The following is a 57671-nucleotide window of genomic DNA, read 5'->3' as shown; positions in this document are numbered from 1 at the left end:
TTGATACGCCTTTTGTCATGCGAAGTCCAAGAAACATGAACTCGCCCATCTCATCTTCCCTGGTAAGAGTCTCTCTGTCTGTTCGTATTTTTTCCAGATTTCCGCTGTTTTCCAGGTATTCTGACATATCAGATGTATTGGTAAACCGCTCCCTGCCAACCAAAGATGCGGCTCCAAGTCCCAGGCCCAGATAGTCCTTTCGCTGCCAGTACCCTTCGTTATGCCTGCAGTTTCTGTCTTTTTTTGCATAATTGGAAATCTCATACTGATAGTACCCATATTTGCCAAGAACCGCTGCCACATCCTCGTACATCCGGTATTCTGTATCTTCATCCGGCAGATCCAGCTTTCTTGCGGAAAAAGGTGTTCCCTCCTCAATGATCAGGCTGTACGCGGAAATATGCTCTGGGCCAAGCTTGGCCACTGTGCGAAGATTCTGGATCCAGCCTTCATAGCTCTGTCCCGGGATTGCAAACATCAGATCTATATTAATATTAGAAAAACCCGCCTCCCGTGCCATGTGATAGCTTTCCAGAAACTGTTGATAATTATGGATCCTGCCAAGTGCGCGCAGTTCCTGGTTTTCGGGAGACTGCAGGCCAATGCTGATCCGATTAATCCCATATCTGCGGTAAAGCGCAAGCTTCTCCGGCGTCAGAGTTCCCGGATTCGCCTCAATAGTAACCTCCGCATCTGCTGCCAGCTGAAAATTTTTCCCAATTCCCTGCAAAAGTTTTTCCATAATGCCACACTCCGGCACAGAGGGTGTCCCTCCGCCGATAAAAACGGTATCCACCGTACGCTTTTCTATGGCTGAAGCAGCCTTCATTTCCCGTAAAAGTGCATAAATATAAGCTTCCTGCCCGGCCCTGGTAGCAGGACCTGACAGGAAGTCACAATAATCACATTTCTTTATGCAAAACGGGATATGAAAATACAGTTCCAGACTGTCCTTCTTTTTTCCCATCCTGATTTTCCTCCTGAAAATGAGTCTGCATTTTTATAGAAAAAACGCGTCATTTTCTTATTCGTTCTCTGAAGAATCTTCCACTGTATCCGCACTGGTATCCTGGGAAGATGTGTCCTCCCCGCCATCAGCTACACTCTCAGAAGAAGCCTTCTGCTGATCTGAGGTGCTGGTTCCGGAAGCGCTCTGCTCTTCCTTCTGCACCAGATATTCATTCACCATAGTCACACTGCCGCTCTGTGCAACTGCGTCCTTATTTACCTGACGAGGTGCCACAGTAGGAGTAGGGCTTGGAATCGGGGTGATCTTCATTACTCCCTGGGACGCTGCATCCGGCTCCTTCACCTTCTTTTTGCCGCATGCACAGCTTCCTGCAAAAATCACGATCACCAGAAGGATAGCTGCAAGGATTCCTCCTTTGATCCACTGTTCCCGGTCATTTCTGAAACTTCTTTTGATTCTTCTGATCAGAACATGTAATTTTACTTTCATCTGCTTCCTCCGCCTTAATTCTCATCCAGCTTCAGTACACTCATAAATGCTTTCTGTGGAATCTCTACATTTCCCACCTGACGCATTCTCTTCTTGCCTTCCTTCTGTTTCTCCAGAAGCTTCTTCTTACGGGAAATATCACCGCCATAGCATTTTGCAAGAACATCCTTGCGCATGGCCTTAACGGTCTCTCTGGCAATGATCTTGCTTCCAACAGCTGCCTGGATCGGAATCTCGAACAGCTGGCGGGGAATCTCATCCTTCAGCTTCTCGCACATCTTACGGCCTCTTTCATAGGAAGTATCTGCATGGACAATAAAGGAAAGGGCATCCACTTCTTCCTTATTTACAAGAATATCCAGCTTCACAAGCTCACTTCTCTCATAGCCGCAAAGCTCATAATCCAGGGACGCATATCCTCTGGAGCGGGACTTCAGGGCATCAAAGAAATCGTAAATGATCTCATTAAGCGGAAGCTTGTATTTCAGAAGGGCACGGGTTTCTTCCATATATTCCATGCCAAGGTACTGTCCGCGGCGTTCCTGGCAAAGATCCATGATCGCACCGATAAACTCTGTGGTAACCATGATCTCTGCATTGACAATTGGCTCTTCCATATACTCGATTTCAGAAGGATCCGGAAGATTGGTAGGATTGGTCAGGTCAATGACTTCTCCGTTTGTTTTGTGAACCTTGTAAATAACGCTGGGCGCTGTGGTGACAAGATCCAGGTCATACTCTCGCTCCAGACGCTCCTGGATGATCTCCAGATGGAGAAGTCCAAGGAATCCGCAGCGGAAACCAAATCCAAGGGCTACAGATGTCTCCGGCTCATAGAAAAGGGAAGCATCGTTGAGCTGCAGCTTCTCCAGTGCATCCCGAAGATCCCCGTACTTGGAACCATCTGCCGGGTAAAGGCCGCAGTAAACCATAGGATTTACCTTCTTGTATCCTGGCAAAGCTTCCTCGCATGGGCGATTGTTATCGGTAATGGTATCACCTACACGGGTATCTCTTACATTCTTAATGCTGGCCGTAATATATCCAACCATTCCAGCGGTCAGTTCCTCACATGGAATAAACTGTCCGGCTCCGAAATATCCAACTTCCACAACCTCTGCCACAAATCCGGTAGCCATCATGCGGATGGTAGTACCTTTGCGAACCTTTCCATCTACCATACGGCAGAAAACAATGGCTCCCTTATAAGAATCATAAATGGAATCAAAAATCAGCGCCTTCAGCGGTGCATTCACATCTCCCACTGGTGCAGGAATCTTGGCAACAACCTGCTCCAGCACCTGATCTACATTCAGTCCTGTTTTCGCAGAGATCTGAGGGGCGTCCTGTGCCTCCAGGCCGATCACATCCTCGATCTCGTTAATCACACGCTCCGGCTCTGCACTTGGAAGGTCTATCTTATTGATTACCGGAATGACCTCAAGGTCATGATCCAATGCCATGTATACGTTGGCCAGTGTCTGGGCCTCAATACCCTGGGCAGCATCTACAACAAGAATCGCACCGTCACATGCCGCCAGGCTTCGGGAAACCTCATAGTTAAAGTCTACATGGCCTGGGGTATCGATCAGGTTGAAAATATACTCCTGTCCGTCTTTTCCATGATAAACCGTGCGGACCGCCTGGGATTTGATGGTGATTCCGCGCTCACGCTCCAGCTCCATATTATCCAGAACCTGGGACTGCATTTCTCTCTCTGTAAGAAGACCTGTCATCTCTATAATTCTGTCTGCCAGTGTGGATTTACCATGATCAATATGTGCAATAATACAAAAATTTCGAATTTTACTCTGGTCTGTCATTCCAGACATTCCTCCTCTGGTTATGCTATACTCTTTTATCCTATCAAGAGATTATAGCACAGATTAATTCTGTTTGTCACTTCCTTTTAATACTCTGTTCAGGATATCTGCAAAAGGCTCCATGGCATTTTTCACCTCCTGCACCGTATTAGTCTGAGCGCCAGCTTCCAGAAGGAGGGACCGCTTCCGAAGATGAAGGTTATAGCGCAGTCCAGCCAGGTAAATTCCCCGGTAAAAATCAGGGTAGTACAGAGCCGCCTGGTATTCCAGCTGAAAAGAAAAAGCAAGATTGTCGGGTATGTAAGGATTGGGCAGATAATCCACCTGGCCCTGGGTATTGGTGTAGCTCAGGCCATTGTAAAATAGAATCTGGGCTGTGGTTTTCCCGTTGATTTCCGTGACAAGCCTTCGGTCCTCGTCTACGCCGTCCCTGTGAAGATCAATCACTACCTCCACGGAAGGATTTTCCTCAAGCACTTTTTCCACATAATCACAGGCGTAATCGTAGGCCTTGTTTCTGTCCAGTTCCCCGCTCATCATGTCAAAAGCTTCTTTTATGTGCATGACCTGGTAGCCGTATTTTTCTGTGAGAAGGCTGGTAAGATAATCGCCCACGCCAACAATGGTGTCGCTTTCCTCCCCTTCCCTGGAATCTGCAAAGGTCTCTTGGGAATGGCTGTGATAAATCAGAATCTGGGGCTCAAGAGGACCGTGACTCAGGGAAAAATCTTCTGCCAGAAACTGAGCAGCGTTTAGGTTGGCGGCGGATGCGTCTGTATTTTCGTCTACAATATAGAAATTATTCAGGAGAAAATCATAGTCTGCAAGCCTGTCCGGGGAAAGATCCAGAAGCGGGTGGGGCAGGACGGCCGCCTGCTGCGCAGCTGCGGTTGTCTCGGTTTCGGTGAGGGCTTTGGAATTTGTGTCCGTCTTTGGATTTGTTTTTAACTCTTCCTCCTTTTTTTCTTCTATATTATCCTCTTCTGTTTTATTCTTGCTCTGCATCTGCTGCCCCAGGTATTTTCCATTCTCCCTGGCAATCTGCGCCAGGGTCTGCTTGTCCGTCTCCAGCCAGGTTTCCTGTGTTTTTTCCTCAATAAAATAATAAAGGGGGAACTGCCTGTACACGTTTTCTATGATTTTCCACAGGGAAAAAGGCTCTGGCATTACTGCCAGAACCACCAGAAAACACAGGCAAAGAAAAATGCAGAATACCTTCTGGACTCTTGTCACGGAATCACCTCTTTAAGGTTATCCTATGACGGTGTTTTCCCCCGTATGTTTCTTTTTTTCTTTTCCTTTTCCTTTTCCACATTTCTTATTTTTATGCACCGATCAATCTCCCGGCTCAAAAGTCATATTCAGCCCTTCTGAAATGGTATAGCTTAAATATTTAATGGTCTCGTCCACGTCCTTTGGCGTCACAAACATGCCATGCAGGTGAGGGGAAATCATTTCCTCCAGAAATTCCTTCTGCTCCGACTCCTCCAATGCATCTAGAAGATGGGACATGGAATCGTGGACAATGGTAGCTGCATCCACCACAGTGGGCACTCCGATTCCAATCACCTTTACTTTCAAATTTTCTTCTGTAAGGCCATTTCTGTGATTTCCCACACCAGACCCTGGCGTAATTCCTGTATCTGTGATCTGAATAGTCCGGTTCAGCCTTCTGGTACTTCTCGCCGCCAGAGCATCCACCGCGATCACCACATCCGGCTTTGTGATTTCTACTACGCCTTCTATAATTTCAGAAGTTTCCATTCCCGTCTGGGCCATCACACCGGGAACGATACCACTGATTGCGTGAAGTGCTTCCTCGCTGGTACTCTTCAGGCCATATTCCCGTATAAGATGGCGGGTCATGCGCAAATTTCCCACAACCTCAGGCCCCAGAGAGTCCGCTGTAATCGCCTGGTTTCCAAGCCCTACAACCAGCACAGATTTCTCTTTCTCCAGTCCGATCAGCTGGCGCAGATGCCTGGACAGCTCCTCCGATACCTCTCTGTGATAATCTTCATCCGGCGCAGAAAGTCCTTCTGACTCGATCGTGATGTAAGTGCCCTGAGGCCTTCCCATGGAACGGGCGCCATTTTCTGTGGTAATCTTTACAACCGTTGTTCTGATTTCCTTTTCTTCATTATATTCTTCCCGCACCTCAACACCACGCACCTCCACATTTTCTTCTGTAAAGCGCTCTCTTGCCTCTACTGCAAGATCTGTCCTGATTTTGTAGCTCCCCAGCATATTCCTTTCCTCCGGTAGTTCTGTTTTCGTTTTTCATCCAGCAATTTATTTCTTTCGTTTCTATATAATCTCTCCACTTTTTGTTAAAATATGTATTGACAATCTTCCGCAATTATTATAAACTATATAAGCATGTTCATAGGAACGCCCGTGTCTGTTCCTGTGCAACGCACATTTTACATTTACACATGAATTGGAGGTGTACGAATTGGCTAACATCAAATCTGCAAAAAAGAGAATTTTAGTTAACAGAACAAAAGCTGCGAGAAACAAATCCATCCGTTCTGCTGTTAAGACTTCCATGAGAAAGGTTGACGAGGCAGTAGCTAACAACGATAAGGCAGCAGCAGAGGTTGCATTAAAAGAGGCTATCTCTACAATCAGCAAAGCAACTTCCAAAGGTGTTTATCACAAAAACAACTGCGCTAGAAAAGTTTCCCGTTTATCCAAAGCCGTTAACAGCATTGGCTAATAGATATCTGAATTTTTAGTTATAAGCTTATAAGTGAAAATTAAGGCAGTCGAACCGTCATCGACTGCCTTTTTTCTATGCTTTTCCAAATTTTCTATCTCACTTTACCTTCTCGCAGAACTGTATTTTACAATCAGCAGTTCCACGCTAAGTACATCCTGGAGCCTTCCTGTTTTCACCGCTTCTTCCGCGTCCACAAAATCTGTCACTGCCTGGCGCAGTTCACTGATCCGGTAGGATCTTGCGCAGGAAGCAATATTTCGCACTACAAAAGAAGGCACTCCAAGCCTGGACGCCATCTCCGGCTGTGCCACGCCTTCCTCTGTATATTCTTTCACCAGCAAAAGCTGCCGAAACTGCTTTGCCAGAAGAAACAGGATTCGCATAGGCGGCTCTTTCAATGTCAGAAGATCATAATACAGATCTAAGGCACGCTTCTGGTTTTTCTCCGTAACAGCACGTACCATGTCAAAAATCTTATTCTGGGTCTGAGTGGTGCAGACCTCTTGGATGTCTGCCCTTGTGACTACATTCCGGTCTCCGGTGTAAGTGATCAGCTTCTCCAGCTCCATTCTCAGGTTTCCCATATCAATTCCTGTCATAGTCAGAAGAAGTTCCATGTCGCGCTGGGTAATATTTTTCCCCTCTCTTTTCAAAATGCCAGCTGCCCACTGCATCAGTGTTTTCTCATCCTGACGGGCAAATTCCCCGATCCTGCCGCAGGATTTTACAGCCTTGTACATTTTGCTTCGCTTATCTACTTCATCTTCCACAAAAACAAGGCAGAGATAGTCTGGAAGCTCTTTCATATAATCTGCCAGTTCATCACATTTGTTTTTGAAAAATCCGGTATCTTCCAGCAGAACCACTCTGCGGTCAGCAAAAAAAGGCATGGTCTCACAAAGGTCGATCAGCTCCTTCACATCGATGTTCCGGCCTTCGTAATGGTTGAAATTCATGGTATCGTCATCTGGATTCAACGCTTTCAGCAGTTTATTTTTATACTGCACCTTCAGATATGCTTCCTCGCCGCACAGCAAATATGCACTTTTAAAATTTCCTGATTTAATGTCTTCCTGGATATTCTTCAAAATATACGCTCCTGTCATTCCGGGATTTTTCTGTCAGCACAGTCCCTGGCTATGCCTGACGTTCCATTAAACCATACCACAAAATTTCTTTTTATTAAAGCATAATTAAATATAATTTCCCAGATATCCTTTCAGCCGAATTTTCCCCTTCTGCCAGGAAACCGTCACTGCACCGCTTTTCATGGTAAATCCCACCTTGCAGCCGGCTTTTTCCAGCCTTTCCACAATTTCCGGGGCAGGATGACCGTAGGTATTGGTAGAAGAACAGGAAATAATGGCATACTCTGGCTTAATTTTGTCAAGAAATTGCTGGCTGGTAGAATAATGGGAGCCATGATGTCCTACCTTCAGAAAATCCACATCCTCAAGGTCCCCCATTTCCAGAAGTTTCTGTTCCGTCTCTTCTCCCATATCACCAGTCAGTAATCCGGTAAACTCTCCATACTTTACCTGCAGTACCATTCCATCCTCATTTACATTTATTCCAGATGCATTTTCCAAAGGGGCGACTATCTGCATTTCCAGTTTTCCGGCTTTCAGACAGTCACCTTCTTTGACTTGTTTTACTGAAATTCCCGCTTCCTTCGCAAGCTGTGACAGCTTTTCCCATTCTTCTGGCGGCGTTTTCCAATTGGGCAGATAAAGGCAGCCAATTTCAACAGAATTCAGTTTTTGCGCTGTCAGTTCCAGAATTTCTTCTACTCCGCTGATGTGATCCTTATCTGTGTGTGATACCAGAATTCCGTCTACTCTGGAAATCCCCTGATTTTTCAGATAAGGGAGAATCTGATACTGCCCGGTTCCGGATTTGTTTGTGCTTCCGCCATCTACAAGGAAACAGTTGCCCTCTGGCGTTCTCACCACAATTCCATCTCCCTGCCCTACATCCAGACAGGTGATGGAAAACGACTCCGTTTTTCTCCAGGAGATCAGAAACAATGCGGTACAGATCAGAAACAGTGACAGATATTTACGCACTCTCAAATTTCCAGCTATATTTTTCTCCTGCACCTTGTCCTTTTCCTTATCTGATGTACTGCTTTTTTTCTTTCTATACGTAAGCAGCAATACCGCACTGGCAAGAACCGCATAGTAAGCAACGATCTGCCAGATTTCCGGCTGTCCGGCGATCCATGTTCCAAAGGGCAGATTTCCAGCCAGCATACACAATTTCTCGTAAAATCCTGCCAGAATCTTTCCCGGAAAAATCATCAGGCTCCCAATCTTCAAATTTACACAGCCAAGAATCATTCCCAGCACACCGCTTCCCAGTACCACTCCAACAGTGGGAAGTACGATCAGATTAAGAAAAATTCCAATAAGAGAAATTTCTCCAAAGAAGTACAGGGAAACAGGCAGCATAGTCAGCTGTATGGCGGCAGATGCAGCCAGCGCCGTACATAACTTCCCGGTTCTGCTCTCCTTTCCTTTTTCCAGAGTCCTGGTAAACGCAGGAACCACAATTCCAGCTCCTGCCACTGCACTAAAGGATAAAAGAAATCCGCTGTTGTACAAATAAGCCCCAGATTCTCCCAGAATCATCATTGCGGAAACAGCTAGTGCTGTAGGAAGATCATAAATACGGCCTGTTATTTTTGCCCCTGTTGAGATGAGAAACATACAGACCGCACGCATAGTAGATACACTTCCCCCAGTCATCACGCCATACTGCAGCATAAAAAGCAGTGCCAGGAAACCAGACCCCCAGATTCCCAGCCCGGTTTTCATAAGAAGCTGATACAGCCCGGTTCCGATCACACTGATGTGCAGTCCGGAAATGGCAAGAATATGCACAATGCCAGCCATCTGATATCGAAGCTTCACTTCTTTGTCCAGACTGGTTTTATCCCCAAGCACGATTGCCTGAAAAATACCGGCTTCTTTTCCAGCAATTTTCCCAAGGACTCCTGCCAGGTACTCCCGAAGCTGACTTATTCCCTGCCTGTATGCCGAATAATTTTCTGATTTTTCTATTATTTCGGCATTGTTTAGCAAATAATAAATATGCTGGCTGGCATAATACTGCTGGCTGTCGAATTCCCCTGGATTTCGCTTTTCTTCCACTCTTTTCAGCTTTCCGGATACCAAAATAACAGTCCCGGCTGGAACTTCTTCTCTTTGTTTTAAAAACACTTTTACATTTTCAATGGATAATTTTTGTGATTGATAAATCAGATAGGCATTGCTTAGATAAACAGATTGTGAAAATTCATTTTCTGTGGTCTGTATCACTTCTCCACATAGGGTTGCCTGGGGATGCTCCTCGATCCAGGAAGCCGCATTTTCCGGAAGAGGATTCCCCCGTATAAGAGGAATCCCCGCCCAGTCTGTAGCACACATGGAAAGCATCAGGATCAGACACAGCATACATAGCGGTCTTCGCGTCATCAAACACGCTCCTTTCCTGGCTTTCACTCACTTTGATCCTCTTTAAGGACCAAATCTGTGTTTTTGCTAAAAAGACTATATAAAGATGTTCCGTCACTAAGTGTGGCTTCCGTATCTCCTTCAACAGAAATCTGCACCTTATCTGCAGATGCAGTATCCAGAAGAGAATTTACCACAGAATAGATCATAGTATTTACAGGAATATCAATCCCTGAATCAGAAAAGGCAGAACTGAAATCCACGTAGCAAACATCGTCAGATACTTCTACGCCCAGAATCTCTGTTTCCTGTGGAATGGTCGGATAGTGTCCCTTCACCATCGGTCCCTTGGCAAGCTGCTCCAGGATGACGCGCTCACGGGGAAGAATGCGCTTGTAGTACACATTTCGCTGCTCTGCCACCAGATGCTCCCCTGTCTTATCTGTAAAATACAGGGTAAAGGTGTCATAGCGGTAAGCATCCTTATCTGACCCCCACATCTCCACAAAAGTATTGCCGTCGATCACGCCCACAGCCTGTCCTTTGGAATCCTTCAGTTCTTCACTTTCAATAAAGATCTTGATTCCGGTAACGCCCGGAATCTGCAGAAATGTCCGCGCTACTCCGGCGCGCACCAGAATCTCCCTGGCTCTTGACATTTTACTGTAATCACTGTTAAATTCCAGTTCCAGAAGAGACTCATTCAAACGGTATGTGACAAGCTGTACTCCAGAAGGCAGAAGCGCCAGATTATCTCCGCTTCCTTCCTGGGCATTCAGAATACCGGTAAAATCCTGCAGCATAAACTCTGCGCTCTCCTGCTCCAGCTGATACCGTTCTTTTACCACCTTGGTCTCGTCTTTGTTTACATAATATAAATAATACTGGTTGCTGCCGCTGTCCACTTTCTCCTCCTGGGTTTCCACCGTACAGCCTGTGAGCAGACTACAGGCAAGGACCAGGGCAAGCACCGCACTAAAAAGCTTCTTCATCGGCACCTCCTACGGAATATAAGATAATGGAATGCGGACGGTGAAGGTAGTTCCCTCTCCTTCCTTACTCTCAACCTGAATGTTGCCGTGATGCTTGGTCACCGCACTTCTGGTAATGGCAAGTCCAAGCCCTGTACCGCCGATTTCCTTGGAATGAGATTTGTCCACACGGTAGAATCTCTCAAAGATCCTTCCAATGGATTCCTCTGGAATTCCCATGCCGGAATCTGCAACCTTCACATAAAAATACTTGTGGTCTGCATCCAGAGTCACGCGCACCCATCCGTCATCTACATTGTATTTGATACCGTTTTCTACTAAATTGCTGATTGCAAGGGTAAACTTCACCTCATCCACATCTGCCTCCACAGGACGGAAGCTGTCCAGGATCAGATCAATGTGCCGCTTATCTGCAATTGGACGAAGTCTTTTCAGAATGTCCTCAAGAAGCTGATTGATATTCAGATGCTCTACATTTAGGTCAGCAGCCTTCTTATCCAGCTTCACCAGGGAAAGAAGATCGGTAATGATCTTATTCTCACGGTCGATCTCAGCTGTAATGTCGCTCATGAACTCCTGATAAAGCTCTTCCGGTACTCCCTCCTGGCCTACAAGGGAATCCGCAAGCACCTTCATGGAAGTAAGCGGCGTCTTCAGCTCATGGGACACATTGGATACAAATTCATTTCTGGATTCATCCAGTGTCTTCATACGGGAAAGCATCTTATTAAATGCGTCAGTAATCAACGCCGTCTCTGTATAATCCGGAACGGAAATCTCCTCATTCTGATAACCGTCTGTCAGATCCTCGATGGATTTGGTAACTCTTGCAAATGGCTTCACAAGTACAGTGGAAAGCACATATCCAAGAAGCGCAGCAAGCACAATGATAATTCCTGTGATCAGAATGCTCTTCTGCTCCAGTTCCTGAATATTCTCAGCAATCTCATTGGAAGAAAAGCTGATCAGCATAGCTCCCTGAAGCTGCTTCACCTCCGGACTCTTCACCGGAATCGCCATCTCAATTTTCTGTGTTTTGTTGTTATAGCGGCTGGCTTCCTCGCCTTTGAAGCACTTGATCACCATACTGGAGATCAGTGTCTTGCCTTCATCTACGCCATAAGTATCCTTGATAATCCTGTAGTCCCTGTCAACCAGCAGAATTCTGCCATCATATACATTAGACAACAACTCCAGCTTGCTGTTCACATCCTGCGAGCTGGAGTCATTCATATAATTTTCTTTAATTAACAGGTTGCACAGAATGTCACACTGCTTCTCAACGGTCTGCTTGCGCACAGCTACTGCCTTATTCTCGTAAGCAGCTACCATTACATTGGCAACTATGACACTTGGTACGATTCCCAGAATGACCAGAATGATCAGAATACGGAAACGCAGACTTTTTAAGAAGCTTGGTTTCTTTTTCTCTGGCATCTCTTACGCCTGGAAATAATATCCCACACCCCATTTGGTGTGTACATATTTCGGCTCACTGGGATTCGCCTCAATCTTTTCTCTTAAGCGACGGATATGTACATCCACAGTACGGACATCACCAGGATACTCATATCCCCATACGATGTTAAGCAGGTTCTCACGGCTGTATACCTTGTTTGGGTTAAACACCAGAAGCTCCAGCACATCGAATTCCTTGGCAGTCAGATTAATCTCCTTGCCTGCAATAAATACCCGGCGGCTCTCGCAGTCCATCTTCAGGTCTCCTGCCTCGATGGTCTTGGCCTTCTCTTTCTCTTCCTGATTGCTGCCTGCACGGCGCATAATCGCTTTGATTCTTGCTTTTACCTCAAGGATATTAAACGGTTTGGTGATATAATCATCCGCACCATATTCAAGACCAAGGATCTTGTCCATGTCTTCTCCCTTGGCTGTAAGCATTACAATGGGAACATTTGAAAATTCCCTGATCTGCTGGCAAACCTCAAAGCCATCCATCTTGGGAAGCATAAGGTCAAGGAGAATAATATCGTATTTCTTCTCCTTCGCCATCTCAAGGGCTTCCTCACCGTCATAGGCACAGTCAACTTCCATTCCATCCTGCTCCAGGCTGAATCGGATTCCCTTTACGATCAGTTTCTCATCATCTACTACCAAAACTTTCCTGCTCATTCAGACTCTCCCTTATCCAACTGATATCTTATCTTTTATTTTGGAAAAGGTACCTTCTTTGATACCTTCTACATTCATAATTTCTTCTATGGAGGCGAATCCTCCATGTTCTTCTCTGTATGCAATAATAGCTTCTGCCTTGGACTGACCAATTCCGCTCAGGGTACAAAGCTGCGCAGCATCTGCAGTATTCAGATTAATGCCGGAATTACTTCCAACCCCTTCTGCCAAGCTGTCTTCTGAATTTCCTTCTCTGCCAGTGTCCTCTGACGCACCGCTTTGCAGTGCTTCCGGTACTTTTGAGGCAAGTGCTTCCAGATTCTCTGCAATTTCTTCCTCTGTGGGAACATAAATCTGCTGCCCATCCGTAAGGCTTCTGGCTCTGTTCAGATAGTTCTGTGCTGCCTCAGGCAAATACCCTCCGGCTGCATCTACCGCCTGAAAAATACGGCTTCCTTCATCCAGCTCATATACTCCTGGATTTGCAACCGCTCCGCATACATCTACAAATATGGTCTGTGGAATCTGTGTCATCAGAGGAACGTCATCTCCTGAAACCGGATTATCAAGTTCTCCGGGGTCCGTCTGTTTTTCCCCAGTGCTGCCTGTGGCTTTGGCATTCTCTGTACCTTCGATACGATCTGTATCACCTGCAATTTCTTCCAGAAAAACATCCTCGCGGCTCGTACATCCTGTCATACATACTGCCGCCAAGACTGCAAATAAAGCTATCCGGATTCCACATATAAGCTTCTTTTTTCTTTCCATGTCGGTTCCCCTTTCCGCTTTTTGTCAAGGTTCCCCGCCACTCATGCTTTACCTCATCTATTTTAACGAAACTTTACATTTTTTACAATACCATTTCTAAATTTTATCAACCTTTTATTTTTTTGACACTCATATCCTTTTTATCATTATTTCTCCCATTTAAATATGACAATTCCTACAATTGCAATGGCCATGCCAAGCAGTCTGCGCCACTCAAAATCCACTTTTTCTACTCCGAATAAGCCAAATAATTCTATTACATAAGCCACTGCCAGCTGGGAAATGACGATCAGCATGGCTGCTCTGGCAGGGCCTAAGCTTCCCATACTCTGGATCACTGTAATGGTGATAAAGGCACCGATCACACCTCCAAGCAGGGTATATTTATTCTCCACCTGCCACAGGGCTGCAATGCTGTCCCTTCCTGTAAAGATCCATGCCAGCACACAGACCGCAAATGCAGACAGCTGCACCCATCCGGTAGACACCCACAAGCTGGTCTGCTTGGTCACTTCCGTATTAAATACTCCCTGAATGCTCATCAATGCACCAGATATCAATGCCACAAGAATTCCCCACATATAATACCTCCATAAGCGTCCTATACTTCCAGATTCTTTCTTTGATTCAATTAACATTCTGCCGTTTTCCCCAAAGATGCTCCCTTTCTTTGGAAGAAAAGGAGGTGCTCTTCCGGCACCTCCACAATAGTATTATATGTATTTTTCAAAGATTCATTCACTTCGCAAGTTTTTCACTTTTTTTCGTAACACAGCAGTGACAATAATTAGATGACGATAAGATCCAGAGAAAAGCTGGGATGATAATAGCGAGAACTCCTGTATTCCATACCATATGAAGCAGCATAGCCACCAATGTGCAGACAGGAAGTACTTTTCCAGTCAGCAGGTAAGTCTTATAGCTTGCTTCGTAGATTTCTTCCTTCTCCGCTTCGTCACAGCTTGCGAGCCACTGCTCCTGAAATTTCATAGAAGTAGGGTCGCCTTTCTTCTCCGGATAAAGTCTCTGGACCAGCTTTACATAGCGAACCTGCCACAAACTAAAATATCCGACCAGTCCCAAAAACACGACGATTTCTGCTAAAAACATCCATGTCTCACCTGTGCTCTGGCTTTCAATATATTTCATAGAATATCCTGGTGAAATGATCAGCATCATAAGAACGGTTCCCACTGTACTTGCGATCATACCCCAGCTGGAGGACACCTCAATGCGATACTGCAGTTCATGATATTCATCGTCCCCAGCATCCTGCATCTGTTTTCCCATTCTCTTCATCTTCCCATAATTGGTCTCGCAGATCACAAGACAGATTGCACCGCAAATACATTCCAGCATTAATGCATGATCACGTACCGCAAAAAGAAAAGCATCCATTCCATGCCCGATAACTGCTATATAATCCTCTCCGCTAAACGCTGTAACAAAACCAACAATTCCTCCGACAACACCGCCTGCTGCCATGAGCAGTATCATCTTTAAATATGAATTCATTTTCTTCTTAGATTTTCCCTTATTCATCTTCTTCATCCTCCGCATAAATAAAAATATCTTCCACTGTCACCCGGCAGATCTTTGCCAGCTTCAGAGCCAGGGTTACTGACGGCGAGTAATCCCCGCGCTCAATAAGACTGATGGTCTGTCTGGATACTCCTGCAAGCTTCCCCATATCAGCCTGATTGATTCCCAGCCGCGCCCGGTATTCCTTCAAACGGTTCTCCAGTGCCATTTCTTTTCCTTTCTTCTGCCGTGGATGGCAGATTTCTCTTTCGTGTAAGCTGCGCATAAGAATGACTTGTTTCTTTGTCATTTTGACAAGTATATTTGTCATTTCATATTGTTGCTATTGTAGCATTGACAACTTTACTTGTCAACTGTATTTTTCCAAAATAATTCCTTGTCTGAAAATTTATACCTCCTGCACAAAATTTCATAGAAATTTCTATATTTTCCACCTATCCAATCCGCCCATCAGTTGCTATAATAAGTCCAACATCAGATGACTGTCGAACGTACGGACATTCATCACGAAAGGAGAAAAGATATGGCTGACGAAATGAACAAAAGCACACCAGTTGAAGAGGAAATTGAGATCATCACTCTCACTGACGAGAACGGAGAAGACATGGACTTTGAATTTCTGGATCAGATTGATTATGAAGGAAAGCGCTACGCAGTTCTTCTCCCGCCAATCGAGGACGTGGAAGGCGAAGAGGAAAACGAGGATGAGGAAGTTCTGATCCTTCAGGTCGAGGAAGGTGGAAATGACGAAGCAGAGAGCTACGTTTTTGTTGATGATGACGATATCCTCTCCTCCGTTTTTGATATTTTCAAAGAGAAATTCAAAGACGAATTCGACTTCGCAGAAGAATAAGACTATCGAACCCGGGTCTTTTCAGACAAAAAAGATACCCCGAAAGCACATCAAAAACATACTTTCAGAGTATCTTTTTTCATTGGCCAAGAAGAACTTCTGTGCCAAATTTTTACTGTAATTTATGCCAGACACTCATCCAGAATCTCTGCCATCTCATCAATATCTGCCTTTGTGATCACAAGAGGAGGCACAATACGAAGCACATCGCTTCCAGCAGAAATAACCAGAAGCTTCTTCTCCAGAGCCTTCTTTACAACCTCCCCAACCGGACGTCCCTGGATCACAATTCCCTGCATGAATCCCATGCCTCTTCTTGCAGCTGCGCACTCATGCTTTGCCACAAGCTCATCCAGTTTTTTCTCCAGGTATGGGGTCAGTTCCTGTACATGAGTCAGGATCATATCCCTCTCATAAATGTCGAAAACCTTGCTTACTGCAGCGCATGCAAATGGATTTCCACCGTAAGTTGTACCGTGGTCTCCCGGCTTCAGGGAAGCCTGTGCCACCTTCTTATTCAGCACAAAAGCACCCACCGGAACACCGCATCCAAGTGCTTTTGCACAGGTCATAATATCCGGCTGAACACCGTATGCCTGCCATGCAAAATAGTATCCGGTACGTCCCATTCCGCACTGAATTTCATCCAGAATAAGGATAATATCCTTCTCATCACACAGGGCACGAACTCCCTCCAAGAACTCTCTTTCTGCCGGATAAATGCCGCCTTCTCCCTGTACCGTTTCCATAATAATGGCACAGGTTTTGTCTGTGATCTGTGCTTTTACGCTGTCCAAGTCATTAAAATCAGCGAACTTAACGCCGCCCATTAAAGGCTCAAACGGCTCACGGTAATGGGCATTTCCAGTAACAGAAAGCGCGCCGATGGATCTTCCATGGAAAGAATGATTCATGGCAATGATCTCATGATCTGCATGGCCGTCACGAATATATGCGTACTTCTTTGCAGCTTTTAAAGCTCCCTCAATGGCCTCTGTACCGCTGTTTGTGAAAAAAGCCTTATCCATACGGCTTGCATTTACAAGCTTGGCACCAGCCTCAGTCATAGGCTCATTGTAATATAAATTGGAAATATGAGTCAGCTTATCGATCTGTTCTTTCAGTGCTTCGTCATATCCAGGATAGTGATATCCAAGGGAATTTACAGCAATTCCAGCTGCAAAATCCAGGTATTTTTTGCCCTCGGAATCGTACAAATGTACTCCTTCTCCATGGTCAAATACAACTGGAAAACGATTATATGTGTGAAGAATACTAGCTTCTGATTCTTCCATCTGATTATTCATGTTCATGGTAATATTTCTCTCCGTCCTCTCTTAAAATAGCGGTTCCAATACCTTTGTTTGTGAAGATTTCCAGCAGTAAACTGTGAGGAATTCTTCCGTCAAGAATATGAACCCGGTTAACTCCATGCTCGATTGCCTCGATACAGTTGTTCAGTTTCGGAATCATTCCGCCGCCTACAAAACCGTCCTCAATCAGCTTCCTTGCTTCCTGAATATGAAGCTCAGAAATCAGGGATGACGAATCATCTTTGTCCTTGTAAACGCCTTCGATATCGGAAAGAAATGCGAGTTTTTCTGCGTGAACAGCCTCTGCAATGGCACATGCAGCATCATCTGCATTGATATTGTAACTGTCATAATTATCGTCAAATCCAATTGGGAAAACGATCGGAAGGAAGTCTTTTTCCAGCAAATCGTACAGGATTTTCGGGTTTACACTTGTGATATCTCCAACAAATCCAATGTCCTCTCCACCTGAATATTTCTTCTTGCATTTCAGCAGTCCGCCGTCTTTTCCGCTGATACCAACAGCCTGTACGCCAAGGGATTCCACATGAGTAACCAGCTCTTTGTTGACCTTTGCAAGAACCATTTCTGCAATCTCCATGGTCTGGGCATCGGTTACGCGAAGTCCGTTGATGAACTTGGCTTCCATGCCAACCTTTCCAACCCATTTGCTAATTTCCTTGCCGCCGCCGTGTACAATGATCGGCTTGAAGCCAACCAGCTTCAGAAGAACGACGTCCTTGATCACGTTTGCCTTCAGTTCTTCATCCAGCATAGCGCTTCCGCCATATTTTACTACTACGATTTTACGGTTAAAACGCTGTATATAAGGAAGTGCCTCGATCAGCACCTCTGCCTTTTCCAGATATTTCTGATTTACCATCTTTCTTTCCCTCTCTTTTATGAACGATAATCTGCGTTGATCTTTACATAATCATAGGTAAGATCGCAGCCCCATGCAGTGGCTGTGGCATCTCCCATTTTCATATCTGCGATTGCGGTTACCTCATCCTCAGAAAGGATTTTGGTCGCTTCAGCCTCATCATATCCTGTGGAAACACCGTTCTCAATGATCTTTAATTTGCCTGCCCGGCTCTCAAAATATAGGTCAACCTTCTCCGGATCAAACTGTACTCCGGAGTATCCCATTGCACACAAAATACGTCCCCAGTTTGCATCATGGCCATAAATCGCAGCCTTTGTCAGGGAAGAAGTTACTACAGATTTGCTCAGGGTAACTGCGTCTTCTTTGGTCTTTGCGCCAAGAATCTTCACCTCAAAAAGTGCGGTTGCTCCCTCTCCGTCACCTGCGATTTTCTTGGAAAGACAAGTGTTGATATAGTTCAGAGCTTCCATAAATTTATCAAAATCAGCGCCCTCTTCTGTGATTTCCAGGTTGCCTGCCATGCCGTTTGCAAGAAGCAGAACGGTATCATTTGTGGAAGTATCTCCATCAACGGAAACCATGTTAAAGGTGTCTTTGATGTTGGCACTTAATGCTTTCTGAAGCATTTCTTTGGAGATTGCAGCGTCGGTTGTGACAAATCCAAGCATAGTGCACATGTTCGGATGGATCATTCCGGAACCCTTGCACATACCGCCTACGGTAACGGTTTTTCCGCCGATTTCAATCTGCACGGCTACTTCCTTTTTTACTGTATCAGTGGTCATGATCGCCTTGGCAGCCTCTGTTCCTGCCTCCAGGGAACCGTCCAGCTTCGGTGCCATTGCCTTAACGCCATTTACAATTCGGTCAATGGGAATCTGCATTCCGATAACACCTGTGGATGCAACCAGAACACTGTCTGCCGGGATTCCAAGAATCTCAGCAGCTGCATCTGCAGTTGCCTTGCAGTAGCCATATCCTTCCGCACCTGTACATGCATTTGCAATACCGCTGTTGCAGATCACAGCCTGTGCTGCCGGGTGATTATAAACCACATCCTGATCCCATTTTACCGGAGCTGCCTTCACCACATTTGTAGTAAAAGTACCAGCTGCCACACATGGAACTTCGCTGTAAACCATAGCCATATCTGTACGGCCTTTGTATTTGATTTCTGCTGCTGTTGCTGCTGCCTTGAAGCCTTTGGCAGCGGTAACACCGCCTGTAATTATTTCCATAATACTGCTCCTCCTTTGCCCTTTTTGGGCAAATTTATCATCTTTATTTCTGCAAAAACAGCTCTATAAGATTCAATATACTCGTCTCTGATTTCTCTATTACGGATACATCGGAACCTGTAATAAGCCCTCTGCCTCATTAAATCCAAACATCAGGTTCATATTCTGGACAGCCTGGCCTGCAGCACCTTTTACCAGGTTGTCAATAGCACCCATCATGATGATCCTGTGTGTTCTCGGGTCGATCTTGAAGTTCACATCCACGTAGTTGCTGCCTTCCACCCATTTGGTCTGCGGGCATACATCTTTATCAAGAACACGTACAAATGTCTCGTTCTCATAGCATGCATCATAAGCTGCTTTTACTTCTTCATAGGTAACATCCTTGGTCAAAGAAGCGTATGCAGTTACCAGAATTCCTCTGTTCATTGGAACAAGATGAGGGGTAAAATTGATGGTTACTTCCTGTCCGCATGCATAGCCTAACTGGTCCTCGATCTCCGGTGTATGTCTGTGTGTGGCAACGCCGTAGGCCTTGATATTCTCATTTACTTCGCAGTAAAGATTATCTACCTTGGCACCTCTTCCCGCACCTGTTGTTCCGGATTTCGCATCAATAATGATGGTGTTCGGATCGATCATTCCTGCTTTTAAAAGCGGGTAAATAGACAGTGTAGAGCAGGTTGGATAGCATCCCGGGTTAGCGATCAGGCGGGCTTTTTTGATGTCCTCACGGTTGATCTCGCAAAGTCCGTAAACAGCCTCATCAATAAACTGTGGGGATTTGTGCTCGATTCCGTACCATTTCTCATATTTCTTTACATCCTTAATACGGAAATCCGCACTTAAGTCGATCACTTTTGCTCTGGAAAGGATTCCCTCATTTACAAGAGATGCACACAATCCCTGCGGTGTTGCAGTAAAAATCACATCTACCTCATCCGCAAGAGCTTCCATATTATCATCCATACATTTGGCATCTACCAGTTTAAAAAAGTTCTGATAGATTCCTGCATATTTTTTATCAATATAACTTCTGGAGCCATACCATGCTACTTCTACCTCTTTATGTCCAAGAAGAAGGCGCGCAATTTCGTTTCCGGCGTATCCGGTTGCTCCAATAATTCCAGCTTTAATCATTTCATTATCCTCCGTATTTGCAACGTTGAATAAATTATACATCTTCTCTGCATATTATGCAATAGTGATTTTTTCTTTATTTTTACGCTTCTGTCAACTTTTTTGTGCAGTTTATTGCGTGTTTACCTATTAAATGATGTATTTTTATGCAAAGATTTTTTAAAATTTTCTTAAATTTCCTATTGCATATTTATGAGTATTGTTGTATATTATTCTTTGTTGATAGCAATCGGCAAGTAAGAGCCGTTATCACAATGAATATTTATTCAAAATTTAATACGAATTATAACCCTATCTGTTTCAGAGGGATAAGAGAAAAGAGGTAAATATTATGAAAGAAAAAGTTGTACTTGCATATTCAGGCGGACTTGATACCACAGCACTGATTCCGTGGCTGAAAGAAACATTTGATTATGATGTAGTTTGCTGCTGCGTAAACTGCGGACAGGGAAATGAGCTGGACGGTCTTGAAGAGAGAGCCAAACTTTCCGGCGCTTCCAAATTATATATTGAAGACATCGTAGATGATTTCTGCGACAACTATATTATGCCATGCGTAGAGGCAGGCGCTGTATACGAGCACAAATATCTTCTTGGAACATCCATGGCTCGTCCGGCTATCGCTAAGAAGCTGGTTGAGATTGCAAGAAAAGAGAACGCAGTTGCAATCTGCCACGGCGCTACCGGTAAAGGAAACGACCAGATCCGTTTCGAGCTTGGAATCAAGGCTCTTGCTCCGGACATTAAGATCATCGCTCCATGGCGTATGACAGATGTATGGACCATGCAGTCCCGTGAAGATGAGATCGCATTCTGCCAGGCACACGGCATCAACCTTCCATTTGATGCTAAGCACAGCTACAGCCGTGACCGTAACCTGTGGCACATCAGCCATGAGGGACTTGAGCTTGAGGATCCGTCACAGGCTCCGAACTACGACGATATGTTAGTTCTCAGCGTAACTCCTCAGAAAGCTCCAGATAAAGAAACTGAGATCACTATGACTTTCGAAGCTGGTGTTCCGAAAACCTTAAACGGAAAAGCAATGAAGGTTTCCGAGATCATCACCGAGCTGAACAAGATCGGCGGAGAGAACGGAATCGGAATCATCGATATCGTAGAGAACCGTGTTGTCGGCATGAAATCCCGTGGTGTTTATGAGACTCCTGGCGGAACCATCCTGATGGCAGCGCATGAGCAGCTTGAAGAACTGATCCTTGACCGTGAGACTCTTGAGACCAAGAAGAAACTTGGCAGCCAGTTTGCACAGGTTGTTTACGAAGGAAAATGGTTCACACCTCTTCGTGAGGCAATCCAGGCATTCGTAGAGTCCACACAGAAATATGTAACTGGTGAAGTGAAATTCAAGCTTTACAAGGGCAACATCATCAAAGCCGGAACAACTTCTCCATACAGCCTTTACAATGAGTCTCTTGCTTCCTTCACAACTGGTGATATGTATGATCACCACGACGCAGACGGATTTATCACTCTGTTCGGTCTGCCGCTGAAGGTTCGTGCAATGAAGCTCGCTGAAGTTGAAAGCCAGAAACAGACCAACGACTGATCTTCATAAAAAATAAAAAGCATAAAAATATCACCGGGAGGTTCGGATTTCTCCCGGTGATATTTTTATGTAAACTTTTTCAATTGAGCAGTGCCTGTCCTCATTCTTTCTGATCATGAAATGTTTTCTAGGAAATCTTCACTTTTTTCTTATCTAATCTTGCATATACCCATTCACGAAACAGAGCATATAATACGGAAACCAATGGAATAAAAATCAGCATTCCCACGATTCCCATAAGATTTCCGCCAAGCGTCACCGCCACCAATACCCAGATAGCCGGAAGTCCCACGGAATTCCCAACCACATGAGGATAAATAAGATTGCCTTCAATCTGCTGCAGGATCAGAAACAAGCCCAGAAACATGAACGCCTTCAGTGGACTTACCATAAGAATCAGAAAAAATCCCACCCAGCAGCCGATAATTCCTCCAAATACAGGAATCAGTGCAGTAAAACTGATCAGTACCCCGATGAGCATTGCATACGGAAATCTGCCGATGGTCATGGTTACAAAGAACATGCTTCCCAAAATGACTGCCTCAATACATTGCCCTGTAATAAAGCTTGCAAATATTTTACTTGCCAGTGTACACACATGGCTTTGATATTCCACTACTTTTACCGGCAAAATAGCATATGTAGCTTTCAGAACCTGTTTTCCAAGCTTTTCTTTCTGCAGAAGCACATAGCAGGCAAACACAAATCCAATTGCAAAATTCACTGCCATACTTACAATTCCCATAGTTACAGTTATGGTGGAGGATACCAGATTATCGGCTCCGTTTTTCAGCACACTCACTATAGAATCAAGGATCTTCTGCGGATCAATTTCAATGGCTGATGCCCATTTTACGATTTCAGAATCTCCATTGAAGGTATCTGTAATCCACTTCTGGGCAAGAGGAATATCTTCCTCCACCTTCTTCACTACGCTTACTAAGGTTGTACCAAGCTCAGGGGCTACAACCAGCACCACGATCAGTATCAGCAAAATCACAAATACAATGGAAAGTACCAGACTTACAGGTCTTGCAAGCTTCGAAGCAGCTTTCCCTGCTTTATTGTTCTTTTCTCTTACTTTCCCGAAAAGATGTCGTTCTATAAAAGACATAGGCACGTTCAATACAAATGCCATAGCTCCTCCCAACACAAAAGGCAGAAGCAGCCCCCACAAAAGCTTTACATATTTCAGAACCACAGCAAGATTCTGTATCCCCAGATAAAGAAGCACAGCAAATGCAATCAGCCACCGTATCTTTCTCATGTTCTCTTTATTCAGTTCCACGATCTACCGCCTTTCTTTTGTCTTCAAAAAGATTTTATTTTTGTCTATCTTATCACAAAATCTGCATTTTTACCAGTTGCCGCTCCCTTTTCGCAGCACAAATTTTGTTGGTCCGGCTCTGTATATTTTTTCAGATTTATTGACACTTTCTTTTATAAAATGTATAATAATTCATGAAGACAATAACGCTCTTACGAGCGTATTTTTTTTATAATAATAAGCCAGTTGCTTCAATTTCTGGCAAGAAGGAGGTAGCATCACCAAATGAAACAGATATCAGGCAATAAATTGCTGGTAAAGGCACTGAAAGAAGAAGGTGTAGAATATATTTTCGGCTATCCCGGAGCATGCACCATTGATATCAGCGACGAACTATATAAACAGGACGATATTACAGTAATCCTTCCCCGCCATGAACAGGCACTGGTGCACGCAGCAGATGCTTATGCCCGTACTACAGGCAAGGTTGGTGTTTGTCTTGTTACAAGCGGTCCCGGTGCCACGAATCTTGTCACAGGACTTGCCACTGCAAATTATGACAGTGTTCCGCTTGTATGCTTCACAGGACAGGTTGCCCGTCATCTGATTGGAAATGACGCTTTCCAGGAGGTTGACATTGTGGGAATTACAAGGAGCATTACCAAATACGGGGTTACTGTCCGTAACCGCGAGGATCTGGGACGTATCATCAAAGAAGCCTTTTATATTGCCCGCACAGGACGTCCGGGACCGGTTCTGATCGACCTGCCCAAGGATGTTATGGCTGAGCTTGGCAGCCCGGAGTACCCTAAGAATGTTAATATCCGCGGCTATAAGCCTAATACCAGTGTTCACATCGGACAGCTTAAACGAGCACTTAAAACCCTAGCCAAGGCAAAGAAGCCTCTTTTTCTTGCCGGCGGAGGTATCAATATTTCCCGTGCCAATGATGTTTTCCTTGAGATTGTAGAAAAAACCGGCGTCCCGGTAGTTACCACCGTTATGGGACGAGGTGCCATTCCTACCAATCACCCGCTTTTTATTGGCAACCTTGGCATGCACGGTGCATATGCGGCCAATATGGCAGTGAGCAACTGTGACGTTTTATTTTCCATCGGAACACGTTTTAATGACCGTATCACAGGCAAGCTCCATGAGTTTGCTCCCCATGCCCAGATTATCCATATTGATATTGATACAGCTTCTATTTCCCGTAATATCCATGTGGATATTCCCATTGTTGCAGATGCCAGAGAAGCCCTTACAAAAGCTTCCGAATATGTAGAAAATTATACCAGCCAAAAGTGGCTCAATGAAATTAGCGGCTGGAAGCAGGAGCATCCCCTTGCAATGCGTCCTAATGACCGGTTAAGTCCGGTTGATATTATAAACGAAATTAATCAGCAGTTTGATGAAGCAATCATTGTAACTGATGTGGGGCAGCATCAGATGCTGGTTTCCCAGTATGCCCAGATTACTCCAGGCAAGCAGCTGATCATGTCCGGCGGTCTTGGAACTATGGGATACGGTTTTCCCGGCGGTGTTGGTGCCAAAATCGGCAACCCTGACAAACCTGTTATTGTCATCTCAGGCGATGGCGGCATGCAGATGAATATTCAGGAATTTGCCACAGCCGTTCTGGAAGAGCTTCCTCTGATCCTTTGCGTATTCAATAACGAATATCTGGGTATGGTACGCCAGTGGCAGAAGCTTTTCTACGGCAAACGCTACAGTATGACCAACCTTCGTTCCGGTGCCCTTTCGCGGCGTACCAACGGAGAAGAATATCCTGAATATACACCGGATTTTGTAAAGCTGGCTGAAAGCTATGGTGCTAAGGGCATCCGTGTTTTCAACAAAACAGAAGTGGCTGCAGCGTTTGAAGAAGCAAAGAAGAATACCAAGGTTCCTACTCTGATTGAATTTGTAATTGATCCGGAAGAAATGGTTTATCCTATGATAAAGCCAGGTGGAACTCTGGAAGATCTGATCATGGATTGCTGATCCTACAGGAGAAATTACAATATTTAAGCTTTTAAGTAACTATTCAGCAGATACTGAACAGTTACGCATTTAAACACAAATATTCAGGAGGTATCTTCTATGGCGGATAAAGGAATGAAAAAAAGATGGATTTCTCTCTATGTAGAGAATCAGGTTGGTGTATTGTCCAAAATTTCCGGTCTTTTCTCCGGTAAATGCTACAATCTGGACAGTCTCACAGTAGGTACTACAGAAGATCCAACCGTTTCCAGAATGACAATTGCTACGGTAAGTGATGATGAGACCTTTGAACAGATCAAAAAACAGTTAAACCGTATGGTAGAGGTTATTAAGGTCATTGATTTCACTAACACCTTCGTGCGAATGAAAGAAATCCTTTACATTAAAGTGTTCAATTGCTCTTCAGAAGATAAAGTGGAGCTTTTCCAAATTGCAGAAACCTTTAAAGCAAGAGTCATTGATTACGGTAAAGACAGTCTGCTTCTGGAATTTGTACAGACCGCTACCAAAAATGACGCAGTTGTCAAGCTGATCAAAGAAGAATTCGGTCGAATCGAGGTAGTCCGCGGCGGAAGCGTTGGAATCGAATCCATCAGTATGATGGAGCGATAATAAAATTGATCTGCAATAAAAACCCCTCCTTGACGGGAGGGGATTTATATGTCAAAAACCGTATTTTACAGGAGTGATTATTTATTATGAAAAAACAGCAAATACCATTGAAAAACTCACTGCTTCTCCTACTTACTGCTACCATCTGGGGAATTTCATTTGTTGCCCAAAGTGAAGGCGGTGACGCAGTCGGAGCATTTACCTTTAATGCCACACGAAACCTGATTGGCTCGCTTGTGCTGGTTCCGGTAATCCTTCTCCTTGGCAGACTAAATCCATCCGGCAAGGCTGTAAGCAGCTCTTCCGCATCTGAAGGCAATATTTTTTCCCGCAACCGCACTTTGATTCTTGGAGGTGTTTCCTGCGGCATTTGCCTGTGTCTTGCATCTAACTTTCAACAGGTTGGAATTTCCTATACTTCTGTTGGAAAGGCCGGCTTTATCACAGCCTGCTATATTGTAATCGTACCAATCCTTGGTCTTTTTATGAAAAAAAAATGCAGCCCGTTTATCTGGATGGCAATTGTTCTGGCACTTATAGGGCTTTATCTTCTTTGCATTACAGATGGCTTTTCTATCGGTAAAGGAGATATCCTGGTACTGATCTGTGCATTTCTTTTTTCCCTGCATATTCTGGTAATTGACTATTTTTCCCCTCATGTAGACGGAGTAAAAATGTCCTGTATTCAGTTTCTGGTTTGCGGAATTCTCACTGCAATACCGGCACTGATTTTTGAACATCCACAGCTTTCTGCGTTCAAGGGTGCATGGGGTTCCATCCTGTATGCAGGTGTTATGTCCTGCGGAGTTGCCTATACCCTACAGATTATAGGGCAAAAGAACATGAACCCTACAGTAGCTTCTCTGATCTTAAGTCTTGAGTCCTGTATTTCTGCTCTTGCCGGCTGGATTCTCCTGGGACAGAAATTAAGTGCAAAAGAAATCTTTGGCTGTGTGATCATGTTCTGCGCAATCGTGTTGGCACAGCTGCCTCAAAAAAATCCAAAAGAAGCATAAAGCATTTTTAGCTGACAGCGTATCATTCTATAAAAAACAGGAAGAACCGCTCTCTATTGTTAATATAGAGAATGGCTCTTCCTGTTTTTGTTATCAGGCTTTATTTCCCTGGCATATCAGCCATTATACAACTGATAATATTTGCCCTTCTGGGCAATCAGCTCGTCATGAGATCCTCTCTCAATTACACGCCCCTGCTCCAGAACCATAATGCAGTCACTGTTTCTGACAGTAGATAATCTATGTGCAATTGCAAATGTAGTTCTGCCCTCCATCAGCTTATCCATACCGTCCTGTACCAGCTTCTCAGTACGGGTATCAATGGAACTGGTAGCCTCATCCAGAATCAGTACGGGAGGATCTGCAACTGCTGCTCTGGCAATTGCCAGAAGCTGTCTCTGACCCTGACTTAAATTGGCTCCATTATTGCGCAGCATAGTCTGATAGCCATCCGGCAGCCTGCGGATAAATCCATCTGCGTTAGCCAGTCTGGCTGCTGCAATTACTTCCTCGTCTGTGGCATCCAACTTACCATAACGGATATTCTCCATAACAGTTGTGGTAAACAGATTAGTATCCTGGAGAACGATTCCCATGGAGCGTCTCAGATCACCTTTTTTAATCTTATTGATATTGATTCCGTCATATCGGATCTTTCCGTCCTGAATATCATAGAAACGGTTCAAAAGATTAGTGACCGTTGTCTTACCAGCCCCGGTAGAACCAACAAATGCAATCTTCTGTCCTGGCTTCGCATACATCCGCACATCATGAAGCACGATCTTATCATCACGATAACCAAAATCTACGCCATCAAGAACAATATCGCCCTTCAGCTCGACATAATCTGTTGTTCCTGTAGCTTTGTGATAATGCTTCCATGCCCAGCGTCCGGTGCGCTTCTGAGACTCCACAAGCTTTCCATTCTCTTCCTTCACATTTACCAGAGTTACATATCCCTCATCGACCTCCGGCTTCTCATCAAGAAGATCAAAAATACGCTTGGCACCGGCAAGAGCCATAACAATGCTGTTAAATTGCTGGCTCACCTGATTGATCGGCTGACTGAAGCTCTTATTAAAGGTGAGGAAGCTTGCCAGACCGCCAAGTGTAAATCCACTGATTCCATTTACTGCCAGAACGCCGCCGACAATTGCACAAAGTACATAGCTGATATTTCCGATCTGTGCGCAGGTAGGCATCAGAACATTGGCAAATTTATTGGCATTGTTCGCACTCTCAAACAGTTGGTCATTCAGTTCGTTAAATTTACTAAGACTCTCCTCCTCATGGCAGAAAACCTTAACAACCTTCTGGCCCTCCATCATCTCCTCAATATATCCATTTACAATACCAAGGTTCTTCTGCTGTTCCATAAAGTACTTACCACTAAGACCTGCAAGATTCTTGCTGGCAACCAGCATAACTCCAACCATGAACAGAGTCACAATAGTAAGCGGTACGTTTAGAATAATCATGCTTACCAGAACACTGATAATGGTGATCACACTGGAAATCAGCTGTGGAATACTCTGACTGATCATCTGACGCAGGGTGTCGATATCATTGGTATAAATGGACATGATATCACCGTGTGCATGCGTATCGAAATATTTAACCGGCAGGGTCTCCATACGCCCAAACATCTCATTTCTAAGATTGCGCAGGGTTCCCTGACTGACATAAATCATCAGCCGGTTATATGTATAGGTACAGCCTACACCAATGGCATAAAAGCAGGCAACTCGCAGGATTGCCATAGCCAGAGGGTGGAAATCCGGTGTCTCTGATTTCAGAAGAGGCAAAATGTACTGGTCAATCAAAGTCTTGGTAAACATAGTACCCTGTACATTGGCAAGAACGCTGACTACAATTCCAATCACTACAAGAATAATATGGATTCTGTAATTTTTAACAATATATGCCAATAGCCTTTTCAGCATTTTGCCTGGATTCTCTACCATAGGACCGGAACGAAAAGCAGCGCCTCCCCTTCCCGGGCCTTTTATAGGTTTATTACTGCTCATGCCTGCTCACCTCCTTTGTTCTCATCGAAATCTCCGCCGCCCTTTATCTGGGAATTATAAACCTCCTGATAAATAGCATTGTTCTTCATTAATTCTTCGTGAGTTCCAAATCCGCTGATCCGTCCCTCATCCATAACAATAATACGGTCCGCGCTCTGAATACTGGAAATACGCTGTGCAATGATCAGCTTAGTTGTATCCGGAATTTCTTCTGCAAAGGCTTTTCGAATTCTGGCGTCTGTAGCAGTATCCACCGCACTTGTAGAATCATCCAGAATCAGAACCTTCGGTTTCTTAAGAAGCGCTCTGGCAATACACAGACGCTGCTTCTGACCACCGGAAACGTTAGTTCCTCCCTGCTCAATATAGGTGTGATATTTGTCCGGCATTTTCTCAATGAAATCATCTGCGCAGGCAAGCTGACATACGCGCCGGCATTCTTCCTCCGAAGCATCCTTATCACCCCAGCGCAGGTTTTCCAAAATTGTCCCGGAAAACAGTACATTCTTCTGAAGTACAACTGCCACCTGATTACGAAGGCTGTCCATATGGTACTTGCGCACATCCACACCACCAACCTTCACAGAACCGGAGCTTACGTCATAAAGACGGCTGATCAGATTGACAAGACTGGACTTGGCGCTTCCTGTTCCACCGATGATACCAATCGTTTCACCGGCATGAATGGAAAGATTAATATCCTTGAGCACCGGCTCCTTACTGTCTTTCTTGTAGCTGAAATCAACATGGTCAAATACAATGCTTCCATCAGCAACCTCCATAACCGGATTCTGAGGATCTGCAAGATCTGCCTTCTCATTGATAACCTCAGATACACGCTCTGCACTTGCCGCACTCATGGTAACCATGACAAATACCATGGAGAGCATCATCAGGCTCATAAGAATATTCATACAATATGTAAGAAGGCTCATCAGTTCACCAGTTGTCAGACTGCCGCCGACAATCATCTTTGCACCCAGCCAGCTGATTCCAAGAATACATGCATAAACAGTAAACTGCATAACCGGCATATTCATAACAACCAGCTTCTCAGCTCTTACAAACATTTCATAAACCTTATTACAGGCCTTCTGAAACTTAGTTGTCTCATAGTCCTCACGAACGTAGGCCTTTACCACGCGCACTGCATTAATATTCTCCTGCACACTGGCATTAAGGTCATCATACTTTTCAAATACTTCCCGGAAATATTTCGTTGCCTTGCGCATAATAAACACAAGAAAGCATCCCAGGAAAATGACTGCGATCAGATAAATGCTGGCGATTCTGGCATTGATCATAAACGCCATTGCCATAGCACAGATCAGGCTGGCCGGAGCACGGGTACACATACGCAGAATCATCTGGTACGCATTCTGCAGGTTAGTCACGTCAGTAGTCAGACGAGTGATCAGACTGGCTGTGCTGAATTTGTCAATGTTTGAAAATGAATATGTCTGAATATTGGTATACATGGCCTTACGCAGGTTACGGGCAAAGCCGGAGGACGCATATGCTCCGTACTTTCCGCCTAAAACACCTGTAATAAGCCCTGCAACAGCAAGAAGAGCCATAATGGCACCTCTCTGATAAAGATAACTGATATTCCCAGCTTCTACACCATGATCAATCATATCCGCCATTACAAGCGGAATCAGTGTCTCTACCACAACCTCCAGTATCATAAATACCGGAGTGAGGAAGGATGCCTTCTTGAACTCTTTTACCTGAGCAAGTAGTGTTTTTATCATCAGGTTCTCCCCTTTCTTATTGTTTCTTAATCACTTTTTTTGGCTCGGTTATTTCTCCTGCCTCCTGGCAGGCTTTGACAACATTTTCCCGGATCATGTCCGCAGTCTCATAAAATTCCTCCAGCTTCTTTTCAGGAATATCGGCGCTAAGTGCCTTCTGGATACGGGCAAAGTTATCAATGATTTCCATCTGAAACTCCATTCCCTTCGGAGTAAGCACCAGACGCTTCAGTCTGGCGTCCCTTGGTATGGATTCACGGATAATCAGCTGTTTCTTCTCCATAGACTGAAGAATTCCGGAAGCTGTGGAACGAGCCATCTGAAATTCCGCTTCCAGATCTTTCTGAAAAACATCTTCGTCTGAATGTCGGTAAAGATAACCGATGATCCAGCCCTGCATCCGATTGATTCCTGCTTTCTCATCCACTTTGGACTGATATGCATTTACAAGACGGCCTATCATCATATCAAGCGTGTGCAGCTCACGTCCAATGTGTCTGCCGGTCCATTCCCCTTTCCCCGGGCCACATTCTTTCTTTTGTACTTCCATATTTCCCTTCTTTCACAGGCATGTGTCCGAGTTCCGCAATTTCCAGCGGTATTCCCTCGTTCACACTTTCACGGCCATAAAAATAGTTCGCGCGCGAATTGTTCGGATTCGAACTGTTCGTGTACGAACTATTATAAGTGGTGTTTTTTTAATTGTCAACTATATTTTCTCATCAGCCAGAAGATTCAGCGGGCGTAAAAGCTCCACTCTTCTTCATCAACAGGAAGATCCTCCATCTGGTATTTCTCTATGCGGATAAAGCTCCCGCTCTGGATTTCCTGGATCATTTCTTCAATCTGGGAAAGCTCTCCCTGTACCTCCATCTCTACTCTGCCGTCCCACAGATTATCCACCCATCCGGTAAGGCCATTGGCTCTCGCTGCATTGGTTGCACGATAACGGAATCCCACGCCCTGCACCTGGCCTGAAAAATATATGTGTTTTCTTACTTTCGCCATTGTACGTCACTCCTTATATTCCTTATGATATACGTCAGGCCAGACAGATGCAAGATTTTTTCTTTTATTTTCCTTCAAAAATCTGAGCGATAGGAGAATCTGATGACAGAATAATGGTTTTGTTTCCGCCTTTCATGGATGCCTTTAGCGCATCCAGGCTTCTTACAAAGGAATAGAATTCGCTTCTTTCCTCTTCTCCATAGGCCTGGGCAAGAATTTTCATGTACTCCTGCTCACCTTCTGCCTCCAGAATCTCGGCCTGTTTTTTCGCATCGGAGATCTGAATGGTCACATCCTTGTCTGTGGTATTTCGGATCACCTTTGCCTCAGAGTTTCCCTCTGCAGTATAGGTAGCTGCAATATTGTCCCGTTCGGAAATCATTCGCTCATAGACAGCTGCCTTATTATCATCCGGCAGATCCAGCCGTTTTGTTTCAAATTTGATCAGCTGGACTCCGTACTGCTCCATGTTATCTCCTATAGCATCCATCACCTGTTCCGATAATTCGCCGTCACGGCTTGTGATCACCTGATCCTGTGACAGACTGCTGATCACATTTTTGGTAGCATTATATACTGCCGTGTTGATCCTGCTCTCGCTGCTTTCCAGAGAACAGTTTAAGGTCTGGGCGAACTTAAGCGGATCCTGGATTCTCCAGAGCACGTAGCTGTCGCTGATCATAGTCTTTTTATCCTTGGTAATTACGTCAGATGCAGCCAGATCGTACAGCAGGGTCTCTTTGGGAAGCGACTGGGTGCTTTCGATAAATGGAATCTTAAAGCTGATGCCAGGCTCGCTGATCACCCGGTCAACCTTACCAAATTGACGGATCAGCTTATATTCATTCTGCTGGGTTACCGTCACCGATGCACCAGCCAGCGCCACAACTGCGATTCCGATTATTACAGCAATATTTTTCATCTTCATAATAGTCTCCCTCATTTTTCCTATATGGTGATATCACGCAAAGGCTATCTGTCCCTTTTGCTTCTATGTACAGGTTCTGAATTTCCTTTACTTTTCTGTATCTGTATTCTGGGTATCCATATCCAGCGTATTCTCTGCGGCAAAGGAATCCACAGGCAGTATTTTCTGAACGCCGTCCCCGTTGTCAATAATAATCTTCATTTCAGGAAGCACTTCTTCCATTGTCTCATAAAACATACGGATTTTCGTGGTCTGCGGGTTCTTTACATATTCCTCATACATTGCATTAAACCGGGCAACCTCTGCCTCTGCTTCATTGATACGAACCTGCTTCTGTGCCTGGGCATCCTGGACGATCTGGTCTGCCTGTGCCTGGGCTTCCGGCAGCTTCTCGTTTCGGTATTTGTTGGCATTGTTCAAAGCAGTTTCTTTTCCCTGCTTGGCAGTCTCCACAGCCTTAAAAGCTTTCATAACTTCCTGTGTAGGCGGCTCCGAATCCTGGATGGTGATATTTACAAGCTGGATTCCAATATCCTGTTCCTCCATCTGTTCCAAAATCATCGCTTTGATCTTGCTCTGGATCTCACCCTTTCCTGTGGTAAGAACCTCGTCCACGTTATAACTTGCGATCACAGTACGAATGCAGCTTTGGGCAATATTATTCAGGATTTCCTCCGGTTCTCCGGATGCGTACAGGTATTTCACCGGCTCGGTGATCCTGTATTCCACAAAGAAATCCACATCAATAAAGTTATAATCAGAAGTGATCATAATGCTCTCACTTTCCACAACCTCATTGTTTACCACGCTGTACCCGATTGGAAAACCCTGGATGGTGGTGTTTACCTTCTGGATTTTCTGTACCAGCGGCAGCTTGAAATGAAGTCCTGTTTCCGGCACTGCCTTGGGAACCCCAAAGGTAGTCAGCACAGCCTGTTCCTGCTCCTGGATCTGATAAACAGAATCCTTCACCAGCCCGCTTAGGATCACCAGTCCCAGGGCTCCTGCCACCAGATACTTTACCCGCTTTCCTGTTTTGTTTTTTGGATTTTCAGGAACTTTCGACGGCTCTTCTGATGGGTTTACGCTTTCGTTTTCAAACTCCTGATTCATTTCGCTCATGTTTTCTCCTCCATACGTTTTCCATACCATAATCGTTTCCAAAGAAAAGAAAAAGACTTTTATTTCAGGCACATGTTTCATGCCCCAAATAAAAGTCTCGCTGATTTCTCATAATGCGGGTATTCTTAATCTACCGTTCTGACGCATTTATGAACCATTTCGTAGAAAAACCTGTCTGGTTCTCTCTTCGTGGCCGCTACTCCCTTTTCTTTGATCGGTATCATATCATCTCTTTTATGAAATGTCAAGAAATATTTTTACACTTTTTATATTATCTTTATTTTGTATGAAAATTCAGTCTTTTAATAAAAACTTCCGTTTTCTACATCATACACGCCCCGAGGAGTGATGCGGATCTGAGGGATTACTGGAAGTGCCATAAAGGACAGGGTGATAAAGGGATCGTGGCCTTTTTTTACTCCCATATCATGAGCCTTCTGAATCATTCTTTTCAGCGTGGCATTGTCTTTCTCAAATCCTTTGTCGCTCATCAGTCCCATAACAGGCAACGCCAGGGTATCAAATACTTTATGATTTTCCACTATGGTATAACCTCCCTGGGTGCGAATCAGTTCCCGCACGGCAAGCTCCATATCCTCATCATTGTCGCCGATTACAATAATATTGTGGGAATCGTGGGATACACTGGATGCGATAGCGCCGCCTCGAATGCCAAAGCCGCCGATCACGCCTCTGCCGATTTTTCCCGTTGCCTTGTGGCGCTCTACCACTGCAATTTTCTGGTAGTCATCGTCTGGCTGGAATTCGCATGGACCATCGGAAGCTTTCAGGGTTCCTTTTCTGGTTGTGATCTGTCCTTCCTCACACAGGATCACCGGGAAAGTACCGTCTTTGGATTCCAGATGAAAGGCTTCTTTTGAAAATTCTGCCACATGCACGGTGTTTTTCAGTTCAGACGCACATGGTTTTATAACAATATTCTCATTTTTATCTATTAATTGTCCTTTGTAGTACACGTCTTCAACTTCTACATTTACAAGATCAGAAAGAACAAGAAGGTCTGCCTGTCTGCCAGGTGCTATTGCCCCTTTGTCTTTCAATCCATAGCAGTTGGCGGCATTGATGGTTGCCATTTTGATTGCGGAAACCGAGTTCATGCCTAGACGGATTGCTTTTCGCACGTTGTGGTCAATGTGGCCTTCCTGCTGAATGTCCTCAATGTGCTTGTCATCTGTGCAGAAACAGAAGCCCTCGCCGTTCATTTTTCTCTGTACAAGGCCGCCTACAAGCGCTTCCAGATTCCGGGCTGCACTGCCCTCGCGGATCAGTATGGTAAGGCCATTTCTTCTTTCTCTCATGGCATAGTCAAAGAAGCTGCATTCATGGTCTGTTGCAATTCCCGCCATGGCGTAGGCCTGAAGGTCCCCTTCCACCAGAAACGGTGCATGACCGTCCCGGATCCTGCCTTCAAAAAGCTCCAGCTTGTCATGCATGCCCTTGTCTCCCTGTACCACGGAAATGCTGTCCATCACCTCGCCAAGCCCCAGAATACGGCTGTTGTTCAGATAAGGAGCCATATCCTGTGCAGTAAGTGTACAGCCGTTATCGTCGATTCCGGTCGCCGGAACGCAGGAAGGCATCATCACGTACACATTTGCCTTTACATCCTCCGTCTGTTCCAGAATATAGTCAATGCCGGCAAGACCGGATACATTGGCAGATTCATGGGGATCCACAATAAAAGTGGTGGTTCCGTGGCGGGAAGCTACAGTCACCAGCTCTGCGGGCGTTACCAGCGTGGATTCCAGATGCAGATGGCTGTCAATAAATCCAGGACAAACATATTTTCCGCCAAGATCCCGTTCTTCTTTGCCCTGGAAGCTGCCGATTCCTGCTATGATCCCATCCTGAATGGCAATGTCTCCGCGAATGATCTCTTCTGTAAAAACGTTGATAATTCTTGCATCTTTTAACACCAGATCTGCTTGTTCCAGACCTCTTGCGATTCTGGAATACTGCTGATATTTTTCCAAATTCATATATATCCTCCTTTCATTTTCAAACAATATTTTATTATACGCAAAAATATTTTGATTATTATTTATGATATTAACACTTGTATGGTAAAATAGCAACGAGAATTTGAAGGGAAATAAAAAAAGCATCGGATTCTAAACGATTGAGGTCGTCAAAATTCGATGCTTTTCAAATGCTCTGTTAATTTTTATTTATCATCTCCGGTAAGACGCAGGATATCCCGGATCTCATCCACATTCATATCAAGGATTACAGCCAGCTCATCAATGGTAAAACGGTTCTCACCGTCGTCATCTGTGAGATCCTTTACCGCGGATTCCAGCTTCTCCACCTTGGCTACCAGGCAGTCATCCTGGAACTTCTGCTGTGTCTGGTCTTCAATGGCCGCAATAATTCCCTTGCGCAGCTGAAGACGCAGCCATGGGTCATCTTTATGCTCTGCTTCCGGATCAGACAATGCTGTAAGAAGCACTACGTTAGCTTCCTGAATCAAATCTGCCAGGTGAATCTCTGCGCAGTTCATGTCTGCTGCCATGTTTGCCGCTACCGGCAAATAAATACTGGTAAGTGCAGCTTCTGCAAGAGCATCCCCATCTGCAAGATTTTCAAAAAGCGTATGGACCATTTCCTGGCTTACTTCCTTCCCAGTGCTTACCTCTGACAGGTATTCTTTCAGATAAGCTTCTTCCTCCGGGGTAAGAGGTGTCTTGGTTCCATTGGGCTGAGCTTCTGCCTCCCCGGCTGCTTCCTCCGCCTGGGCTGCATTTTCTTCCCCTTCTATTGTAATTCCCTGCAGCTTCAGATACTGCAGGACCTTCACCATCTGGCTGGTCTCAAGATCTGTACTTGCAAAATGCTCCCGGATCTGCTCATGTGTCAGCAGATTCCCATTCTGTTTTCCCAGATCACAAATTTCTCTTAATTTTTCCTGAAACTGAACAACGTCCATTCTGTTCCTCCATATTAAACAATCCGAACCTATTCTTCTTACGAAGAACTGATCCGGATCATTCCTCATTCGCTGCGGATGACAGGACTTGAACCTGCACGTCGTAAACACCAGAACCTAAATCTGGCGCGTCTGCCAATTCCGCCACATCCGCATATGCTATATTATTTAAAAAACCGGAACACCTTATCAAAAGGCTTCCGGTTCTCCTTAGCAGTGAAGCATCGGGGATTCGAACCCCGGACAACTTGATTAAAAGTCAAGTGCTCTACCAACTGAGCTAATGCTCCATATAAAACTGGGCTAGCTGGATTCGAACCAGCGAATGCAGCAGTCAAAGTGCTGTGCCTTACCGCTTGGCGATAGCCCAAAGGCAAAGGGTGGATACAGGGATTCGAACCCTGGGCCTCCAGAGCCACAATCTGGCGCGCTAACCAACTGCGCTATATCCACCACAGCGTGTCAGAAGGGATTCGAACCCCCGACCCACGGCTTAGAAGGCCGTTGCTCTATCCAGCTGAGCTACTGACACATGCTCTCTTCATCAGAGAAGCGGGTGATGGGAATCGAACCCACGTATCTAGCTTGGAAGGCTAGTGTTCTACCATTGAACTACACCCGCATTTACGCTGAAACGGTAATGTTGTTACAGCAGTCGGGGTGACAAGATTCGAACTTGCGGCCTCCTGGTCCCAAACCAGGCGCTCTAGCCAAACTGAGCCACACCCCGATGTTTACAACATCATTTCTATGAAGTTGTCATTCCTCGATCTCTCAAGAATTTGTTTTCTCTCGCTCAAGGCAAGAGTTATTATATTATATGGCCTTCCATTTGTCAACACCTTTTTTTACATTTTTTTATATTTTTTTCAAAAAATAGAACAACTCCCGGAAACCCGCATAAAATAAGGGCTGGCGGCATTTCTGCCGCCTCCATTTTCCCCTTTTTGGACCTCGTTTTTCCTATTTTTCCTAAAATTTCTTCAAAAAACTTTTCCGAATTTTTTATTCCGCTCCATCTTCCGTCTGGGCAAATCCGCCGGTAAGCATGGTCTCAAAGAATGAGGCAAGCAGATCTGTTTCCTGCCGTTCCAAAGTCAGGGTACCGCCCTCAACGCCAATGGTCATGTCTGTCTCTGTTTCATCCTCGAAAGTAAATGTAAATTTCATGTCATTTGCTTCCTCATAAACCATATAGGTGCCTTCCGACTCTTCATCCTCCCCGAGAACGCCCATACATGCCCAGACCAGTTCTGATTTCTCTGTGTTAATGATCGCCACCAGTCCGTTTGCATTCTCAAAATCAAATGCCATCAGAATATCCGTGCCCTCTTTTTCATTGTAAGTGCCGTAATAAACATCCTCAAAGCCTTCCATCATGGTCGCTATTGCTTCGTCTACATCCAGGTCGCCGCTTTCCACAGCTTCCTGAGTACCGGACAGATAATCTCCGCCTCCTGCAGGCTTTGCCGCAAATGCCTGTGCCGGAACCATTATTGCCGTCATAAATACTGCCATTCCTAATACAACTTTTCTCTTCATAAATAAAATCCTCCTGTTTTTATTTTCCATGAAATATCTGTACACCCACCACTGCAAACCATGCTTATCACATAAGCATTTTTTAGCTGTTCAGTAGTCCTGATCATTACTGCTTCTACGCCTCAGCCTGAATCTCCCCGTCTTCTACAGTAAACAGAATCACATCCGAAGTGGCACTTTCATTTCTTGCGTCCACAAGCTCAAACATCATGGCAAAGGTTCCATCTCCCAGATCTTCCTCGCCAAAAGCGGTGTCCTCTGTAACGGTGAAGGTATCTACCTCCACCAGTTCCAGTTCATCATCGCCGGAAAGGGTTCCGCCATAGTGAAGGGTGGTAATCTCATCTCCTGGTTTTAACTTCACCAGATTACGGTCGGACATTCCATTGTCATCCAGCCCATTTCTTGCTCCAAGGATCTGGAAATCCTCCTCATTGTAATCATATACCACATGAAGCTGATATTCCTCGCCATTCAGAAGGATCGGCACGCTGTACAGGTTATAGTCCTCGCCTTCATAAATAATATCCATATACACCAGATAACCGTCTATTGCACCCCACACGCCCCGGAAATTATCGGTAAACACGCCGTTCTCCCAGTCCATATTAATGTCATTGTCCCGTCCAAGGTACAGAAGAATATCCTCTTCCTCATCAAAATAAGCCAGCTGGCAGTAAACGCCCTTCAGCATATTCACCGTATCCATGGAAAGCTCCATTACGCCGTAGCCGTCATCATTGACGTAAACCGGATAATCGGAATCTTCAGCCGTTTCCAGGGTAGCAATCTCTGGTACCTCATCATATCCCATTTCTTCCACATACTGCTGTCCCGCTTCACTGAGACTGCCGCTAAGCGCATAGCCGTAAAGATATTTAAAGGATTCGCTGGCACCAATTTCCGAATAAATATTGAAATCCGACAGGTTTCCATCATAGGAATAATAACAGGACAAGCCTCCCGCCTGCTGCCTGTAAGAGCCGTTTACCTTATAAACCACACAGTCTTCCAGCGCCGCGATCACATCCTCACAGGTATCCGTAAGAATATCCCGGTTATTTTCCGCCAGGTCCCTCAAATCTACCATATTGGTATATCCAGTGTCCTTTGTGTTGCCGCCGTAGTTCTCCGCATATTCCGCATTTCGCCCGAAGCAGGAAAAGAAGGACGGATCCTCACAGGCGTAGGAAAGCGCCTCTTTTCCCATATTATCATATGCAGTAAGCACTGCACCGATCTTGCCAAGATCCACCACGGAAAGGGTAGTCTCGTCCTCTGTGCCGTACATCTCACAGCCTTCCATATAGGTATCGCAGATCACAGTTCCAAGCTCTGCCCCGTCCATCTGCGGATTATCTGCAAGGGCCTGGACCCATCCTGTGTAATACCAGCCGTTTCCCGGCTCTGTTTCCTCGCTTGCCACCATATAGCGGGCAATATCGGAAAAAGCATTGGCGGTATCCACAGTCGCCATCAGACAGGCATCAAATCCCACCAGTTCCAGGGGAGGATTTTCCTCAGACAATTCATAAACCGAATCAAAGGCGTCATAAATTTCTGCCAGGGAAAGGGAATCATAGCCATACAGCTCATCAAAAGCCACGCCGCCAGCACTTCCGCCTCCGTGATTCCAGAAAATCACTGCCGTATGCTCTGCCGGATAATTGTCCCTGCAAAATTCCAGGAAGTCTGCCAGCGTGCTGCTCTCTCCCATATTGGCCGAATCCAGCTGCTGCACACACTCAAAGCCTTCACTGCTGTACACATACCGTTCCAGATAATCCGCTTCCACCGTCTCATTCTGCCACTGGCTGCTTCCGCCTGTTTCTATAACAATTTTCACATTTTCCGGAAGTTCTGCTTCCATCAGCTCACTAAGATCCTCTGTAGCACTTCCATAATTGCTTTCCAGATCACTGCCGCACAGGTACCAGTAGATGGCCCAGTCATCCGTTTCCTCGGCCTGTACTGCCTTTATTCCCTGCATATTTCCAAGGAAAGACCCCTGTGGTGCAAATGCCAGTGCCCCGGCTAATAAAAGGGAACCCGCTGTTTTTACTGCGCATTTTCTCTTCATACCGTCTCCTCCTGCTTTTCATATATGGTAATGTCCACACTGGTGACATGTCCGTTTTATCAGAACTGCTTTCATTTTTTTCATTATAAGTCCTGTTCCAGATCTCCACAATACATCTGGCAGGAACGTCTTTTTTCTGGCAAAAAAGCGCAGAGTGTGCTACACTGGTTGGGAATAACAGGATGGGAATGCAAAGGATGTGAACGACATGAAGATTGCCCTTGTGGACGATGAAAGGATTTATCTGGACGAAATGCAAAAGCTCTGCCTTGAATTTGCAGCGCAGCACACCATCCAGCCAGAGATTTTCCGTTTTTCCAGCAGCGAAGATTTTTTGAAAAGCTGGCAGCCCGGTTTTTATTCAATTATTTTTCTTGACATTTTTATGAAAAATGGAAATGGCATTGAAACAGCCCAAAAGCTCCGTGAGGGAAACGACAATTCTCTTCTTGTTTTCCTCACATCCAGCAGTGATTTTATGCCGGATGCTTTTTCCTGCCATGCCTTTGATTATATTTTGAAGCCAATTACCAGAAGCAGAGTTTTCCAGGTACTCCTGGATGCACAGAAACTTCTCCCTGGAAACTCACGCTATATTGAAGTGAACAGCAACAGACAGAATATTCCGGTCTTTTTGTCGGACATCCAGTCTGCCGCCACAGATGCCCATTATCTGGATATCCATCTGAAGGACGGCAGCCTTGTACGCACCCGCATGACAGCCTCGGAATTTCTGAAGCTTACAGGCGAGGACTGCCGCTTTCTGGTGATCAACAAAGGCCTGATCTTGAACATGGATTACATTTTTAATATGGAAAACAACAGCTGCATTATGACAGACGGCTCCCGTTTTCCCCTGCGGATCCGTAAGGCCAAAGAGCTTGCCCTCACCTTCCGTCAGTACCAGTTCAGCCAGCTTCGCCAGGAGCAGAAAAACAAAGGCTGGAATACATAGAGCGCACCCGACATCACATCAGGTGCGCTCTGTTTTTTTATTATAAAAACCGGATCTCCACTTCCGGTTCTTCTCCTTCGTGCAATTCCATCACTGCATAGCTTGGCTGACGGCCCTCCTGCCTTGGAAAAGAAAGGCTGCCGGGATTGATTACCAGTACGCCATTTTTCTTCTCGATTATCGGCTTATGTGTGTGCCCGAAGCATACCATCTCGCATTCTCTGGCTGCCGCCTCCTCTGAAATTCCGTAAAGGTCCATGGAAACACCGTAATTGTGTCCATGAGTTACCATGATCTTATGCCCTTCCAGAACAATCTCATCCTCTCTTGGAAGGTCGCTGAAAAAATCATTATTCCCGGCTACAATGGTGCAGGGACATTCTGCTAGAGCTTCAATAAAAAACTCTCTTCCCTCCACATCGCCGCAATGGATCAGATAATCAAAGTGCTGCTCCACTGCGACCGCAGCTTCCAGCTTCTCGTCTCTTCCGTGGGTATCGCTGACAATCAGTATTTTCATCGCAGTTCTTCCTTTATTGCCTGCAGAGCTTTTCCTCTGTGGCTGATCTTATTCTTCTCTTCCATTGACAGTTCCGCAGAAGTACAGCCATATTCCGGCAGGAAAAAGATAGGATCATAGCCAAAGCCGTTTTCTCCTTTTTCCTCATAGCCGATTCTGCCTTCCATGGTTTCCCTTACAGTTTCCACTCTTCCATCTGGAAAAGCAGCTGCAATGGCACAGACAAAACGGGCGGTACGCTTCTCATCCGGAACCCCTTCCAGTCTCTTAATCAGACTGGCATTCTTCGTATGGTAATCTGTGTGCTCACCCATATATCTGGCAGAATAAACGCCTGGTTCCTTATTCAGATAATCGATTTCCAGTCCGGAATCATCTGCCAGCACGATCTCTCCTGTCAGCTTGCTGATAGCGGTGGCTTTGATCACAGCATTTTCCTCGAAGGTTTTGCCGTCCTCTACAATATCCGCCTGGATTCCAGCTTCTTTCATGGACAGGATCTCCGCATCCAGATCTGCGAGAATCTCACGGATTTCTTTCATTTTATCTGCATTTCCTGTTGCAAAAATAATTTTTTTCATGATATGGTGCCTTCTTTCTTTTCCTGGGACTGGCTGCGCTTCGGGGGCTTTGGTCCAAGGAACTGGTAGAAATATGTTTTCAGCATTCCGTTGTAGATCTTACGGTTCTTATCCGCTTTCCGGCCAATGTCATTCTCTGCTTTGTCATAAGAGGTGATCAAATACATGGACCACTTATCAAGGCCGCGATAGCTCTCACCGATCTCACGGTAAAGCTGGGGCAGGGCTGCTTTTTCCTCAAGACGCTCGCCGTATGGGGGATTGGTGATAATAAATCCGTATGGCTTGGGATGATGAAGCTCTTTTACCGGACGCTGCTGGAAATGGATCAGGCTGTCTACCCCTGCCATCTTAGCATTGGCACGGGCTGCTTTGAGGGCTTCCGCGTCAATGTCATAGCCCTGGATATCGGTTTCAATTTTTAAGTTTACGCGGTCCTGCGCCTCTTCTACGGCGTTATACCAGCATCTTCTTGGCACAACGTGCTTCCAGTCCTCAGCCAGGAAGGAACGGTTCATGCCCGGCGCCATATCAGCAGCCATCATGGCAGCTTCAATGGGAAAAGTACCGCTTCCGCAGAAAGGATCCACAAGGCTGCGGTCTTTTTTCCACGGGGTAAGCATGATCAGGGCGCTGGCAAGCGTCTCGGTAATCGGCGCTTTAACTGTCATCTGGCGGTATCCTCTCTTGTGAAGGGATACGCCTGAGGTATCAATGCCGATGGTTGCCACATCCTTCATAAATGCCACGCGGATGGGAAAGCTTGCCCCGTCCTCTGGAAACCAGGATACGTTATAAACGCCCTTCAGACGCTCTACAATGGCTTTTTTCATAATGGACTGAATGTCAGAGGGGCTGAACAGCTTGCTCTTTACAGAGTTGGCCTTTGCCACCCAGAACTTGCCGTCCTGGGGAATGTAGCGCTCCCATGGAAGAGCCTTGGTTGCCTCAAACAGCTCGTCAAAGGTCTCTGCCTTCACCTCTGCAACCTTCAGAAGAATGCGCTCTGTAGTTCGCAGGAAAACATTGGCGTCTGCAATTCCCTGAGCATCTGCCAGGAAAGTAACCTTGCCATCCTCTACCTTGCTGATCTCATAGCCAAGATCCAGTATTTCCCGTTTCAAAACCGCTTCCAGGCCAAAATGGCAGGGTGCGATCAGTTCAAATTTTTCCGTACTCATTTACCGTATTTTCCCTTCTTAAAGTGCAATGCTTTTTACAATATTTCCCTGGAAATCCTTAATGGAAAAAATGCCATCCTCAAGCACTGCATATGTAGGCGGATTTCCTTCCTTTGGAATGGAGACGGAGCCTGGATTCAGGAGAATATAGCCTTCCATCTGCTCGGCCTTCAGTACATGGGTATGTCCGTGGATCAGGATGTCTCCCTGGCATAAAGGCGGCAGATTATTCTGGTTGTAAACATGTCCGTGGGTGGCATAAAATGTCTTTCCATCAATGGCAAGGATGCAGTAATCTGCCATTACCGGGAAATCCAGAACCATCTGGTCCACTTCTGCCTCACAGTTTCCTCTTACTGCATAGATCTTGTCCTTCATGGCATTCAGCATTGGAATTACCTGCTTGGGGGCATATTCCTTTGGAAGGTCGTTGCGCGGGCCGTGATAAAGCAGATCGCCCAGCAGAACCAGGCGCTCTGCCCTCTCTTTTTCGAAAGCATCCAGCATTTTCCTGCAGTAATATGCAGAGCCATGGATGTCTGATGCAAACATATATTTCATAGATTTCATTTCTCCTCTGTTTTTAAACTGTAAAATGTTCCTGGCCTTTCGCATATCCAATGCAGGAAACATTTTTCCTCTTTACCTTATCATGCCGGAAGAAAAATTACAAGAGAATACGCACATCACATAGAATCCTCATACTTTATATCACAGACCAGATTTCTTCCCCTGTATGCATTCATGCCGCCGATCACAGTTCGGGTCTCATAGCCATTTCTTGCCAGCACTCTTGCCGCCAGAAGGCTTGCCCCTCCCCGATCGCAGTACAGCACCAGGATCTTTCCCCTGGGAAAATCGTATTCTGACATTTCCTCGAATTCCTCATAGGGCAGATTTACGGCACCTTTCATATGTCCGGTGCGGTATTCTTCCCTGCTCCTTAAATCTATGAGAAAGGCATCTCTTCGCCCAACATAGTAATCCAGCATTTTGGCAGAAATCGGCTCAACGGGAAACATGACAGATCCCCTTTTTAACCAGTATATGCTGATTTTTCTGGTTGGGAACAAATTTTCCACTTTCCTATGGAGGCTGATAAATTATGCAGAAAAAAGACACAGAATCCCAAATGTCCTGTGCCTTTCTTCTGATCCGCCCTATTGGGCTTCACCAAGCTTTTGTTTTTCAGGCAGTATGATTCTGCCTTTTCGCTTTTATTTGTGCTGCTTTTTACAGCCAGCAGATTCTTTTAGTATTTGGAAGTGGTATCTTCCTCGGACTCGTAAGAATTGCGGTTCTTATTTTTGCTGCTGTTTTTTGTGTAAGTGTTTTTGCAGTCCTGAGAATTTGTCTCACTTTCGTAAGCTCTGTTTGTTGAATTCTTGCTGTTCTTGTTTTCAGATTCGTAATTTTTAGCCATTTGTGTATTCCTCCTGTTGAATGTTATCGGATTACTTTGTATATTCTCCCCAAAACCAACAAGAATATTCATCAAAATGATATTGCTTTTTTTTCCAGTTTATATTATAATTGCTCTTGTAAAAAGAATTTACCCTTCAAAAATTTTTTTTACATAACCCCTTATTTAATTATTTATACTCCCCTCGAAATACCCGGTAGCTCCCCTACCGGGTATTTCTCTGTGTATTTATAAGGGTTTGCGGGATTAGTGGAAACACTGTTCTTGTAATATTTTCGTAACATTCGATAGGTATGTCCAAAATATGTCCAAGCTTCGATTTTCGATTCCAGGCTTAGTTCTGATTCTTCATAACCTAATATAATCAGCCCCGGAACAGAATATGAATCTGTTTCGGGGCTGTCTTTAAATTTCTTTCATTTATGATTACTTATGCTGCAGGAGTCTCGCTGTCATCCAAGGTATCTCCAGCCATATCAGTCTGATCGTCATACTCCGTAATCTCCTCTGCACCGCTTCCAGATGCAGCTTCCATTACACTTTCCAGCCAGCCGTCCGGCATTCCGGCGCTAGTAAGATTCGCTGTGATGGTATCCATGTTAACATCCTCACCGAATTTCTCCACATCTGCGTCATTACTGAAGTCATAAACATCTGTGAGAGAAGCAAAATCAACAGCTTCCAGATCTTCGCCCTCATTGCCGCCTGTAATAGATAATGCGCCAAGAGAAACGCCGTTTGCTGCAAGTGTAAGGTTCCACTCCATATTATTTTCATCTTTGCCGTCAGTTGTAAAGATCAGCTGCATTCCGCCAAATGGATCATAGGAATTGCCGTCCTCATCTTCGATCGGTGCTCCGGAAATGGTGTAGGTACCTTTCCAGATGCCGTTCTCAACAGCCTTGGTGTCATAATCTGCAACCTCAATCACGGCTGCATCCTCTCCGCCGGAAGTAAAGGTATAAGTTCCGCTTAAAACATCACCGCTTAAGGTTCCGCTTCCGTAAAGTCCCACACTGTCCTCATCGGAACCCATAGTAAAGGAAAATCCTCTCTGGTCGCCGTCAGTTGTGCACAGATATCTGAAAAGACTCTCTTCCTGCTCACCGTCATCAGCAAGCACCTCGCGTCCTACCACTTCTCCATTGTCATCCACCCATGCTCTTAACACAAAGCCGGATGTATCGCTCTCATCAATTTCTCCGTCCAGATCCTTCTCCAGATCCTCGATTGCCTGCAGGAATGTATCATAGGAATATTCCGGATCGTTCATAGCTTCTGTCCAGCTCTCAATCAGTCCCTTCAATTCCTCATCCGTCTTGGCTGTGTCCAGAATCTGCTGGAACATTGGCTGAGCCTCTGCCTGTGTCACATGGCCTTCCAGTACTGTCAGTTCTTGGCTGACATCACCTGCTGCAGAACTCTGTGTCCCCGGATTCTCTCCGTCTGTCACATTGTCAAAAATAATGTCAGAATATCTGGTAAGGATGGAAGTCAGAGCATCCGCCTCCGGCAGATTATCCAAAGTAGAAAAATAGCTGTTCATAGCATCTGTCATATCTATGCTGGCAGAGAAGGAAGAATCCATTCCTTCTTCTTCCATTTCTGATTCTGCTTCCTGGGTCATCTGCTCCATGTTCATTTTGATATAGCCTTCATTCAGCTCCGGAATTCTCATATAAACTTCAGAATTCTCTGTATCAAAATAGTACTCGATGGTACAGATCTTCGTGCCATTTACCTTCACATCCATGGTTTCGATCATGGTACCCTCATTTAAGTTCACCTTAGTGTCCATAGATGCATCTTCAAGCCAGGAGATATCCACAGGGGTGAGCATTCCAAGGATTGCTTTTCCACCGTCATCCAGACTCAGCTTGATCTCTGCATTTCCTTTCACTGCGCCATCGCCGATCTGTGCAAGATCCTGTGCATAATCTGCGCCCATTTCCTGGATTGCTTTGGCAAATGCGGCTTTCTCCGTTTCCTTGTAGGAATCTGCTGCCCATGCGGTCGCAGGTACTGCACTGATTCCCATAAGAGATGCTAATATAATGGCTGTAATCTTTCTGTTCTTCATACTTTCCTCCTTAAGTCAGAATCTGTTACTGTTCACACCGTGCCCAGTAACACGCTTCGCGGAATATTACCAGTGAACAGTAGTCCGAATCTTCTGAGATACATTGACATTTAGTTGATCATGTCAGATAATTGAGTTGTTATTAGAATATCATCTGGCATATTTAATGTCAACAGATTAACAGTATTCAAATTTATTTTTGTAATCTGCATTTTCTCGCTATTGAGAAAAAAACTATTTTGCCCTTATATTTCTCTTATTTCTCGCAAATGTACTCACCCAAGTTTTCCATATATCTCTGATCCCGCTCCACCGTGATCACCACCACATCATCCGGCTTGTACTCTTCCAGAAGCTCCGGGGTAAAATCATCGATGCGCACAAACACCGCATTCTGATAACGATACGGAAGGAATTTCTCCAGACGGAGCCGGAAGGAATCCCCAATCACAAGAATGGTTCTCTCATTAGACGAATTAGAAGAAAAGACCTTCAGCGTCTCCTCCCCGCCTTCACTTTCTTCTTTTTTCACCTTATAGTGAAGTCCATCGTGAAAATCACTGAGCCCATATTCCCTGTCATCATCCAGTTCCTCATATCTGCCGATCATCCGGGACAGGTCCCCGCGACAGGGCTTCTCCCCTTTTTCTATCACAATCTTCTCAATTGGCAGGGATTCTCCTGTCAGATCCCGGGTAATCTTTTCACTGGTGATATAGCCGCCCAGATTATTCATATGGGTATCATATTTGCGGAACAGCTGATACTGTTCGGAATATCCATCAAGATAATCATAAAGATACTCAAATTCCACATCGGAATTTTCAGCCATATACCTGGCGAAGCTTTCCATTCTGGAATCCCCCTCACCGATGATCTCCGGCTTATCCGGCATGTACTGGGTATAAACAGTCTCCTTGTTCGGCGCTACATAATAATGGAATGTCTCCACGCCATACCCGTAGAGCCAGTCTTGCACCTTGGCAATTCCAGCCGCAATTTCCCTGCTTTTTTCCTCGGTATACAAATTGGTCTTCTGATAATCAGCCATTGCGTTTTCCCCGTCCTTAGAAGGCAGGTAAAAAAGCCAGTTATCCTTTCCAATCACCACATCTCCAATCTTCGTATTCCGAAAAAGGCTGGTATCCATATAATTATTCAGACTCACCAGCGCATTTTTGAAGGGAAGATGATCCTTATAAAATTCCTCAAAGGCCTCTGGAAATTCCCCAAGAGAAGACAGACTGACCTCCGGAAACGCCGCCAGTTCCCTGTTCTCATTATTCTGCGTATTAAATTTATCGGAAAAAGCCCCGAAAATCACATTGGGCAGTATCAGACTTCCTGCAAATAACCAAATCAAAACTTTTTGTTTTCTCATATTCTTCCTGTCAAAATCTGAAATAAATAAACGGATTGTAGCTGTTATTCACTAACGACATCACACAAAGCCACAAAATCGCTATAGATGCCACGATTCTTGGCACTGTGACCACGCCATTCTCCGGAAATTTCCCCGGCATTTTTTCCCGCAAAAGCCCATACACCTTCTGAACAAATCCCGCGAACAGAATTCCCATGATCAACAGAAACAGCAGCTTTTTGTCCAGATATGCGGAGGTCAGAATCATTCCTCCATGGGACACAAACAGGTTCTTCACATAAGAACAAAACAGTCCGAAGTCCTCCGCACGGAAAAGGATCCAGCCCAAGAACACCACGATCATGGTATATCCCCAGCCAACAAAGCCAGGCAGCTTCTCCAGCTTTTTCCCCAGCCACACCCGTTCCAGGATCAGAAACAGTCCGTGATAAAGTCCCCAGAGAATAAATCCGGTTCCTGCGCCATGCCACATTCCGGTAAGGAAAAACACGATCAGAAGGTTTCGGTAGGTGCAAAGCGCTCCTTTCCTGTTCCCGCCAAGGGGAATGTACACATAATCCCGGAACCAGGAGGACAGGGAAATATGCCACCGTCTCCAGAATTCTTTCACAGAGCCGGACACGTAGGGATAATCAAAGTTCTCCTGAAACTGGAAGCCGAACATTTTCCCAAGGCCGACTGCCATATCGGAATAGCCTGAAAAATCGTAATAGATCTGCAGCATATAGAGAACTGCCCCAAGCCACAAGGCCTTTCTTGACACGGCTTCCGGTCCGTACTGAAAAATATCATCCACCACTTCCGCGAAAGCATTTGCCAGAAGAACCTTTTTCCCAAGGCCCCAGCAAAAGCGCATGACTCCTGCCGCAAATTTCTCCACAGTCTCCTTTCGTTCCAGAATCTGCTGCGCAATATCCCGGTACTTTACAATTGGTCCTGCGATCAGCTGGGGGAAAAAGGAAATGTACAAAAGCATATACCAGAAATTCCGCTGTGCCTTTACCTCTCCCCGGTAAACATCAATCACATAAGACAGCGCCTGGAAGGTATAAAAGGAAATTCCAATAGGCAGTGCCACCTGGGGAATCGAGAGATTTCCAAGGCCGCCAGGCAGGATTTTGCCAATTATCTCTGCCAGGAAATTAAAGCATTTAAAATATCCCAGAAGGCCAAGATTGATCAGAACCGTTCCCCACAGAATTCCCTTCCTATGGGTCTTATGGTCTTCCATAAAAATTCCGCCCATGAAATTAACCAGAACAGAACAAAGCATGAGAAGAATATAAATAGGTTCTCCCCACGCATAAAAAAGCAGGCTGAAAAACACCAGAATCCCATTGCGGATTTTCCTCGGGCTAAGATAATAAGCCGCCAGCACCAGCGGCAGAAAAATCCACAGAAAAAGCATTGAACTAAAAACCATTTGCCTCTCCTTTCTGTGGCATTAGTATAGCAAAAAAACCTTCCGTACACCAGAGGCTATGTAAAAAAAGCCGCCGATGTATGGAAGGTTCCTGATTTATGTGGATTATGGAATAAAATTACCAGATTTTAGAATCCACAGCTGCACGCTCGATAGAAAGGCCTTTCATGTATCTTTCCATAAACATGTTGAAGCCCTCTACTCCCTCCGGATCCGGGTTCAGGGTACTGCCCTGATTTCCTGCAAATACCTTGGTATCCAGGAAGTCTTCCAGAGTTTCATTTCCATCTTTATTTACAAGATAGGAAGCCAGAACTGCGATTCCCCATGCGCCGCCCTCTCCGGCAGTTTCCATAACAGAAACCGGAGCGTTCACTGCGTCTGCAAGAATCTGCTGTCCTACGCCTTTGGTCTTAAACAGTCCGCCGTGTCCAAGAAGACGGTCTACTTTTACGCCCTCTTTCTTAAACAGAATGTCAAGGCCTACTCTCATGGCACCAAGACAGGTGTAAAGATGGGTTCTCATAAAGTTTGCCAGATTGAATTTGCTCTCCGGGGAACGTACGAACAGCGGTCTTCCTTCCGAAAATCCGGTCATATGCTCGCCGGAGAAATAGCAGTAGGACAAAAGTCCGCCGCAGTCTACATCGCCTTCCAGAGCCTTATTGTATAAGGTTCCGAACAGCTTGTTCATATCAGCTTCTATGCCCATTGCCTCTGTAAACTCACGGAAAATATTGACCCATGCATTTAAATCTGTTGTACAGTTGTTGGAATGTGCCATTGCTACCGGATGTCCGGACGGAGTGGCTACCATATCAATCTCAGAATATGGGGCAGATAATTCTTTCTCCAGTACGATGGAAGCAAATACAGAAGTTCCGGCGGAAACATTTCCGGTACGCTTTGCAACACTGTTGGTTGCCACCATTCCGGTTCCTGCATCACCTTCCGGCGGGCACATTGGAATTCCGGCTTCCAGTCTGCCTGTCACATCCAGCAGTTTAGCTCCCTCTTCTGTAAGGCATCCTGCATCTTCACCGGCAACCAGACACTTAGGCAGAATTTCACGAAGCTTCCACGGGAAACCGTAAGAAGAAACCAGCTCATCAAACTGCTGCACCATGGTCTCGTTGTAGTCCTTCTTGCTGCTGTCTACCGGGAACATTCCGGCAACATCCCCGATTCCAAGAACTCTCTGTCCGGTAAGCTTCCAGTGTACATATGCTTCCAGAGTAGCGATATAATCAATATCCTTCACATGAGGCTCGCCGTTTAAGATAGCCTGATACAGATGGGCAATGCTCCATCTCTGCGGGATATTATACTGGAAAAGCTCTGACAGCTTTCTGCTTGCCTCTCCGGTAATATTGTTTCTCCAGGTTCTAAAAGGAACCAGAAGATTTCCTGCCTTGTCAAAAGGCATATAGCCGTGCATCATAGCACTGATTCCAATTGCTCCCACACGGGTCAGCTCTATGCCGTATTTCTCCTTTACATCCTTTACCATCTGCTGATAGCAGTCCTGGATGCCGGACCAGATGTCCTCAAGGCTGTAGGTCCACACACCATTCTCATAGCGATTCTCCCACTCATGTCCGCCTGATGCGATAGGCATGTTATTTCCATCTACCAGTACGGCCTTGATTCTTGTGGAACCAAACTCGATTCCAAGAGCGGTTCTGTTCTCCAGGATCGCCTGTTTTGCTTCTGCTGCTCCCATTGTAAATCCTCCCTTTTATTTGCGGAACGCAATCTCGTTCCAGCGAAGTTCATTCTTGAAATTACGAATTGTAGTATCTTCGTCAATGTAAACAGCTTCGATTCCCATTGCAGCTGCCCAGTCACCCATCTGCTCTGCAGTAAGATCGTAGGTAAATGCAGTGTGATGTGCGCCGCCGGCAAGGATCCATGCCTCTGCACCAGTTGCCAGATCCGGCTTTGGTGTCCAGAATGCGCTTCCTACAGGAAGCTTCGGCATCGGTTTCTCTACTTTCTTGCAGTCTACATCATTGATGATCAGACGGAAACGATCTCCCAGATCTACTAAAGAGGTTGCAATTCCAGGTCCTGTCTTGGATGTGAATACCAGTCTTGCCGGATCCTCTCTCTCACCCATGCTAAGCGGGCAAACCTTGATGGCTGGCTTTCCATCTGCTACAGACGGGCAAACCTCCAGCATATGGGACTGCAGGATTCCTTCCTTACCCGGAACCAGATTGTAGGTATAGTCTTCCATAAGGGAGGTACCCTTGGCATCCTTCATTCCAGATGACATGATCTTCATCAGGCGTACCATTGCGGCTGTCTTCCAGTCACCCTCTGCGCCAAATCCATAGCCCTTCTCCATCAGTCTCTGGATTGCCAGTCCCGGAAGCTGCTGCAGTGCCCCAAGATCACCAAAATGGGTAACAATTGCCTGATAATTTTTCTCCTCAAGGAATCTCTCGAAACCAATCTCGATTCCTGCCTGTACTGCTACATGACGTTTGAATTCTTCCGGATCTCTACCCTCCAGAATAATGTCATATTTATTATAATATTCTTCCACAAGAGCGTCAATATCTCCCTTGGAAACAGCACTTACATATTCTGCGATCTCGTTTACCGGATAGGCGTCAACCTCCCAGCCAAATTTGATCTGAGCCTCTACCTTGTCACCCTCTGTAACTGCTACGTTGCGCATGTTGTCTGCAACACGGCATACACGGATATGGCTGCTTTCCATAATACCAATGGCAGTTCTCATCCAGGATGCAAGACGCTCCTGAACCTTCTTGTCTGTCCAGTGTCCTACAATGACCTTGCGCTCGATTCCCATACGGGTAACCATATGTCCATATTCACGGCCGCCGTGTGCAGACTGGTTCTCATTCATGAAATCCATATCAATGGTGTCGTATGGAATTTCCTGGTTGAACTGTGTGTGAAGATGGCACAGCGGCTTTCTGTATTCCTTCAGTCCCAGAATCCAGGATTTTGCCGGGGAAAAGGTGTGCATCCAGGTGATTACACCTGCACAATCCTCATCTGCATTTGCCTCGTTGAAGGTCTTGCGGATCAGTTCGTTTGTGATCAGGGTTGGCTTCCACACGATCTCATAGGGAAACATTCCGGATTTGTTCAGCTCATCCACAATAATGCGGGAATGCTCTGCTACCTTGCGAAGGCACTCATCTCCATAAAGGTCCTGTGATCCTGTGCAAAACCAGAATTTGTAATTTCTTCCTGTTTTCATTGATAAAACCCTCCTTGTGTTATATATTTTGTTAATATTGTTATTATCTCAGTCATATTTCCGGCAGGATCCTCGGATGATCAGTTCCGGCTGTATCATTCGCTCCACCTTACTGTCTTCTTCCGGCACACCGGCGATTTTTTCCAGAATCAGCTCTGCGGCCATCTCTCCCAGTTTTTCCTGGGGATGAGCTATGGTAGTAATTCCGGTTCCACGCTGGGCATAAAGAGAGTTGTCGTAACCGGTTACGGATATGTCCTCTGGAACCTTCAGCCCGCAGGCTTCCAGCGTCTCGATCACCTGCACCGCGATCTGGTCATTGTAGCAGACAATCCCGTCCGGCAAATTCCCGCTTCTTACCATTTCTCGAACCATCATGGCAGGCTTGCTTTTCCGGTCTTCTGTATGAAACCATACAACTGCATCCGGATCGTAGCTGATTCCAGCCTCCTGCAGCGCCTTTACATACCCCTTGTGCCGATTGATTCCCTGGATATCATCCGCCTTGAAAAATCCTGTAATCCGGCGGTGTCCCAGTTCCAGAAGATACTGGGTGACCAGATATCCTCCCCGCACATCATCCATAAGGATATGGGGCTTGTCCTTCATTTCCGTATAAATTCCCTGAATAAAAACATAAGGGATCTGGTACTTGTCCAGATTTTCATAGAGATTTGGGTGACGGCAGCTAAGCTGGCTTTTGCTCGGCTCGATGATCAGTCCATCAATATCCTTCTGCAAAAGCTCCTCCAGACATCTGGCTTCCTTCTGACGGCTGTTTCCCGTATTTTTCAGAATAATGCTGTATCCCTGCTCGGACAGGATATTATCCATTCCCTGGATCAGCCTTGGGAAAATATAATCGGAAATATAGGTGGTCACTACTGCAATATTTCTGGACTTCTTCATGTGCCGCATTTTTTCTGAGCAGAAGGTTCCCTTGCCGTGATAGGCTTCCACGTAGCCTTCCCGTTCCAGAAGTGCTATGGCTTTGCGCACGGTATGTCTGCTGAGGGAATATTTCTCTGTAAGCTGATTCTCGGATGGCAGCTTCTCTCCTGGCTGTATCTGGCCGGAAAGGATTTCCTCTTTCAGCTCTTCCATCAGGGTAAAATATTTGGGCTTGCCGTTTTCCGTCATGTTTCCTTCCTCCTGATTTGTATCTTACAACTTGTACACACATATGGACAAGTTGTTGTTTACTGACAGACTGCAACAAAATATATATAAGACTTTGTGAAATTTTACTTACTTTTGGATTTTAATAATGATATGAATAATAGAAAAAACTGTTATTTCACGCTTATGGCATTTACACCGAAGGCTTTTCCAGGATCATATCCATGAATGAGCCATGCCAGGCATAAACACATTCATGGATACGGTCCAGAACTTTCCCTGTTAATTATAAGATCTCAATCAACGCATCAATATCTTCCATCTTTGTGGCCCAGCTTGTTGCAAAGCGAACCACTGTATGATTGTCGTCATATTTTTCCCAGAAGCCATATTTCACCTTTTTGCCCAGTTCTTCCATCTTCTGGTTCTCAAGCACTACGAAAATCTGATTGGTAGGAGAATCGAGAAAGAACTGATAGTTCTTTTCCTTCAGGGCAGACTTTAATTTCGCAGCTGTATCAATGGCATTTTTGCTGATTTCCAGGTACAGGTTGTCTGTGAAAAGTGCATCGAACTGAATTCCAAGAAGCCTTCCTTTGGCCAGAAGTGCCCCCTGCTGCTTGATCATGGTGAAGAAATGCTTCGGAGTCTTTTTCGGGAACACAACCGCTTCGCCGCACAGCGCGCCTACCTTTGTGCCGCCAATATAAAATACATCTGTGTATTTGGCAATGTCCTTCAAAGTTACATCCGTATCTGCCACCAGGCCGTATCCAAGTCTTGCGCCGTCCAGGAACAGCGGGATCTCATATTTTCTGCACACACCGGAAATATCTTCCAGTTCCTGTCTGGTGTAAAGGGTTCCGTATTCTGTGGGATGGGAAATATATACCATTCCCGGGAAAACCATGTGGTCGTAACTTCCGTCTGCATAGTAGGTTTCCAGATAATTCTTCAGATCTGCAGCTGAGATCTTGCCGTCTTTCTGAGGAAGCGGCAGCACCTTATGTCCGGTAAATTCGATGGCACCTGCCTCATGGGCATTCACATGTCCGGTCACTGCAGAAAGCACGCCCTCATAGCGGTTCAGCATGGATGCAATCACCACTGCATTTGTCTGGGTTCCTCCAACCAGAAAATATACCTCTCCATCCGTGCAGCCGCAGGCAGCCTTGATTTTCTCCTTTGCCTGGTCACAGTAAGGGTCCTGTCCATATCCCGGCACCTTTTCCATATTTGTTTCCAGTAATCTTTTTAAAATCGCCTCATGGGCACCTTCACAGTAATCGTTCTCAAAATATAACATTTTGTACTCCTTCTGTTCTTTACTTGTATCATAACTTGTATGCTTCAGAACAAGCTTGAAATATCTCCCCCATTTCCAGCAAAGTGGGGCATGCAGATTGCGGGAATGATTTTGAGGGCACGCTCTAATCATACCCCTGGAAAACTTTTTTTACAAGCCTGCTTTTTTCTGTTGACAAATCCAGGTTCTGCAAACTATAATGACCACAATGAAAGGGAGTAGCTGGCATATTGGATTTTTGCTTTTGGGAAGCATGATTCATTATGGATTTTCATGCGTCAGAACGGTAAGCAGTGCAGAAGCATATTTGCGAAAAGATTTCTGCATGCTGCAAGCCCGCATAGAATTGAAATAGCAAGACTTTTATTACAATATTCGCATATCTTTAGGTATGCCTTATTGTAATAAAAGTCTTTTTTATATATTTTTTTCACAATACTACCCCAAAGGAGGAAACACTATGGAATTTTTAACAGATGGAATTATGGCTCTGACATGGCAGCAACTGGTAATGTACGCTGTAGGAATCACTTTGATCTGGCTGGCAATCAAGAAAGGGTTCGAACCAGCCTTGCTTTTGCCTATGGGATTTGGTGCCATTCTTGTAAACCTGCCATTTTCCGGAGTGGTAAATCAGACCCTCACCGGAGGAATCCAGGCAAACGGCGTCATTGAGTGGATGTTTCATGTGGGAATCGAAGCTTCCGAGGTGATGCCGATCCTGCTGTTTATTGGAATCGGCGCAATGATTGATTTCGGCCCCCTGCTCTCCGGACCTTCTCTGTTTTTATTCGGTGCCGGCGCACAGTTTGGAATATTTGCGGCTATTCTCGTGGCTGCCCTGCTTGGATTTCGTCTTACAGATGCGGCCTCTATTGGAATTATCGGTGCAGCAGACGGACCAACCTCCATTCTGGTATCCCAGGTTCTTGGCTCCAGGTACATCGGCGCCATTGCAGTGGCAGCCTATTCCTACATGGCTCTGGTTCCCATTGTGCAGCCCTTCGCCATCCGCCTTGTCACTACAAAAAAAGAACGCTGCATTCACATGGATTACAATCCCAAATCCGTTTCCAAAACCATAAGGATTGCCTTTCCCATCGCCGTAACCATGATCGTGGGACTTGTTGCCCCTCAGTCTGTTGCGCTGGTAGGCTTCCTTATGTTCGGAAATCTGATCCGTGAATGCGGTGTTCTTGGAACCATGTCCGATACTGCCCAGAATATTCTGGCAAACCTGATCACCCTGCTTCTTGGAATCACAATCTCCTTCAGCATGCGTGCGGATCAGTTCGTAACCAAAGACACCCTGCTGATCCTGGTGATCGGGCTTTTTGCCTTCGTAATGGATACCATCGGCGGAGTCCTTCTGGCCAAATTTATGAATCTTTTCCTGAAAAAAAAGATCAATCCCATGATCGGCGGTGCCGGAATCTCAGCCTTCCCCATGTCCTCAAGAGTAATCCAGAAAATGGCAATGGAAGAAGATCCCACCAACGTGATTCTCATGCAGGCTGCAGGTGCCAATGTATCCGGACAGATTGCCTCAGTCATAGCCGGAGGCATGGTCATCAATCTGGCTGCTTCCTGCAATCAGGCAAACACCGTAATGGCTGCCCTTACCATCATGGGAAAAGGCATGGCAGGAATCTTCGCCGCTATCCTGATCATCCTCCTTCTGGTATGGATTCTCAGGAAAGTCAGCCGTTAATCCTCCTGTGACTCATCTTCCTCTTTCTCCCTGTCATAATTTTCCAGGAAGGAATGACGGACGCCATACTGCTTGTAGCCAACAACGGTATCAATATTGACGTTCTCAACGCTTTTGAAAATATTGCCTTCTACAAACGGGTTCACCTGCTTCAGGTCGCGGATCAGTTCCTTAATCTCCACACGCTTGGAGCGGTTCTCGTTGTTGCAGGTGGTACAGGTATCTGTAAACTTGCATGCGCACTGGATAAAATGCAGGTCATTGTAATCCCGCCATGCCTTGATGTCGTCTTCACGCACCAGATACAAAGGACGGATCAGCTCCATGCCCTCAAAATTGGTGCTGTGAAGCTTCGGCATCATAGTCTGCACCTGCGCGCCGTAAAGCATTCCCATAAGAATGGTCTCAATTACATCATCATAATGATGGCCCAGGGCAATCTTGTTGCAGCCCATTTCTTTTGCAAAGGCATATAAATGGCCTCTTCGCATTCTGGCGCAGAGATAGCATGGAGACTTCTCTACATTAAATACAGATTCAAAAATATCTGACTCA

The 57671-nt window shown here is 45.4% G+C and carries 51 protein-coding genes and 7 tRNA genes (2 of these 58 running past the window's edge); 8 read left to right on the top strand and 50 right to left on the bottom strand.

What is annotated here, in order from left to right:
* The 5 genes from hemW to gpr form a co-directional block, all read right to left on the bottom strand.
* Positions 1–967 carry the 5' portion of a radical SAM family heme chaperone HemW gene (hemW, locus tag DWZ38_RS12640; protein ID WP_117853190.1) on the bottom strand. It extends 167 nt beyond the left edge of the window, so 967 of the gene's 1134 nt are visible here — the first part of the coding sequence; it begins with the start codon at positions 965–967; the stop codon falls past the left edge of the window.
* A gap of 57 nt (positions 968–1024) precedes the next feature.
* Positions 1025–1459, bottom strand: coding sequence for a hypothetical protein (locus DWZ38_RS12635; protein ID WP_117853187.1), 435 nt, complete (start codon positions 1457–1459; stop codon positions 1025–1027).
* Between the two features lie 14 nt (positions 1460–1473).
* The gene (lepA, locus tag DWZ38_RS12630) at positions 1474–3282 is read right to left on the bottom strand and encodes a translation elongation factor 4 (RefSeq protein ID WP_347519662.1); all 1809 of its coding nucleotides are present in this window, start codon (positions 3280–3282) and stop codon (positions 1474–1476) included.
* Positions 3283–3345: 63 nt separating this feature from the next.
* Positions 3346–4515: a stage II sporulation protein P gene (locus DWZ38_RS12625; RefSeq protein ID WP_243000253.1), complete on the bottom strand. Its 1170-nt coding sequence runs from the start codon at positions 4513–4515 to the stop codon at positions 3346–3348.
* 102 nt (positions 4516–4617) lie between these two features.
* A complete protein-coding gene (gene gpr, locus DWZ38_RS12620) occupies positions 4618–5529 on the bottom strand; it encodes a GPR endopeptidase (protein ID WP_021926279.1) in 912 nt (303 codons plus the stop codon).
* A 208-nt stretch (positions 5530–5737) separates the two neighbouring features.
* Between gpr and rpsT the strand changes: the two genes are divergently transcribed.
* Positions 5738–6001 carry a 30S ribosomal protein S20 gene (gene rpsT / locus DWZ38_RS12615; protein ID WP_330385673.1) on the top strand — a complete coding sequence of 88 codons (264 nt, stop codon included), beginning with the start codon at positions 5738–5740 and terminating at the stop codon, positions 5999–6001.
* 104 nt (positions 6002–6105) lie between these two features.
* On the opposite strand, the gene holA is transcribed toward rpsT, so the two are convergent.
* From holA to DWZ38_RS12570, 9 genes are all read right to left on the bottom strand, one after another.
* The gene (holA, locus tag DWZ38_RS12610) at positions 6106–7092 is read right to left on the bottom strand and encodes a DNA polymerase III subunit delta (protein ID WP_021925588.1); all 987 of its coding nucleotides are present in this window, start codon (positions 7090–7092) and stop codon (positions 6106–6108) included.
* Between the two features lie 105 nt (positions 7093–7197).
* Positions 7198–9480, bottom strand: coding sequence for a DNA internalization-related competence protein ComEC/Rec2 (locus DWZ38_RS12605; protein WP_117853179.1), 2283 nt, complete (start codon positions 9478–9480; stop codon positions 7198–7200).
* Positions 9481–9503: 23 nt separating this feature from the next.
* Complete coding sequence (locus DWZ38_RS12600) at positions 9504–10451, bottom strand: GerMN domain-containing protein (protein ID WP_117853177.1); 948 nt, start codon at positions 10449–10451, stop codon at positions 9504–9506.
* A 9-nt stretch (positions 10452–10460) separates the two neighbouring features.
* Positions 10461–11888, bottom strand: coding sequence for a HAMP domain-containing sensor histidine kinase (locus tag DWZ38_RS12595; RefSeq protein ID WP_117853175.1), 1428 nt, complete (start codon positions 11886–11888; stop codon positions 10461–10463).
* A 3-nt stretch (positions 11889–11891) separates the two neighbouring features.
* Positions 11892–12581: a response regulator transcription factor gene (locus DWZ38_RS12590; RefSeq protein ID WP_021925592.1), complete on the bottom strand. Its 690-nt coding sequence runs from the start codon at positions 12579–12581 to the stop codon at positions 11892–11894.
* 12 nt (positions 12582–12593) lie between these two features.
* A complete protein-coding gene (locus DWZ38_RS12585; RefSeq protein ID WP_243000252.1) occupies positions 12594–13349 on the bottom strand; it encodes a helix-hairpin-helix domain-containing protein in 756 nt (251 codons plus the stop codon).
* A 146-nt stretch (positions 13350–13495) separates the two neighbouring features.
* Complete coding sequence (locus tag DWZ38_RS12580) at positions 13496–13930, bottom strand: DMT family transporter (protein ID WP_021925594.1); 435 nt, start codon at positions 13928–13930, stop codon at positions 13496–13498.
* Positions 13931–14087: 157 nt separating this feature from the next.
* The gene (locus DWZ38_RS12575) at positions 14088–14891 is read right to left on the bottom strand and encodes a DUF3169 family protein (RefSeq protein WP_021925595.1); all 804 of its coding nucleotides are present in this window, start codon (positions 14889–14891) and stop codon (positions 14088–14090) included.
* The gene (locus DWZ38_RS12570) at positions 14884–15099 is read right to left on the bottom strand and encodes a helix-turn-helix transcriptional regulator (RefSeq protein WP_117853345.1); all 216 of its coding nucleotides are present in this window, start codon (positions 15097–15099) and stop codon (positions 14884–14886) included. Before DWZ38_RS12570 ends, DWZ38_RS12575 begins: the two co-directional genes overlap by 8 nt.
* A 315-nt stretch (positions 15100–15414) precedes the next feature.
* On the opposite strand from DWZ38_RS12570, the gene DWZ38_RS12565 reads away from it, so the two are divergent.
* Positions 15415–15744, top strand: coding sequence for a DUF1292 domain-containing protein (locus tag DWZ38_RS12565; RefSeq protein ID WP_243000251.1), 330 nt, complete (start codon positions 15415–15417; stop codon positions 15742–15744).
* A 122-nt stretch (positions 15745–15866) separates the two neighbouring features.
* On the opposite strand, the gene DWZ38_RS12560 is transcribed toward DWZ38_RS12565, so the two are convergent.
* The 4 genes from DWZ38_RS12560 to argC form a co-directional block, all read right to left on the bottom strand.
* Entirely contained in the window at positions 15867–17057 is a 1191-nt protein-coding gene (locus DWZ38_RS12560) for an aspartate aminotransferase family protein (protein ID WP_021925598.1), read from the bottom strand.
* Positions 17044–17940 (bottom strand): acetylglutamate kinase, encoded by an 897-nt coding sequence (argB, locus tag DWZ38_RS12555; protein WP_021925599.1) that lies wholly within the window; start codon positions 17938–17940, stop codon positions 17044–17046. The genes DWZ38_RS12560 and argB overlap by 14 nt, the downstream gene beginning before the upstream one ends.
* A 17-nt stretch (positions 17941–17957) precedes the next feature.
* Complete coding sequence (gene argJ / locus DWZ38_RS12550) at positions 17958–19181, bottom strand: bifunctional glutamate N-acetyltransferase/amino-acid acetyltransferase ArgJ (RefSeq protein ID WP_117853170.1); 1224 nt, start codon at positions 19179–19181, stop codon at positions 17958–17960.
* A 99-nt stretch (positions 19182–19280) separates the two neighbouring features.
* Entirely contained in the window at positions 19281–20321 is a 1041-nt protein-coding gene (gene argC, locus DWZ38_RS12545; protein ID WP_021925601.1) for an N-acetyl-gamma-glutamyl-phosphate reductase, read from the bottom strand.
* Between the two features lie 331 nt (positions 20322–20652).
* On the opposite strand from argC, the gene DWZ38_RS12540 reads away from it, so the two are divergent.
* Positions 20653–21888, top strand: a complete 1236-nt coding sequence (locus DWZ38_RS12540) for an argininosuccinate synthase (protein WP_117853168.1) — start codon at positions 20653–20655, stop codon at positions 21886–21888.
* 127 nt (positions 21889–22015) lie between these two features.
* Here the strand turns inward: DWZ38_RS12540 and DWZ38_RS12535 are convergent, their stop codons facing one another.
* Positions 22016–23176 (bottom strand): AI-2E family transporter, encoded by a 1161-nt coding sequence (locus DWZ38_RS12535; RefSeq protein WP_117853165.1) that lies wholly within the window; start codon positions 23174–23176, stop codon positions 22016–22018.
* Between the two features lie 264 nt (positions 23177–23440).
* Between DWZ38_RS12535 and ilvB the strand changes: the two genes are divergently transcribed.
* The 3 genes from ilvB (at position 23441) to DWZ38_RS12520 (ending at position 26787) form a co-directional block, all read left to right on the top strand.
* Positions 23441–25159, top strand: a complete 1719-nt coding sequence (gene ilvB, locus DWZ38_RS12530; RefSeq protein WP_117853162.1) for a biosynthetic-type acetolactate synthase large subunit — start codon at positions 23441–23443, stop codon at positions 25157–25159.
* Between the two features lie 114 nt (positions 25160–25273).
* Positions 25274–25771: an acetolactate synthase small subunit gene (ilvN, locus tag DWZ38_RS12525; RefSeq protein ID WP_347519720.1), complete on the top strand. Its 498-nt coding sequence runs from the start codon at positions 25274–25276 to the stop codon at positions 25769–25771.
* 86 nt (positions 25772–25857) lie between these two features.
* Complete coding sequence (locus tag DWZ38_RS12520) at positions 25858–26787, top strand: DMT family transporter (protein WP_243000250.1); 930 nt, start codon at positions 25858–25860, stop codon at positions 26785–26787.
* 116 nt (positions 26788–26903) lie between these two features.
* Here DWZ38_RS12520 and DWZ38_RS12515 read toward each other — a convergent pair whose 3' ends face one another.
* The 17 genes from DWZ38_RS12515 to DWZ38_RS12435 form a co-directional block, all read right to left on the bottom strand.
* Positions 26904–28814, bottom strand: coding sequence for an ABC transporter ATP-binding protein (locus DWZ38_RS12515; protein ID WP_117853160.1), 1911 nt, complete (start codon positions 28812–28814; stop codon positions 26904–26906).
* The gene (locus DWZ38_RS12510) at positions 28811–30568 is read right to left on the bottom strand and encodes an ABC transporter ATP-binding protein (protein ID WP_117853158.1); all 1758 of its coding nucleotides are present in this window, start codon (positions 30566–30568) and stop codon (positions 28811–28813) included. Before DWZ38_RS12510 ends, DWZ38_RS12515 begins: the two co-directional genes overlap by 4 nt.
* Positions 30569–30584: 16 nt before the next feature.
* Positions 30585–31118, bottom strand: a complete 534-nt coding sequence (locus tag DWZ38_RS12505; RefSeq protein WP_021925608.1) for a MarR family winged helix-turn-helix transcriptional regulator — start codon at positions 31116–31118, stop codon at positions 30585–30587.
* 185 nt (positions 31119–31303) lie between these two features.
* The gene (locus DWZ38_RS12500; RefSeq protein ID WP_021925609.1) at positions 31304–31576 is read right to left on the bottom strand and encodes an acylphosphatase; all 273 of its coding nucleotides are present in this window, start codon (positions 31574–31576) and stop codon (positions 31304–31306) included.
* Positions 31577–31640: 64 nt separating this feature from the next.
* A complete protein-coding gene (locus tag DWZ38_RS12495) occupies positions 31641–32504 on the bottom strand; it encodes a protease modulator HflC (RefSeq protein ID WP_021925610.1) in 864 nt (287 codons plus the stop codon).
* Between the two features lie 87 nt (positions 32505–32591).
* A complete protein-coding gene (gene hflK, locus DWZ38_RS12490; protein ID WP_117853154.1) occupies positions 32592–33626 on the bottom strand; it encodes an FtsH protease activity modulator HflK in 1035 nt (344 codons plus the stop codon).
* Between the two features lie 302 nt (positions 33627–33928).
* Positions 33929–35626, bottom strand: coding sequence for an adenine deaminase (ade, locus tag DWZ38_RS12485; protein WP_117853152.1), 1698 nt, complete (start codon positions 35624–35626; stop codon positions 33929–33931).
* A gap of 185 nt (positions 35627–35811) precedes the next feature.
* Positions 35812–36573 carry an RNA polymerase sigma factor region1.1 domain-containing protein gene (locus DWZ38_RS12480; protein ID WP_021925614.1) on the bottom strand — a complete coding sequence of 254 codons (762 nt, stop codon included), beginning with the start codon at positions 36571–36573 and terminating at the stop codon, positions 35812–35814.
* 73 nt (positions 36574–36646) lie between these two features.
* Positions 36647–36727, bottom strand: a tRNA-Leu gene (locus DWZ38_RS12475).
* A gap of 63 nt (positions 36728–36790) precedes the next feature.
* Positions 36791–36863 (bottom strand) — tRNA-Lys (locus DWZ38_RS12470).
* Between the two features lie 8 nt (positions 36864–36871).
* A tRNA-Gln gene (locus DWZ38_RS12465) sits at positions 36872–36943 on the bottom strand.
* Between the two features lie 9 nt (positions 36944–36952).
* A tRNA-His gene (locus DWZ38_RS12460) sits at positions 36953–37026 on the bottom strand.
* Between the two features lie 5 nt (positions 37027–37031).
* A tRNA-Arg gene (locus tag DWZ38_RS12455) sits at positions 37032–37105 on the bottom strand.
* Positions 37106–37124: 19 nt separating this feature from the next.
* A tRNA-Gly gene (locus DWZ38_RS12450) sits at positions 37125–37195 on the bottom strand.
* Positions 37196–37228: 33 nt separating this feature from the next.
* Positions 37229–37303 (bottom strand) — tRNA-Pro (locus DWZ38_RS12445).
* 275 nt (positions 37304–37578) lie between these two features.
* Positions 37579–38115, bottom strand: coding sequence for a hypothetical protein (locus DWZ38_RS12440; protein WP_117853149.1), 537 nt, complete (start codon positions 38113–38115; stop codon positions 37579–37581).
* A gap of 115 nt (positions 38116–38230) precedes the next feature.
* Positions 38231–40195, bottom strand: a complete 1965-nt coding sequence (locus DWZ38_RS12435) for a clostripain-related cysteine peptidase (protein WP_117853147.1) — start codon at positions 40193–40195, stop codon at positions 38231–38233.
* A gap of 208 nt (positions 40196–40403) precedes the next feature.
* Between DWZ38_RS12435 and DWZ38_RS12430 the strand changes: the two genes are divergently transcribed.
* Complete coding sequence (locus tag DWZ38_RS12430; protein WP_117853145.1) at positions 40404–41150, top strand: LytTR family DNA-binding domain-containing protein; 747 nt, start codon at positions 40404–40406, stop codon at positions 41148–41150.
* A 40-nt stretch (positions 41151–41190) separates the two neighbouring features.
* Here the strand turns inward: DWZ38_RS12430 and DWZ38_RS12425 are convergent, their stop codons facing one another.
* The 13 genes from DWZ38_RS12425 to DWZ38_RS12370 all read right to left on the bottom strand — a co-directional run bounded on the left by DWZ38_RS12425 (position 41191) and on the right by DWZ38_RS12370 (position 55405).
* Positions 41191–41670 carry a metallophosphoesterase gene (locus tag DWZ38_RS12425; RefSeq protein ID WP_117853143.1) on the bottom strand — a complete coding sequence of 160 codons (480 nt, stop codon included), beginning with the start codon at positions 41668–41670 and terminating at the stop codon, positions 41191–41193.
* Positions 41667–42251, bottom strand: coding sequence for an XTP/dITP diphosphatase (locus DWZ38_RS12420; protein ID WP_178105332.1), 585 nt, complete (start codon positions 42249–42251; stop codon positions 41667–41669). Before DWZ38_RS12420 ends, DWZ38_RS12425 begins: the two co-directional genes overlap by 4 nt.
* Positions 42248–43432, bottom strand: a complete 1185-nt coding sequence (locus tag DWZ38_RS12415; RefSeq protein ID WP_117853137.1) for a class I SAM-dependent RNA methyltransferase — start codon at positions 43430–43432, stop codon at positions 42248–42250. Before DWZ38_RS12415 ends, DWZ38_RS12420 begins: the two co-directional genes overlap by 4 nt.
* A gap of 18 nt (positions 43433–43450) precedes the next feature.
* Positions 43451–43993 carry a phosphodiesterase gene (gene yfcE / locus DWZ38_RS12410; protein ID WP_117853338.1) on the bottom strand — a complete coding sequence of 181 codons (543 nt, stop codon included), beginning with the start codon at positions 43991–43993 and terminating at the stop codon, positions 43451–43453.
* Between the two features lie 125 nt (positions 43994–44118).
* Complete coding sequence (locus DWZ38_RS12405) at positions 44119–44454, bottom strand: rhodanese-like domain-containing protein (protein WP_117853135.1); 336 nt, start codon at positions 44452–44454, stop codon at positions 44119–44121.
* Between the two features lie 230 nt (positions 44455–44684).
* Positions 44685–44855, bottom strand: a complete 171-nt coding sequence (locus DWZ38_RS22260; protein ID WP_021926376.1) for a hypothetical protein — start codon at positions 44853–44855, stop codon at positions 44685–44687.
* 430 nt (positions 44856–45285) lie between these two features.
* On the bottom strand, positions 45286–46935 hold the full coding sequence (locus DWZ38_RS12400) for a hypothetical protein (RefSeq protein WP_117853132.1): 1650 nt from the start codon (positions 46933–46935) through the stop codon (positions 45286–45288).
* A 256-nt stretch (positions 46936–47191) separates the two neighbouring features.
* Positions 47192–48298: a hypothetical protein gene (locus tag DWZ38_RS12395; protein ID WP_178105331.1), complete on the bottom strand. Its 1107-nt coding sequence runs from the start codon at positions 48296–48298 to the stop codon at positions 47192–47194.
* A 28-nt stretch (positions 48299–48326) separates the two neighbouring features.
* On the bottom strand, positions 48327–49742 hold the full coding sequence (locus DWZ38_RS12390) for an MBOAT family protein (protein WP_117853128.1): 1416 nt from the start codon (positions 49740–49742) through the stop codon (positions 48327–48329).
* Positions 49743–49860: 118 nt separating this feature from the next.
* A complete protein-coding gene (locus DWZ38_RS12385; RefSeq protein WP_117853126.1) occupies positions 49861–51465 on the bottom strand; it encodes an FGGY-family carbohydrate kinase in 1605 nt (534 codons plus the stop codon).
* A gap of 15 nt (positions 51466–51480) precedes the next feature.
* On the bottom strand, positions 51481–52980 hold the full coding sequence (araA, locus tag DWZ38_RS12380; protein WP_021926371.1) for an L-arabinose isomerase: 1500 nt from the start codon (positions 52978–52980) through the stop codon (positions 51481–51483).
* Positions 52981–53028: 48 nt separating this feature from the next.
* Positions 53029–54120, bottom strand: coding sequence for a GntR family transcriptional regulator (locus DWZ38_RS12375; protein ID WP_117853124.1), 1092 nt, complete (start codon positions 54118–54120; stop codon positions 53029–53031).
* 265 nt (positions 54121–54385) lie between these two features.
* A complete protein-coding gene (locus DWZ38_RS12370; RefSeq protein ID WP_117853122.1) occupies positions 54386–55405 on the bottom strand; it encodes a low specificity L-threonine aldolase in 1020 nt (339 codons plus the stop codon).
* A 460-nt stretch (positions 55406–55865) separates the two neighbouring features.
* On the opposite strand from DWZ38_RS12370, the gene DWZ38_RS12365 reads away from it, so the two are divergent.
* On the top strand, positions 55866–57116 hold the full coding sequence (locus DWZ38_RS12365) for a sodium ion-translocating decarboxylase subunit beta (RefSeq protein ID WP_117853119.1): 1251 nt from the start codon (positions 55866–55868) through the stop codon (positions 57114–57116).
* On the opposite strand, the gene DWZ38_RS12360 is transcribed toward DWZ38_RS12365, so the two are convergent.
* A protein-coding gene (locus tag DWZ38_RS12360; protein WP_021926366.1) for an ATP-binding protein crosses the window boundary here: on the bottom strand, positions 57113–57671 show its 3' end. It continues 599 nt past the right edge of the window; the window shows 559 of its 1158 coding nt (coding positions 600–1158); the start codon falls outside the window, past its right edge; the stop codon is at positions 57113–57115. The genes DWZ38_RS12365 and DWZ38_RS12360 overlap by 4 nt on opposite strands.

The organism is Ruminococcus sp. AF31-8BH, from assembly GCF_003460605.1.
Classification (GTDB): Bacteria; Bacillota; Clostridia; order Lachnospirales; family Lachnospiraceae; genus Blautia_A; species Blautia_A acetigignens.
This window is presented reverse-complemented; position numbering and strand designations above follow the sequence as displayed.

Excerpts from the sequence above, each read along its gene's own strand:
- DWZ38_RS12635 (WP_117853187.1), bottom strand. The coding sequence starts at position 1,459 with ATGAAAGTAAAATTACATGTTCTGATCAGAAGAATCAAAAGAAGTTTC.
- lepA (WP_347519662.1), bottom strand. The coding sequence starts at position 3,282 with ATGACAGACCAGAGTAAAATTCGAAATTTTTGTATTATTGCACATATT.
- gpr (WP_021926279.1), bottom strand. The coding sequence starts at position 5,529 with ATGCTGGGGAGCTACAAAATCAGGACAGATCTTGCAGTAGAGGCAAGA.
- DWZ38_RS12605 (WP_117853179.1), bottom strand. The coding sequence starts at position 9,480 with ATGACGCGAAGACCGCTATGTATGCTGTGTCTGATCCTGATGCTTTCC.
- DWZ38_RS12600 (WP_117853177.1), bottom strand. The coding sequence starts at position 10,451 with ATGAAGAAGCTTTTTAGTGCGGTGCTTGCCCTGGTCCTTGCCTGTAGT.
- DWZ38_RS12595 (WP_117853175.1), bottom strand. The coding sequence starts at position 11,888 with ATGCCAGAGAAAAAGAAACCAAGCTTCTTAAAAAGTCTGCGTTTCCGT.
- DWZ38_RS12590 (WP_021925592.1), bottom strand. The coding sequence starts at position 12,581 with ATGAGCAGGAAAGTTTTGGTAGTAGATGATGAGAAACTGATCGTAAAG.
- DWZ38_RS12585 (WP_243000252.1), bottom strand. The coding sequence starts at position 13,349 with ATGGAAAGAAAAAAGAAGCTTATATGTGGAATCCGGATAGCTTTATTT.
- DWZ38_RS12580 (WP_021925594.1), bottom strand. The coding sequence starts at position 13,930 with ATGTGGGGAATTCTTGTGGCATTGATATCTGGTGCATTGATGAGCATT.
- DWZ38_RS12575 (WP_021925595.1), bottom strand. The coding sequence starts at position 14,891 with ATGAATAAGGGAAAATCTAAGAAGAAAATGAATTCATATTTAAAGATG.
- DWZ38_RS12570 (WP_117853345.1), bottom strand. The coding sequence starts at position 15,099 with ATGGCACTGGAGAACCGTTTGAAGGAATACCGGGCGCGGCTGGGAATC.
- DWZ38_RS12565 (WP_243000251.1), top strand. The coding sequence starts at position 15,415 with ATGGCTGACGAAATGAACAAAAGCACACCAGTTGAAGAGGAAATTGAG.
- DWZ38_RS12560 (WP_021925598.1), bottom strand. The coding sequence starts at position 17,057 with ATGAACATGAATAATCAGATGGAAGAATCAGAAGCTAGTATTCTTCAC.
- argB (WP_021925599.1), bottom strand. The coding sequence starts at position 17,940 with ATGGTAAATCAGAAATATCTGGAAAAGGCAGAGGTGCTGATCGAGGCA.
- argJ (WP_117853170.1), bottom strand. The coding sequence starts at position 19,181 with ATGGAAATAATTACAGGCGGTGTTACCGCTGCCAAAGGCTTCAAGGCA.
- argC (WP_021925601.1), bottom strand. The coding sequence starts at position 20,321 with ATGATTAAAGCTGGAATTATTGGAGCAACCGGATACGCCGGAAACGAA.
- DWZ38_RS12540 (WP_117853168.1), top strand. The coding sequence starts at position 20,653 with ATGAAAGAAAAAGTTGTACTTGCATATTCAGGCGGACTTGATACCACA.
- ilvB (WP_117853162.1), top strand. The coding sequence starts at position 23,441 with ATGAAACAGATATCAGGCAATAAATTGCTGGTAAAGGCACTGAAAGAA.
- ilvN (WP_347519720.1), top strand. The coding sequence starts at position 25,274 with ATGAAAAAAAGATGGATTTCTCTCTATGTAGAGAATCAGGTTGGTGTA.
- DWZ38_RS12520 (WP_243000250.1), top strand. The coding sequence starts at position 25,858 with ATGAAAAAACAGCAAATACCATTGAAAAACTCACTGCTTCTCCTACTT.
- DWZ38_RS12515 (WP_117853160.1), bottom strand. The coding sequence starts at position 28,814 with ATGAGCAGTAATAAACCTATAAAAGGCCCGGGAAGGGGAGGCGCTGCT.
- DWZ38_RS12510 (WP_117853158.1), bottom strand. The coding sequence starts at position 30,568 with ATGATAAAAACACTACTTGCTCAGGTAAAAGAGTTCAAGAAGGCATCC.
- DWZ38_RS12505 (WP_021925608.1), bottom strand. The coding sequence starts at position 31,118 with ATGGAAGTACAAAAGAAAGAATGTGGCCCGGGGAAAGGGGAATGGACC.
- DWZ38_RS12500 (WP_021925609.1), bottom strand. The coding sequence starts at position 31,576 with ATGGCGAAAGTAAGAAAACACATATATTTTTCAGGCCAGGTGCAGGGC.
- DWZ38_RS12495 (WP_021925610.1), bottom strand. The coding sequence starts at position 32,504 with ATGAAGATGAAAAATATTGCTGTAATAATCGGAATCGCAGTTGTGGCG.
- hflK (WP_117853154.1), bottom strand. The coding sequence starts at position 33,626 with ATGAGCGAAATGAATCAGGAGTTTGAAAACGAAAGCGTAAACCCATCA.
- ade (WP_117853152.1), bottom strand. The coding sequence starts at position 35,626 with ATGAATTTGGAAAAATATCAGCAGTATTCCAGAATCGCAAGAGGTCTG.
- DWZ38_RS12480 (WP_021925614.1), bottom strand. The coding sequence starts at position 36,573 with ATGGACGTTGTTCAGTTTCAGGAAAAATTAAGAGAAATTTGTGATCTG.
- DWZ38_RS12440 (WP_117853149.1), bottom strand. The coding sequence starts at position 38,115 with ATGAAGAGAAAAGTTGTATTAGGAATGGCAGTATTTATGACGGCAATA.
- DWZ38_RS12435 (WP_117853147.1), bottom strand. The coding sequence starts at position 40,195 with ATGAAGAGAAAATGCGCAGTAAAAACAGCGGGTTCCCTTTTATTAGCC.
- DWZ38_RS12430 (WP_117853145.1), top strand. The coding sequence starts at position 40,404 with ATGAAGATTGCCCTTGTGGACGATGAAAGGATTTATCTGGACGAAATG.
- DWZ38_RS12425 (WP_117853143.1), bottom strand. The coding sequence starts at position 41,670 with ATGAAAATACTGATTGTCAGCGATACCCACGGAAGAGACGAGAAGCTG.
- DWZ38_RS12420 (WP_178105332.1), bottom strand. The coding sequence starts at position 42,251 with ATGAAAAAAATTATTTTTGCAACAGGAAATGCAGATAAAATGAAAGAA.
- DWZ38_RS12415 (WP_117853137.1), bottom strand. The coding sequence starts at position 43,432 with ATGAGTACGGAAAAATTTGAACTGATCGCACCCTGCCATTTTGGCCTG.
- yfcE (WP_117853338.1), bottom strand. The coding sequence starts at position 43,993 with ATGAAATATATGTTTGCATCAGACATCCATGGCTCTGCATATTACTGC.
- DWZ38_RS12405 (WP_117853135.1), bottom strand. The coding sequence starts at position 44,454 with ATGTTTCCCGTTGAGCCGATTTCTGCCAAAATGCTGGATTACTATGTT.
- DWZ38_RS22260 (WP_021926376.1), bottom strand. The coding sequence starts at position 44,855 with ATGGCTAAAAATTACGAATCTGAAAACAAGAACAGCAAGAATTCAACA.
- DWZ38_RS12400 (WP_117853132.1), bottom strand. The coding sequence starts at position 46,935 with ATGAAGAACAGAAAGATTACAGCCATTATATTAGCATCTCTTATGGGA.
- DWZ38_RS12390 (WP_117853128.1), bottom strand. The coding sequence starts at position 49,742 with ATGGTTTTTAGTTCAATGCTTTTTCTGTGGATTTTTCTGCCGCTGGTG.
- DWZ38_RS12385 (WP_117853126.1), bottom strand. The coding sequence starts at position 51,465 with ATGGGAGCAGCAGAAGCAAAACAGGCGATCCTGGAGAACAGAACCGCT.
- araA (WP_021926371.1), bottom strand. The coding sequence starts at position 52,980 with ATGAAAACAGGAAGAAATTACAAATTCTGGTTTTGCACAGGATCACAG.
- DWZ38_RS12375 (WP_117853124.1), bottom strand. The coding sequence starts at position 54,120 with ATGACGGAAAACGGCAAGCCCAAATATTTTACCCTGATGGAAGAGCTG.
- DWZ38_RS12370 (WP_117853122.1), bottom strand. The coding sequence starts at position 55,405 with ATGTTATATTTTGAGAACGATTACTGTGAAGGTGCCCATGAGGCGATT.
- DWZ38_RS12365 (WP_117853119.1), top strand. The coding sequence starts at position 55,866 with ATGGAATTTTTAACAGATGGAATTATGGCTCTGACATGGCAGCAACTG.